52 protein-coding genes and 2 tRNA genes (1 of these 54 only partly in view) are annotated in these 56,553 nt (G+C 63.3%); 27 read left to right on the plus strand and 27 right to left on the minus strand.

Features of this window, described 5'->3' with window-relative positions; all coding sequences use genetic code 11:
• Positions 1–68 precede the first annotated feature (68 nt).
• Together EV664_RS16320 and EV664_RS16325 are read left to right on the plus strand one after the other, a co-directional pair.
• Complete coding sequence (locus EV664_RS16320) at positions 69–551, plus strand: sensor histidine kinase (RefSeq protein ID WP_133496792.1); 483 nt, start codon at positions 69–71, stop codon at positions 549–551.
• Positions 552–611: 60 nt separating this feature from the next.
• Positions 612–920 (plus strand): UBP-type zinc finger domain-containing protein, encoded by a 309-nt coding sequence (locus EV664_RS16325; protein ID WP_133496793.1) that lies wholly within the window; start codon positions 612–614, stop codon positions 918–920.
• Positions 921–1,025: 105 nt separating this feature from the next.
• Here the strand turns inward: EV664_RS16325 and EV664_RS16330 are convergent, their stop codons facing one another.
• From EV664_RS16330 to EV664_RS16340, 3 genes are all read right to left on the minus strand, one after another.
• Positions 1,026–2,675: an FAD-dependent oxidoreductase gene (locus EV664_RS16330; protein WP_244923140.1), complete on the minus strand. Its 1,650-nt coding sequence runs from the start codon at positions 2,673–2,675 to the stop codon at positions 1,026–1,028.
• Positions 2,676–2,677: 2 nt separating this feature from the next.
• A complete protein-coding gene (locus EV664_RS16335) occupies positions 2,678–3,655 on the minus strand; it encodes an alpha/beta fold hydrolase (RefSeq protein WP_133496794.1) in 978 nt (325 codons plus the stop codon).
• A 122-nt stretch (positions 3,656–3,777) separates the two neighbouring features.
• Positions 3,778–4,365, minus strand: coding sequence for an NADPH-dependent FMN reductase (locus EV664_RS16340; RefSeq protein ID WP_373287528.1), 588 nt, complete (start codon positions 4,363–4,365; stop codon positions 3,778–3,780).
• Positions 4,366–5,101: 736 nt separating this feature from the next.
• Between EV664_RS16340 and EV664_RS16345 the strand changes: the two genes are divergently transcribed.
• The 4 genes from EV664_RS16345 to EV664_RS16360 are packed head-to-tail and all read left to right on the plus strand — an operon-like array spanning position 5,102 to position 9,505.
• Positions 5,102–5,491, plus strand: a complete 390-nt coding sequence (locus tag EV664_RS16345; protein ID WP_133496795.1) for a hypothetical protein — start codon at positions 5,102–5,104, stop codon at positions 5,489–5,491.
• A gap of 38 nt (positions 5,492–5,529) precedes the next feature.
• Entirely contained in the window at positions 5,530–6,792 is a 1,263-nt protein-coding gene (locus tag EV664_RS16350; RefSeq protein WP_244923141.1) for a c-type cytochrome, read from the plus strand.
• 14 nt (positions 6,793–6,806) lie between these two features.
• Complete coding sequence (locus EV664_RS16355) at positions 6,807–7,265, plus strand: (2Fe-2S)-binding protein (protein WP_308423536.1); 459 nt, start codon at positions 6,807–6,809, stop codon at positions 7,263–7,265.
• The gene (locus tag EV664_RS16360; protein ID WP_229668320.1) at positions 7,262–9,505 is read left to right on the plus strand and encodes a xanthine dehydrogenase family protein molybdopterin-binding subunit; all 2,244 of its coding nucleotides are present in this window, start codon (positions 7,262–7,264) and stop codon (positions 9,503–9,505) included. Before EV664_RS16355 ends, EV664_RS16360 begins: the two co-directional genes overlap by 4 nt.
• Here EV664_RS16360 and EV664_RS16365 read toward each other — a convergent pair.
• Positions 9,502–10,389 carry a LysR family transcriptional regulator gene (locus tag EV664_RS16365; RefSeq protein WP_133496797.1) on the minus strand — a complete coding sequence of 296 codons (888 nt, stop codon included), beginning with the start codon at positions 10,387–10,389 and terminating at the stop codon, positions 9,502–9,504. The two genes, EV664_RS16360 and EV664_RS16365, sit on opposite strands and share 4 nt — an antisense overlap.
• 152 nt (positions 10,390–10,541) lie before the next feature.
• Here EV664_RS16365 and EV664_RS16370 point away from each other — a divergent pair, with 152 nt between their 5' ends.
• Together EV664_RS16370 and EV664_RS16375 are read left to right on the plus strand one after the other, a co-directional pair.
• Positions 10,542–11,732 carry an MFS transporter gene (locus tag EV664_RS16370; RefSeq protein ID WP_133496798.1) on the plus strand — a complete coding sequence of 397 codons (1,191 nt, stop codon included), beginning with the start codon at positions 10,542–10,544 and terminating at the stop codon, positions 11,730–11,732.
• 81 nt (positions 11,733–11,813) lie between these two features.
• On the plus strand, positions 11,814–12,968 hold the full coding sequence (locus tag EV664_RS16375) for an alkene reductase (protein ID WP_133496799.1): 1,155 nt from the start codon (positions 11,814–11,816) through the stop codon (positions 12,966–12,968).
• A 484-nt stretch (positions 12,969–13,452) separates the two neighbouring features.
• On the opposite strand, the gene EV664_RS16385 is transcribed toward EV664_RS16375, so the two are convergent.
• Together EV664_RS16385 and EV664_RS16390 are read right to left on the minus strand one after the other, a co-directional pair.
• Positions 13,453–13,527: transfer RNA gene (locus EV664_RS16385), tRNA-Gln, on the minus strand.
• A gap of 55 nt (positions 13,528–13,582) precedes the next feature.
• Positions 13,583–14,680: a branched-chain amino acid aminotransferase gene (locus tag EV664_RS16390; RefSeq protein WP_133496800.1), complete on the minus strand. Its 1,098-nt coding sequence runs from the start codon at positions 14,678–14,680 to the stop codon at positions 13,583–13,585.
• Between the two features lie 84 nt (positions 14,681–14,764).
• Here EV664_RS16390 and EV664_RS16395 point away from each other — a divergent pair, with 84 nt between their 5' ends.
• The gene (locus EV664_RS16395) at positions 14,765–15,301 is read left to right on the plus strand and encodes a MarR family winged helix-turn-helix transcriptional regulator (RefSeq protein WP_162848889.1); all 537 of its coding nucleotides are present in this window, start codon (positions 14,765–14,767) and stop codon (positions 15,299–15,301) included.
• 48 nt (positions 15,302–15,349) lie between these two features.
• Here EV664_RS16395 and proC read toward each other — a convergent pair whose 3' ends face one another.
• The 5 genes from proC to EV664_RS16420 all read right to left on the minus strand — a co-directional run bounded on the left by proC (position 15,350) and on the right by EV664_RS16420 (position 18,519).
• The gene (proC, locus tag EV664_RS16400; RefSeq protein ID WP_133496802.1) at positions 15,350–16,168 is read right to left on the minus strand and encodes a pyrroline-5-carboxylate reductase; all 819 of its coding nucleotides are present in this window, start codon (positions 16,166–16,168) and stop codon (positions 15,350–15,352) included.
• The gene (locus EV664_RS16405; RefSeq protein ID WP_373287529.1) at positions 16,165–16,671 is read right to left on the minus strand and encodes a type III secretion system chaperone family protein; all 507 of its coding nucleotides are present in this window, start codon (positions 16,669–16,671) and stop codon (positions 16,165–16,167) included. The genes proC and EV664_RS16405 overlap by 4 nt, the downstream gene beginning before the upstream one ends.
• Positions 16,672–16,861: 190 nt before the next feature.
• Complete coding sequence (locus EV664_RS16410; protein WP_133496804.1) at positions 16,862–17,128, minus strand: accessory factor UbiK family protein; 267 nt, start codon at positions 17,126–17,128, stop codon at positions 16,862–16,864.
• 13 nt (positions 17,129–17,141) lie between these two features.
• Positions 17,142–17,699 carry a TspO/MBR family protein gene (locus tag EV664_RS16415; protein WP_133496805.1) on the minus strand — a complete coding sequence of 186 codons (558 nt, stop codon included), beginning with the start codon at positions 17,697–17,699 and terminating at the stop codon, positions 17,142–17,144.
• A 79-nt stretch (positions 17,700–17,778) separates the two neighbouring features.
• Positions 17,779–18,519 (minus strand): TlyA family RNA methyltransferase, encoded by a 741-nt coding sequence (locus EV664_RS16420; RefSeq protein ID WP_133496806.1) that lies wholly within the window; start codon positions 18,517–18,519, stop codon positions 17,779–17,781.
• A 75-nt stretch (positions 18,520–18,594) separates the two neighbouring features.
• Between EV664_RS16420 and EV664_RS16425 the strand changes: the two genes are divergently transcribed.
• Positions 18,595–20,487 (plus strand): ABC-F family ATP-binding cassette domain-containing protein, encoded by a 1,893-nt coding sequence (locus EV664_RS16425; protein ID WP_133496807.1) that lies wholly within the window; start codon positions 18,595–18,597, stop codon positions 20,485–20,487.
• Between the two features lie 318 nt (positions 20,488–20,805).
• On the opposite strand, the gene EV664_RS16430 is transcribed toward EV664_RS16425, so the two are convergent.
• Entirely contained in the window at positions 20,806–21,678 is an 873-nt protein-coding gene (locus tag EV664_RS16430) for an MBL fold metallo-hydrolase (RefSeq protein ID WP_229668319.1), read from the minus strand.
• A gap of 70 nt (positions 21,679–21,748) precedes the next feature.
• On the opposite strand from EV664_RS16430, the gene EV664_RS16435 reads away from it, so the two are divergent.
• The 3 genes from EV664_RS16435 to EV664_RS16445 are packed head-to-tail and all read left to right on the plus strand — an operon-like array spanning position 21,749 to position 23,370.
• Complete coding sequence (locus EV664_RS16435; RefSeq protein WP_133496809.1) at positions 21,749–22,063, plus strand: ArsR/SmtB family transcription factor; 315 nt, start codon at positions 21,749–21,751, stop codon at positions 22,061–22,063.
• A gap of 4 nt (positions 22,064–22,067) precedes the next feature.
• Positions 22,068–22,586 (plus strand): rhodanese-like domain-containing protein, encoded by a 519-nt coding sequence (locus EV664_RS16440; protein WP_133496810.1) that lies wholly within the window; start codon positions 22,068–22,070, stop codon positions 22,584–22,586.
• Between the two features lie 4 nt (positions 22,587–22,590).
• Positions 22,591–23,370, plus strand: coding sequence for a sulfite exporter TauE/SafE family protein (locus EV664_RS16445; RefSeq protein WP_133496811.1), 780 nt, complete (start codon positions 22,591–22,593; stop codon positions 23,368–23,370).
• A 199-nt stretch (positions 23,371–23,569) separates the two neighbouring features.
• Here the strand turns inward: EV664_RS16445 and dxs are convergent, their stop codons facing one another.
• From dxs to EV664_RS16465, 4 genes are all read right to left on the minus strand, one after another.
• Positions 23,570–25,495, minus strand: coding sequence for a 1-deoxy-D-xylulose-5-phosphate synthase (dxs, locus tag EV664_RS16450; protein WP_133496812.1), 1,926 nt, complete (start codon positions 25,493–25,495; stop codon positions 23,570–23,572).
• Positions 25,496–25,556: 61 nt separating this feature from the next.
• Positions 25,557–26,015: a Fur family transcriptional regulator gene (locus EV664_RS16455; RefSeq protein ID WP_133496813.1), complete on the minus strand. Its 459-nt coding sequence runs from the start codon at positions 26,013–26,015 to the stop codon at positions 25,557–25,559.
• A gap of 55 nt (positions 26,016–26,070) precedes the next feature.
• Complete coding sequence (locus EV664_RS16460; protein WP_133496814.1) at positions 26,071–26,646, minus strand: manganese efflux pump MntP; 576 nt, start codon at positions 26,644–26,646, stop codon at positions 26,071–26,073.
• A gap of 245 nt (positions 26,647–26,891) precedes the next feature.
• Positions 26,892–27,290, minus strand: coding sequence for a MerC domain-containing protein (locus tag EV664_RS16465; RefSeq protein ID WP_133496815.1), 399 nt, complete (start codon positions 27,288–27,290; stop codon positions 26,892–26,894).
• Between the two features lie 106 nt (positions 27,291–27,396).
• Here EV664_RS16465 and EV664_RS16470 point away from each other — a divergent pair, with 106 nt between their 5' ends.
• The 7 genes from EV664_RS16470 (at position 27,397) to EV664_RS16500 (ending at position 35,233) form a co-directional block, all read left to right on the plus strand.
• Positions 27,397–28,440, plus strand: a complete 1,044-nt coding sequence (locus EV664_RS16470; protein ID WP_133496816.1) for a COX15/CtaA family protein — start codon at positions 27,397–27,399, stop codon at positions 28,438–28,440.
• Complete coding sequence (cutA, locus tag EV664_RS16475; protein ID WP_133496817.1) at positions 28,437–28,754, plus strand: divalent-cation tolerance protein CutA; 318 nt, start codon at positions 28,437–28,439, stop codon at positions 28,752–28,754. The genes EV664_RS16470 and cutA overlap by 4 nt, the downstream gene beginning before the upstream one ends.
• On the plus strand, positions 28,735–29,538 hold the full coding sequence (locus EV664_RS16480) for a hypothetical protein (protein WP_133496818.1): 804 nt from the start codon (positions 28,735–28,737) through the stop codon (positions 29,536–29,538). The genes cutA and EV664_RS16480 overlap by 20 nt, the downstream gene beginning before the upstream one ends.
• Before the next feature lie 147 nt (positions 29,539–29,685).
• A complete protein-coding gene (gene rplM / locus EV664_RS16485; RefSeq protein ID WP_133496819.1) occupies positions 29,686–30,165 on the plus strand; it encodes a 50S ribosomal protein L13 in 480 nt (159 codons plus the stop codon).
• Positions 30,165–30,707 carry a 30S ribosomal protein S9 gene (rpsI, locus tag EV664_RS16490; protein ID WP_133496820.1) on the plus strand — a complete coding sequence of 181 codons (543 nt, stop codon included), beginning with the start codon at positions 30,165–30,167 and terminating at the stop codon, positions 30,705–30,707. Before rplM ends, rpsI begins: the two co-directional genes overlap by 1 nt.
• 192 nt (positions 30,708–30,899) lie before the next feature.
• On the plus strand, positions 30,900–34,436 hold the full coding sequence (locus EV664_RS16495; protein ID WP_133496821.1) for an autotransporter domain-containing protein: 3,537 nt from the start codon (positions 30,900–30,902) through the stop codon (positions 34,434–34,436).
• A gap of 80 nt (positions 34,437–34,516) precedes the next feature.
• Positions 34,517–35,233 carry a class I SAM-dependent methyltransferase gene (locus EV664_RS16500; RefSeq protein ID WP_229668318.1) on the plus strand — a complete coding sequence of 239 codons (717 nt, stop codon included), beginning with the start codon at positions 34,517–34,519 and terminating at the stop codon, positions 35,231–35,233.
• A 28-nt stretch (positions 35,234–35,261) separates the two neighbouring features.
• Here EV664_RS16500 and EV664_RS16505 read toward each other — a convergent pair whose 3' ends face one another.
• From EV664_RS16505 to EV664_RS16515, 3 genes are all read right to left on the minus strand, one after another.
• Positions 35,262–35,990, minus strand: coding sequence for a metallophosphoesterase family protein (locus tag EV664_RS16505; protein WP_133496822.1), 729 nt, complete (start codon positions 35,988–35,990; stop codon positions 35,262–35,264).
• Positions 35,987–36,820 (minus strand): diacylglycerol/lipid kinase family protein, encoded by an 834-nt coding sequence (locus EV664_RS16510; protein ID WP_133496823.1) that lies wholly within the window; start codon positions 36,818–36,820, stop codon positions 35,987–35,989. The genes EV664_RS16505 and EV664_RS16510 overlap by 4 nt, the downstream gene beginning before the upstream one ends.
• A 505-nt stretch (positions 36,821–37,325) precedes the next feature.
• The gene (locus EV664_RS16515) at positions 37,326–38,231 is read right to left on the minus strand and encodes an OmpA family protein (RefSeq protein ID WP_133496824.1); all 906 of its coding nucleotides are present in this window, start codon (positions 38,229–38,231) and stop codon (positions 37,326–37,328) included.
• 310 nt (positions 38,232–38,541) lie between these two features.
• Between EV664_RS16515 and EV664_RS16520 the strand changes: the two genes are divergently transcribed.
• Positions 38,542–38,615 (plus strand) — tRNA-Gly (locus tag EV664_RS16520).
• A gap of 263 nt (positions 38,616–38,878) precedes the next feature.
• Positions 38,879–40,444: an FMN-binding glutamate synthase family protein gene (locus tag EV664_RS16525; RefSeq protein WP_229668323.1), complete on the plus strand. Its 1,566-nt coding sequence runs from the start codon at positions 38,879–38,881 to the stop codon at positions 40,442–40,444.
• A 21-nt stretch (positions 40,445–40,465) separates the two neighbouring features.
• Here EV664_RS16525 and EV664_RS16530 read toward each other — a convergent pair whose 3' ends face one another.
• Positions 40,466–41,221, minus strand: a complete 756-nt coding sequence (locus EV664_RS16530; protein ID WP_133496825.1) for a competence/damage-inducible protein A — start codon at positions 41,219–41,221, stop codon at positions 40,466–40,468.
• 64 nt (positions 41,222–41,285) lie between these two features.
• On the opposite strand from EV664_RS16530, the gene map reads away from it, so the two are divergent.
• Positions 41,286–42,116 (plus strand): type I methionyl aminopeptidase, encoded by an 831-nt coding sequence (map, locus tag EV664_RS16535; protein WP_133496826.1) that lies wholly within the window; start codon positions 41,286–41,288, stop codon positions 42,114–42,116.
• Here map and EV664_RS16540 read toward each other — a convergent pair.
• Complete coding sequence (locus EV664_RS16540; protein ID WP_133496827.1) at positions 42,104–42,475, minus strand: winged helix-turn-helix domain-containing protein; 372 nt, start codon at positions 42,473–42,475, stop codon at positions 42,104–42,106. The genes map and EV664_RS16540 overlap by 13 nt on opposite strands.
• A gap of 279 nt (positions 42,476–42,754) precedes the next feature.
• On the opposite strand from EV664_RS16540, the gene EV664_RS16545 reads away from it, so the two are divergent.
• From EV664_RS16545 to EV664_RS16555, 3 genes are all read left to right on the plus strand, one after another.
• Complete coding sequence (locus EV664_RS16545; RefSeq protein ID WP_133496828.1) at positions 42,755–43,093, plus strand: P-II family nitrogen regulator; 339 nt, start codon at positions 42,755–42,757, stop codon at positions 43,091–43,093.
• Positions 43,094–43,185: 92 nt separating this feature from the next.
• A complete protein-coding gene (gene glnA / locus EV664_RS16550) occupies positions 43,186–44,598 on the plus strand; it encodes a type I glutamate--ammonia ligase (protein ID WP_133496829.1) in 1,413 nt (470 codons plus the stop codon).
• 152 nt (positions 44,599–44,750) lie between these two features.
• The gene (locus EV664_RS16555; RefSeq protein ID WP_133496830.1) at positions 44,751–45,359 is read left to right on the plus strand and encodes a flavodoxin family protein; all 609 of its coding nucleotides are present in this window, start codon (positions 44,751–44,753) and stop codon (positions 45,357–45,359) included.
• A gap of 352 nt (positions 45,360–45,711) precedes the next feature.
• Here the strand turns inward: EV664_RS16555 and EV664_RS16560 are convergent, their stop codons facing one another.
• The 5 genes from EV664_RS16560 to EV664_RS16580 form a co-directional block, all read right to left on the minus strand.
• A complete protein-coding gene (locus EV664_RS16560) occupies positions 45,712–46,686 on the minus strand; it encodes a quinone oxidoreductase family protein (protein WP_133496831.1) in 975 nt (324 codons plus the stop codon).
• A 12-nt stretch (positions 46,687–46,698) separates the two neighbouring features.
• Positions 46,699–47,457, minus strand: a complete 759-nt coding sequence (gene budC / locus EV664_RS16565; RefSeq protein WP_133496832.1) for a meso-2,3-butanediol dehydrogenase — start codon at positions 47,455–47,457, stop codon at positions 46,699–46,701.
• Between the two features lie 129 nt (positions 47,458–47,586).
• Positions 47,587–49,461, minus strand: a complete 1,875-nt coding sequence (locus tag EV664_RS16570; RefSeq protein ID WP_133496833.1) for a PhoX family protein — start codon at positions 49,459–49,461, stop codon at positions 47,587–47,589.
• A 177-nt stretch (positions 49,462–49,638) separates the two neighbouring features.
• Positions 49,639–53,820, minus strand: a complete 4,182-nt coding sequence (locus EV664_RS16575) for a translocation/assembly module TamB domain-containing protein (RefSeq protein ID WP_229668317.1) — start codon at positions 53,818–53,820, stop codon at positions 49,639–49,641.
• Entirely contained in the window at positions 53,817–55,799 is a 1,983-nt protein-coding gene (locus tag EV664_RS16580) for an autotransporter assembly complex protein TamA (RefSeq protein WP_133496834.1), read from the minus strand. Before EV664_RS16580 ends, EV664_RS16575 begins: the two co-directional genes overlap by 4 nt.
• 133 nt (positions 55,800–55,932) lie before the next feature.
• On the opposite strand from EV664_RS16580, the gene EV664_RS16585 reads away from it, so the two are divergent.
• On the plus strand, positions 55,933–56,118 hold the full coding sequence (locus EV664_RS16585) for a hypothetical protein (RefSeq protein ID WP_133496835.1): 186 nt from the start codon (positions 55,933–55,935) through the stop codon (positions 56,116–56,118).
• A 13-nt stretch (positions 56,119–56,131) separates the two neighbouring features.
• Here the strand turns inward: EV664_RS16585 and EV664_RS16590 are convergent, their stop codons facing one another.
• Positions 56,132–56,553 carry the 3' portion of a S24 family peptidase gene (locus tag EV664_RS16590; protein ID WP_133496836.1) on the minus strand. The gene runs 205 nt beyond the window's last position, so only the last 422 of its 627 coding nucleotides appear in the window; its start codon lies off the right edge, out of view; it ends in the stop codon at positions 56,132–56,134.

The following is a 56,553-nucleotide window of genomic DNA, read 5'->3' on the forward strand; positions in this document are numbered from 1 at the left end:
CCCCCAATACGGTTGTTGCCATCACGCCCAGTGAAGGGCATCAAAACGGCCCAAGGCTCTACTCGTAAATGGTAGAAACTACGGGCTCAGACCATCTCTCACTTGCGGCGCTCTTCGACCACCTTGAAGCCGATTGGGCTCCTTTCGCCTTGGAAAAGCGGCTGAGCCTAAGTTTTGTGCGACCCTGCTATCTAATCCGGAGCAATTCCGCGATATTGCTTACCATTCTGTCGAACCTGATCGGAAACGCCGTTAAGCACACCGTTGCCGGGGGCGTCGTGGTAGGCTGCCGCAAAATCGGGTGCTCATTCGCCATTGATGTGATCGACACCGGGCCGGGTATCGATGGGGCTACGCAATTAAGAATGTTCAACGCCTTCCAGCAGGGCGACGCCTCGCGTGAAGGTCTTGGCCTGGGACTCTGGATCGTCGCGCAATCGTGCCAAATGCTTGGCTACCATATGGAGGTCCGCACACATCCCGGTCGCGGATCCCGGTTCCGCCTCGTCATTCCGCAGCCCATCCCGAACCTGATGGTTCGGGCTATTTAGCTTGCCGCGTGGGTTTCACCCATTCCTGCGAGCTCAAACACACAAAATAAGGCTAAATCAATGTCAGGATGCAGACATGCAAATGCTGAAACCATTCGGATCGTGTCGCCAAGTGCGCTTGGCTGCGAAGAGTGTCTGAAAATCGGCGGCTGGTGGGTTCATTTGCGGCTATGCAGGGAATGCGGCCATGTGGGTTGTTGCGATGATTCCCCGCATCGCCACGCGCGCTCGCATTACGAACGGACAGAACACCCAATTATCGAAGGATATGATCCCCCCGAAGGCTGGGGATGGTGTTATATCGATGAGGCCGAAGTTCAACTGCCTGACCGCACGCCGCAGCGCGGGCCGATACCGCGCTTCGTTTGAGCGAAAGCGGATAGAGCCCTGTTTTGAAAAAAACACGCGCGTGCAGCTCACATCGCCGGGCTGAGACCGACCCTCAGCCCGGCGATGTGACGCGTGGCATTTAATTCAGGCTCGCTCCGTCAAGAAGCGGTGTATTGCCTGAATTACGACCGAGCCCTCTCCAACCCCTGAAGCGACGCGCTTGATCGAGCCTGCCCGAACATCTCCAACCGCGTAAATTCCGGGAACGGCAGTTTCATACGGAGATTGGAGCGGCTGCCCCTCCTGATCCCGTCCGGTGAGTACAAATCCGTTCTCATCAAGCGAAAGACATTCGCGCAACCATTCCGTATTCGGTTCAGCGCCGATCATTACGAACAGCGCCCCGCACGCGATGCAGGTCGTCTCGCCGGACCTCAGATCGCGCCATGTAACCTCTTCAAGTACCTGGTCGCCTGAAACCGCGATGACCTCGCTAAAGGAGTGCAGCGTAATGCGCGGCGACAAGTCGATCCGTTGAACAAGATAATCGGACATGGTCGCGGCAAGGCCGCCCTTGCGAACGAGAAGATGGACGTGACCTACATGCTGCGAAAGAAAAACCGCAGCTTGCCCCGCTGAATTTCCGCCCCCGACCACGACGGCATCGCGTCCCGCACAGAGCTTCGCCTCCATAGCTGTGGCTGCGTATTGAATTCCCGCGCCCTCAAAGCGTTCATAGCCAGGTATGTTGAGGCGTCGGTACCGAGCGCCGGTTGCAACCACGACGGAGCGCGCCCGCAGCGTCTGACCATCCTCCAACTCCAATATGAAGGGACGGACGGAACAGTCGAGTGACGACACCATGCGCGAAACCGCGATACGGGCACCGAATTTCTGCGCCTGAACCTGCGCTCGCCCGGCAAGCGCCTGCCCGGAAATGCCGGTCGGAAAGCCGAGATAATTTTCAATACGGCTGCTCGTGCCGGCCTGCCCGCCGGGAGCAAGCCCTTCGACCACGACGGTCTTCAACCCTTCGGAGGCTGCGTAGGTTGCTGCTGCCAGACCTGCAGGGCCGGCACCTGCTACCGCAACGTCCCAGATCTCGTTATCGGTGAAACGATTGGTAAGACCCAGCCGGTCGGCAAATTCGGGTGTGGATGGATTGCGAAGGATCGCCCGATCGGGCGTGATAACCGCTGGTAGGTCGGTTAGTTCGAGCGCCAGTTCCTGCAGCATATCCATGGCAAGGGGGTCAGCTGCAGTGTCGATCAGTTTTAGCGGATATCCGTTGCGGATGGCGAAGCGCTCAAGACGAAGCGTATCGGCATTTCCTGCAGGGCCGATCAATGTGACCCCCGCCTCTCCGTGATGGAGAAATCCCATCCGACGCAGGATAAACGCCCGCATGATGATTTCCGCGATATCCGCTTCGCCGGCAAGCAGCCGTCGGAAGTCTCGTGTGGCTATTCTGACAACCTTCGCGGATGTCAGCGCACGGGCAGAGACCAGCAGGGATCGCGCGCTCACATGGTCGAGTTCGCCGGTAAATTGACCGTGGCGGTGAACGGTCAGCAGGCGTTCCTCATCCCCGACATCGCCAGCAAAGAAGATACCAACCTCTCCGGAAGTGATCACGAAGAAATCCGCATCCCGGTCCCCGCGCTCGAACAAAGGCTTTCCAGCCGCCAGCGTTTCTTCGGTGCCGTAAGATGCGACCCGTGCCATCATTTCAGGCGACAGTACCGGATAGATTTGCGCGCTTCGCAAATAGGGATCGTCCACTTTGCGTTCCACGATCAGCCCCTGATGAAAGAAAATATGTCGGGATTGATCACATCCGGGTACAGGGTCAGCATACCGTGCGGAAATCCGGGATATATTTTCAGTCGGTTGTTTGGGAGGAGCTTGGCCTGAAGCAACGCGGCATCCTTATACGGAACGATCTGATCGTCATCGCCCTGCAATATCAGCGTCGGAACCTTAATTGCCTTCAGATCGCCTGTCTGATCGGTTTCTGAGAAGGCTTTAATTCCCTCATACTGCGAAATCGCCCCACCCATCATTCCCTGACGCCACCAATTCTGACGCACGCCCTCGATCACTGGCTTGCCGGGGCGGTTGAAGCCGTAGAAGGGGATCGGAACCTGCCAGTAAAATTCGGCCCGATTGGCGGCAAGCTGAGAACGAAAGCCGTCAAATACCGAACGCGGCAAGCCGCCAGGATTGGATGGCGTTTTCAGCATCAAGGGTGGAACGGATGCGACCAGAACGACCTTTGACACCTTGCCCGCGCCATATCGTGCGACATAGCGGGCAACCTCGCCACCGCCTGTCGAATGACCGATATGGATGGCGTCTCGCAGACCCAGCTTGCGGACAACCACATCGACATCAGCCGCATAGGTGTCCATGTCATTGCCGGTTGCCGTCTGGGTGGAGCGACCATGACCCCGCCGGTCCATCGCGATTACGCGATAGCCCCGCGACAGAAAATAGAGCATCTGCGCGTCCCAGTCGTCGGCACTAAGCGGCCAGCCATGGTGAAAGAAGATCGGCTGTCCTCGGCCCCAGTCTTTATAGTAAAGGTTCGTTCCGTCGGCAGCTACGGCATAGCCATCACCGACGGGAGCGGCACTGTTTGCCGGCGATGCCAGAACCGTTCGCGGTAACGTGGCGGCTACTGCAGCACCTCCGACTGCAAGACCTGCCCCTGTCAGAACTCCACGACGGGTAAAATCCCCGCCATAAACGCCAAAATCCTTCAGTCCGCCCATGATGGCCTCCGTTTACGTTTGGAGTCCGTCTGGCTGTTTTTGCATCACTGCGATTGTCGAAGCAGATCAGAATTAGCACGCACGGATCGAGAAGGAGAGATCGGCGCTTACGCAAGCGTTGGTCAATATGGCGGCGCAACTGACGCGCGTTGACGGAAGGCAGCTTCGGCCCACCATGTCAGTTCATCGGCAAAGCGATCGAAACTTCGTTCAAGCGCTGCACCCCCGTCACCGATCGGATGGCCCTGTTCATCAAGGGTTGCGCCGATCGATCCGACCGCAAGGCTGCTGGGAATTACGACCATCCCCATTTCTGCCAGTGTGGGATGCCATGCATAGCCAGCGCGCGCGCCCGCAAACCGACCTGCCGAATAAGTCGCGAGCGCTGCCGGACGCCAGAACCACTCTTCAAGGAAATGATCGGTCAAATTTTTGAGGCCAGGCTGCATGCCCCAGTTATATTCGCCAGCCACGAACAGAAACGCATCCGCAGCCGCTATCTTTTTCGCAAGCAAGCGCATTGGTTCGGGCGCGGTATCGCCAGGATATTCCTTGTACATACGATCGAGCATCGGCAGCCCAACTGCCCTTGCGTCAATCAGTTCGGCCTGCACACCGCGATCTGCAAATTTTCGCACGCAATAATCCGCGAAACGAATGCCGGCCCTATCCGAACGATAAGAGCCATAAAAAACCAAAAGCTTCTGCATCAGATCGCTCCTCATACACCATTTTTCTGGATAGGCCCGTACAGAGCGCAGTTTAACGTTTGAGCCTGCTCAATGTGCGCATCGCTCTCACGAAAGTTTTTCACGCTCATTTTACTACCTCATTTTCAAGCGCCGCGTTCGACGTCACATCTAAGCGCCTCATGGCTACTTTAGATGACGTCAGGCAACGCCGTAGAAGTCGCGCGCGCCCTGCTGAAATCCAGGCCTGCGCCAAAGCTATGCCTGATATGCTGCGCGGCTATCTCGGAGAATTCGGATGACCGGCTCGCGCAACCGGAGCCATCAGAATCGCCGATATGGGACCGCCCGAAGCGGCTCTCTAAAAACCTGCCGTCGGTTCATCAGACCGTCCTCGAATAGCGGGCGCCCACTATGGCGACAAAGCCGTCACTCGCAATAGCAACCGCAATCGGCAGGTTCAGGATCAAGCGGCCATTCGCCAGCCGGATATCGGCGTAGTTGGAGATTAGCTCGACGGCTAAGCTCACCCATATAGAACATCTACACTCCGTTTCTGTTTGCCTAACACCGAACGCTTGTCGACGTATCGCGACGAATGCGGGCGCCCTACAAGATGTCGCCGCCAAGGCGTAAAGTGCCATGGGACGCCCACCCCACGCCATGTAAACCAATGTATGGCTGCGCGTGCGCCAGCGCTCTGTATGCTCAACCGCGAACGGCACCAATTCCGGGTGCCCGTGCGCACCGTTGGAGCATGACGACGATGGCGATCCCCGCGCCGCGAGATATCCTCACCGAGCCGAGCGACGACACGCTCACCAATCTCTGCCCGCTCGCAGGCCACTCGTTAGCCCGCAAGTGCGCCGACAGCGCCTCCAGGCTGGACGGTCCGGAGCGGCGTGTGTTCATCGAAAAGATGGACTTCCAAGCCATCTTTCCAGATCAGGCCTTACGAACCGATAGTTGCAAGATGAGCCTCAGTATCCATAACGATGGCTCGTGGAGCTACGCCATCGATACCGAATTAACGGTTGAAGGTCGCGACGCCTTATTCCTGCACCAAGATCGCAACGCCCTGCACCGCAGGGACGAGGCGCATCGAGATCCGAGGGCGGCGATTCTGTCCCGCCGCAAGGCCGCGTAATGCTGGGCCGACTGCGACAGATTGGTCGGGGCCGAGCCGTGCTGGCGGCGCTGCTGATGGGTATCGCCGGGGCGCTGTTTGCGTTGGCGCTGAGTTGGCGCCCCGCGATCGCGCCGATCACGCCGCCGTCGCCCGGCAGCTTCACGCCCGAACAGGTGGCGCGGGGCGCAGTGCTGGCGAAGATTGGCGACTGTGCGGTTTGCCACACCCGCGACAATGGCCGCCCGCTGGCTGGCGGCCGCCCGCTCGCGACGCCGTTTGGCACGCTATATTCAGACAACCTCACCCCCGATCCGGAAACGGGCATCGGAACCTGGTCCGCTGCCGCCTTCCGCCGGGCCATGAAGGACGGCGTCAGCCGCACCGGCGAGCATCTCTACCCCGCCCTGCCCTATGAGCATTTCACCCATGTCCGCGATGCCGACCTCGACGCTCTCTACGCCTTCCTGATGATGCGCCGGCCGGTTCACGAAGCGGCACCGGCCAATCGGCTGATCTTCCCGCTCGGCTTCCGCCCGTTGCTAGCCGGTTGGAAACTGCTGTTTCTCCACCATGGAGAAACGCCCACCGACTCCAGCCGTTCGGCCGAGTGGAATCGCGGCGCCTATCTTGTCGAAGGCCTCGGCCATTGCGGCGGCTGCCACACACCGCGCAACCTGGCCGGCGGCGAGATTCGGTCCCAGGCATATGCCGGCGGGATCGCCGAGGGCTGGCGCGCGCCCCCGCTCAATGCCGCCAATCCAGCCGCGCGGAAGTGGACGCAGGAGGCGCTGGTAACCTATCTGCGAACCGGCATCTCACCCGACCACAGCGCCGCCGCCGGCCCGATGGGCCCGGTCGTCGACAGCCTCTCGCAGGTGCCCGAGAGCGAGGTGCGCGCTATCGCCGCCTATATCGTCTCGAAGATGGGCGGCAGCCCCTCGGGCCCGGTAGCGCCATTGCCAGACCATGCCGAAGCCGCCGCCAGTCGCTTCCCGGAGGGCGCGGTGTTGTTCGCCGGCGCTTGTGCCGGCTGCCACGGTCAGGGCGCCCCCATGATGGGCCAAGGACGGCCGCTGCTCTCGCTGGCGACCGCGCTCCGCGACACCGAGCCGAACAGCGCAGCACAGGCGATTCTGCAGGGGATCGAACCCCCTGTTGCCGGCCGCGGTCCCAAAATGCCCGGCTTCGCCGACGCGCTGACCGACCGGCAGATCGCCGCCGTGCTCGGCTATGCCAGAGCCCGCTACACCGACCGGCCCGACTGGAAGAAGCTGCCTGCCGCCGTCGCCAAGGCCCGCAAGGAAGGCACCCAGCCATGACTCTCTCGATTACTGTGAACGGCAAGCGCCACCGGGTGGATGCCAGCCCCGAAACCCCGTTGCTCTATGTGCTTCGCAACGATCTCGGCCTCAACGGCGCCAAATATGGCTGCGGACTCGGTCAGTGCGGTGCCTGCACCGTGCAGTTGGACGGCAAGGCGGTTTTCTCATGCATCACCCCGATCTCCGCGGTGGGCGACCGACCGGTGCGCACCGTCGAGGGACTCGGCACTGTCGAGCGGATGAGCCCGCTCCAGCAGGCGTTCCGCGACGAGCAGGCAGCACAATGCGGCTATTGCATCGCCGGTATGATCATGCGGGCACAAGCCTTGCTGGACGCAGATCCGCATCCGGACGAAGCCAGTATCCGAGCGCACATGCAGACAAATCTCTGCCGCTGCGGCACCCATATGCGCATCCTCCGCGCGATCCGTCGCGTCGCTGGCATCGCCAACAACGGAGCTGCGGCGTGAAGTTCGATCGGCGCCAGCTACTTGCGGGCGGCGGGCTGCTCGTCGCGTTCAGTATGACCGGGCGTGGCATGGCCCAGCTTTCCGGCGGCGGCGAAGGTGGCGGTGCCCCCGCTCCCAAGCGACCGGACTTGCCAGGCAGTCTGAAGAGCAACCCTATACTCGAAAGCTGGGTCCACATCGCGCCGGACGGCGGGATCACGGTCTTCTCGGGCAAGGCGGAGCTCGGCCAGGGAATCCGCACCGCACTGCTCCAAGTAGCGGCGGAAGAGCTGGACGTGCCGCCAGCTGCAATCACCTTCGTGACAGCCGACACCGCCCGTACCCCCGACGAAGGGCTTACCGCTGGCAGCCATTCGATGCAGGACGGCGGAACTGCGCTTGCCAATGCCTGCGCCAACGTCCGGCTGCTGCTCAGCCGCGCCGCAGCCAAGCGCTGGGGCACCGGCACCGACAGCTTGTCGACCAACGGCAAGGGGCAGGTGATCGCGTCAGACGGTCGCCGCGTGAGCTATGGCGCGCTTGCAGCAGACCTGTCGCTCCACGTCGAGGCTATCGCGAACGCACCCCGCCGCGATCCGCATCACTACCGGACACTAGGCCACGACCTGCCGCGCGTTGATATCCCGGCGAAACTTACCGGCGGTGCGGCCTATGTGCAGGATTTGCGGCTGCCCGGCATGCTGCATGCCCGTGTGGTCCGGGGTCCCAGCTACGGCACCCATCTCGCCAAACCACAGATCGATGCTGCGCGAAAGATGCCCGGCGTGATCGCGGTGATCGAGAATGGGCGCTTCCTCGCCGTTGTTGCCCGGAAGGAGTGGCAGGCGATCCAGGCAATGCGCGTCGTGCAGGACAGTGACTATGTCCGCGACATCCCCCCCTTGCCGGTGGAAGACGGTCCGCACCGCCTGCAGAAACTACCCACCCGCGAGATCAGCGTGCTCAACACGAGCAACGGTGCAAAGCCGGTGTGGAAGACGGTGCGCGGCAGCTACAGCCGCCCCTGGTACAGCCACGGTTCGATCGGCCCCTCCTGCGCCGTGGCCTTCGCCAAGGACGGCGCGCTGACGCTCTGGTCGCACAGCCAGGGCGTGTTCGACATGCACCGTGCCGTCGCCGAGCTGGTCGGCCTGCCGCCGGAGAAGGTGCGGTGCATCCACACGCCCTCGGCAGGCTGCTACGGCCAGAACGGAGCCGATGACGTGACTGCCGAGGCGGGGCTGATCGCGATGGCGCTGCCGGGTCGCCCCATCCGGCTGCAATGGATGCGCGAGCAGGAATTCGGCTGGGAGCCGTGCGGCTGCGGCATGGTTACGCGCGTTGAAGCGGCGATCGGCCCGGACAAGCGGATCGCCCATTGGCACTATGAGGTGTGGAGCAATTCTCACAACAACCGCCCCGTCGGTGCGGGCGGCTACGCGGTGGCCCAGCAGATCACCCCTGGCTTCCCCGCTCCCGAGCCCAAGCCAATTCCAATGCCGGAGGGCGATGGCGACCGGAATGCCAACCCGCTCTATGTCTTTCCAAACATGGACGTGCGCTATCATTTCGTGCCGACGATGCCGCTCCGCGTTTCGGCTCTGCGCTCGCTGGGCGCGCATCTGAACGTGTTCACGATCGAAAGCGTTCTCGACGAGCTGGCACTCGCCGGCGGCGTCGATCCGCTCCAATTCCGCCTCGCGCACATGCAGGATGAGCGAGCGCGGGCGGTGATGATCGAAGCTGCCGACCGCTTTGGCTGGTCCCGGCGCCCGCGTGGTGACGGACGCCGCGGCTGCGGCATGGCCTTTGCCCGTTACAAAAATATCGGCGCTTATTGCGCAATCGTAATGGATATCGAGGTCGAGCGTGAGACCGGCGCGATCACCATTCACCGGGTACAGGCCGCGGTCGATGCCGGCCAGCCCGCCTCCCCCGACGGCATCCGCAACCAAGTGGAAGGCGGTATTCTCCAGTCGCTTAGCTGGGCAACACGCGAGGCGGTGACCTATGACGCCACCCGCCGCACCAGCTTCGACTGGGGCAGTTATCCGATCCTGCGGTTCGAGGAGGTGCCGAGATCGGTCGCGGTGCATGTGATAGATCGGCCCGGCGATCCGTTTCTTGGTGCGGGCGAGACGGCGCAGGGCCCAACCTCAGCCGCGCTGGCCAACGCCATTGCCGATGCGACCGGGGCTCGCCTTCGCGACATGCCGCTCACCCCGGCAGCGGTGAAGGCGGCGATTGGGCTGGCGGGCTAGCGGTCCGTGTGAGCGCGCATTGTTGTGGCCAACGCGTCGATAAAAGCGCGGACCTTTGCCGGCACCAACTGCGCGGTGGGATAGACTGCCCATATCGCCAATGGATCGGGTATAGCTGCGTCGAGCGTGATCTCGACTAGCGCGCCGCTACGGATCGCCGGATCGACGTCCCAGTGCGAAAGGTTGGCGATGCCGAGGCCCCCCAGACAGGCCTGGTGGAGTGCCTCGATCGAATTGGCGCTGAAGGCACCGCCCACGCGCTGGCGCACCCGCTTGCCAGCCTGAACGAACTCCCAATGCGTCATCGCCGTCGGCAGGAGGCACGCGTGGCCCGCCAGATCTTCAACGCGCTTCGGCGTGCCCCGCTCGGCCAGATATGCTGGAGCCGCCACCAGCCGACGGGGATTGTCAGCCAGTTTGCGGGCAACGAGATGGTTGTCGCGCAGTTTGGCGATGCGCACTGCAACGTCGATCCCCCGCGCGACGATGTCTACCTGTTCGTCGGTTATCAGTAACTCCACCTGCAGCGCCGGATGCGCCCGCATGAACGCCGCAATCATAGGCGCCACCACCTTGCGGCCGAACGCCGCCGATGCAGTGACTCGAAGTACGCCGCCCAGCCCAGTCTCGTTCGGCCGCAGTGCCGAAAGCCCATCGGCCTGTGCTTCCAGCATGGCTCGAGCATATGGCAGGAAAGCCTCTCCAGCGGTTGTCGGCGAAAGAGAACGCGTCGTCCGGTGAACGAGCCGCGCGCCAACCTCCTGCTCCAGGGCCGCCAGTCCGCGCGACGCGGCCATCGCGCCGATCCCCAGCCGCCGCGCCGCCCCGGCGATGCTGCCTATCCGCACAGACTCCACAAATATCGCCAGTTCCGCGAAATCCATTCCATCGCTTTCAGTTATGCTGGTCTAACCATTTGTATGGGTACCGCGAGCATCGTGGGACTTCCATATCCTCGACAGTGAAACCGCCGACATGGTTGCCTTAGCACCTTACCGCACCATCGACGGCCAACATCCAGTGAGGACTGTGAAAAATGCAAGCCACTGATACGCTCGCTGCCGTAGCCAGCGTGCCGCGATTAAGCCGCGGACTTAATTTCGCCATGGCAGTGGCGGCCGGATTGGCAGTGGCCAACATCTACTACAACCAGCCGATGCTTGGCATTTTGGAAGGCGAGATGCCCGGCGCGCTTACCGGCCTCGTCCCCACCGCTACCCAGCTCGGCTACGCGCTGGGCTTGTTCGCACTGGTGCCGCTTGGCGACCTGGTCGAGCGGCGCCGGCTGATAGTCGTCCAGTTCCTGGTGCTCGGCGCCGGGCTGGTTGGCGCCGCGCTCGCCCCCTCAGCCGCTATGCTGCTGCTCGCATCGCTCCTGCTCGGTGCCTCAGCGACGGTGGCGCAACAGATCGTTCCCTTCGCGGCACAACTGGCACCGCCCGAAAAGCGCGGTGCCACCGTCGGCACGGTGATGTCCGGTGTGCTGTGCGGCATCCTGCTCAGCCGTACGTTGGCAGGCTTTGTCGCTGCGCATGAAGGATGGCGCGCGATGTTCTGGCTGGGCGTTCCGCTCGCGCTCGGTGCCGCGCTGCTAATGGCGGTGACGCTGCCGCACAGCAAGCCGAGCAGCGATCATAGTTACGCCAGCCTGCTGCGTTCGCTCGCGCATCTCTGGAGCGAGTTCGGCGCGCTGCGTCTCGCCGCCGTAACCCAGGCGCTGCTGTTCGGCGCGTTCACCGCCTTCTGGACAATTCTGGCGCTCTACCTGCAGACCCCGCGCTTCGGCCTGGGTTCGGAAATCGCCGGATTGTTCGGGATCGTCGGCGCGATCGGAATCTTCGCCGCGCCGATCGCCGGTCGTTATGCCGACAAGCGCGGCCCGCATCAGGTGATCCTCGCCGGCACGCTGCTCACCGTCGTCTCGTGGATCGTGTTCGGCGTATGGCATGCGGTGGCGGGGCTGGTGATCGGCTGCATCCTGCTCGATTTCGCGGTGCAAAGCGTGCTCGTGTCCAATCAGCACATCGTTTACGCGCTCCGCCCGGAGGCGCGCTCGCGGCTGAACACGATCTTCATGGGATCGATGTTCCTCGGCGGTGCCGGCGGCGCCGCGGCCTCCACCGCGGCGTGGAATGCCGGCGGCTGGACCGCTGTCTCGGCGCTCGGCATCGCACTCGCTCTTCTCGCATCCGCCCTTCAGCTCGCTGGTCGCCGCAAGGCCGCCTGAACTGCGCGCCCAAACTGCTCCGCGCCTCCCTCCCCGGAGCGCGGCGTGGAAACTCAATGCCCTGAAACAAGGAATCGGATCATGACCTCTACGCTCTTCTCGCCAGTTGCACTTGGCCGCATCCACCTCCCCAACCGCATCGTAATGGCACCGCTCACTCGCTCGCGCGCAGGGACCGGCAACGTGCCAACGGACATGAATGTGGAATATTACCGGCAGCGCGCCAGCGCCGGGATGATCATCACCGAAGCCACTCAGATCTCGCAGCAGGGCCAAGGCTATGCCTGGACACCCGGCATTCACAGCGACGCACAGATCAGCGGATGGAGCAAGGTTGCCGACGCCGTACACGCAGAAGGCGGGCGAATCGTGATGCAACTCTGGCATGTTGGCCGGGTATCACATCCCGTGTTCCAGCCAGGCGGTGCAGCGCCGGTGGCACCCAGCGTGATGGATGTGCCTGGCAAGACCTTTATTATAGACCCCGACGGCAACGGCGCCTGGGCCGACATTCCTCCTCCACAGGAACTCGACATCGCGGGCATCGAGGCGATCATCGCTGATTATGCGCAAGCCGCGCGAAACGCTATCGCGGCGGGTATGGACGGCGTCGAGATCCATGCCGCCAACGGCTATCTGATCGACCAGTTCATCAACAGTAACAGTAACCACCGCACAGACGCCTATGGCGGATCGATCGAAAACCGTACGCGCTTCCTGTTCGAGGTGGTGGATGCCGTCATCAACGAAGTGGGTGCTGACCGGGTGGGCGTGCGACTGACCCCAATGGGCCGCTTCATCGGCATGGGCGACGACACGCCCGAACTGACCTTTGGGCATATTGCCCGCCGGCTAGGCGAGCGTGGCCTGGCCTATCTCCACCTCGTCGAGCCTACCACACTGGGGGTGGAAACCGACACGAACTATGATCCGCGCTGGGATGCGATTATCCTGCTGATGCGCAAGATTTACCCGGGCAAGCTGCTTTTGGCAGGCGGCTATGACAAGCTCAGCGCCAGCCGCGCGCTCGCCGAGGGACGTGGCGATGTGATCGCCTTCGGCAAGCTGTTCATCGCTAACCCTGATTTGCCCCACCGTTTCAAAATTGGGGCGCCACTAAACGCGCCTGATCCGGCCAGTTTCTTCGGGGGCAATTCGCTCGGTTATATCGACTACCCGTTCCTCCCACTGACACCTGAGGAGATTCACGAAACGGGTTCACTCGCTGAGACCTGATGCGCCAATCGTCCAACGCATTGCGCTGCGGCTATGGCGGGTATCAGGGACAAGCCTTAACTTTAGGAACGGCAGGGATGGCCACCCTGCCGGCGGACTCCTAAATTGCATTTCTACGGCAGCGTTTGGTAGGAGTTTACAATGACGTGGTCGGCGGTCAGGCCGTCACGCTCGACCTTTTCGTATAAGCCGTATCCTCTCACTCCGCCCGGTCATCGCCACCGGGCGCCGACGCGCGGCGGGCTGGTCCTTCGTCAGAAGGCTGACCATCGCCACAACGGTTATAGGATTTGCGCTCGCGGGCGCCAAACGCAGCCTGCGACGCCACCAGTAAACCGCGCCGCGGCGTGTGAAGTTTTCGATCGCTGGCATCAGGGACTGGCTCCATCGAATGGCGTCAATTGATGCCACAACGATGGTCGAAGGGCCGCCAAGCTACGGAAAACCTCGGTTTCCCGTCCCCTTAGCTGGGGCAATCAGTGCTTGGCTGGGGCGGCAGGATTCGAACCTGCGCATGGCGGCACCAAAAGCCGCTGCCTTACCGCTTGGCTACGCCCCAGCATCCGTTTGGAGGCGATGCCCTTAGCATCGCTTTTGCGGCGCTGCAAAGCCCTTTAGAAAAGTCGCTTTACCCAGCCGTGCGGATCGGGTGCCTCGCCGCGCTGGATGGCGACCAGCCGGTCGCGCATCCGCTGCGTGATCTGGCCCGTACCGCCGCTGCCGATCTGGAAATCGCCGGCGCTCGATTTGACCGTGCCGACCGGCGTTACCACTGCTGCCGTCCCGCAGGCGAAGGTTTCGACCAGCTTGCCGCTTGCCGCATCTTCGCGCCACTGGTCGATCGAATAGGCCTCTTCGCGTACCGAAATGCCCTCGTCGCGCGTCAAGGTCAGGATCGAATCGCGGGTAATGCCGGGCAGGATCGTGCCCTTGAGCGGCGGGGTAAGAACCGATCCGTCCTCCATGACGAAGAACAGGTTCATGCCGCCCAGCTCCTCGACCCATCGATGTTCGGCGGCGTCGAGGAACACCACCTGATCGCATCCCTGCCGGATCGCCTCTGCCTGAGCGACAAGGCTTGCCGCATAATTGCCGCCGCATTTGGCGGCGCCGGTGCCGCCGGGCGCGGCGCGGGTATAATCGTCCGATACCCAGATGCTGATCGCCTTCGCGCCGCCCTTGAAATAGGCACCGACAGACGACGCGATCACCATATAGAGATATTCATGCGCGGGCCGCACGCCCAGAAAAACCTCGCTCGCGAACATGAAGGGGCGCAGATACAGGGCAGCCCCTTCTGCCCCCGGAATCCATTCGCGGTCGATATCGACCAGCTTTTCGATCGATTCCAGAAACAACGATTCGGGCAGCTGCGGCATGGCGAGCCGCGCCGCCGATTGCTGAAAGCGGCGGGCATTTTGTTCGGGCCGGAACAACGCGGTTCCGCCATCGGCGAGGCGATAGGCTTTCAGCCCTTCGAAAATTTCCTGCGCGTAATGGAGCACCGCAGCGGCCGGGTCCATCGACAGCGGCTCGCGCGCCTGAATATGCGCGTCGTGCCAGCCCTTGCCCTCGGTATAGCGGACGATCGCCATATGATCGGTAAACACCTTGCCGAAACCGGGATCGGCAATCCGGCCCGTCCGCTCGCTCGCCGGAACCGGGGCGCTATGTTCGCGGATTTCGAAGGATGGCGTCGCGTCGGCGTTCATTCTTATGGCCTCGATCTCGATATGCCGTACTTTTGCCGCACGGCCGGTTGCGGTGGCGTAAAGCCGATGGCTATGATGGTCAACATGGCCGTCAAGACACCAGCCGAGTCGCCGCGGACCGCTTCGCCGCTATTCCTGCGCGAACCGGAAATACGGCGTGGGATCGAGTTGATGATTCTCGGTTATAATCACCTTACCCATTCGATCGACGATATATTGGCGAACGCAAAGCTGGGTCGTGCGCATCACCGCGCCCTATATTTCATCGCGCGGCGGCCCGGCCTGACCGTGGGCGGGCTTCTGGCGCTGCTACAGGTGACGAAACAATCGCTGGGGCGGGTGCTGACCGAGCTGGGCGAGCGCGGACTGGTCGAAACCCGGCCCGGGGTGCAGGACCGACGGCAGAAATTACTCTATCTGACCGACAAGGGCAAAGATCTGGAATGCCGGTTGTTCGAGGTGCTGCGCGAACATCTGTCGGGCGCTTATTCGGAAGCCGGACAAGGCGCAGTGGGCGGATTCTGGGCAGTGCTCGAAGGGCTGGTGCCTGAAGATCATCGCGAAAGCATCGCGGGACTCGACCACGAAATACCGGTGCCGGGAAAGCGCGCCTCGGGCTGACCCCGCACCGGCCGACACGGCACGGCGCGGAGTTCAGACACCCGTCGATCAGTCGCCGCGCGCTGCGGCAGCAAGCTCCTGATTGCGATCGCGCGACGCGGTCAGCGTCTTTACCATAAGTTTCTTGAGTGCGTCGGAATCGTCGAGGACATTCATCCCCTCGCGCGTCGACCCGCCGGGGCTTGCGACACGATCGGCAAGCACGCCGGGATTGTCGTCGGCATCCGCGGCCATCAGCGAGGCACCGTCTACGGTTGCAGTGGCAAGACGAAGCGCCTGATCCTTCGGCAGTCCGACCGCCACGCCCGCTTCGGCGAAAGCGTCGATAAAGCGGAATACGAAGCCCGGACCGCAGCCAGAAAGCGCGGTCCCTGCATCGAACAGCTCTTCCCGCTCGATCCATTCGACAAGGCCAAGCGACTGCATCAGCGCCTCTGCCGCTTTGCCAGCCCCGCTATCCGGCTCGGCACCGTTCAGCAGGACGACACCCTTGCCCAGCCCGACCGGAAGGTTGGGCATGACGCGCACAACTGCGCCGACATCAAACCGCTTCGCAATCGCGGCAACCTCCACCCCGGCAAGGATCGAGAGCAAGAGTTTCGTCCCTTTGATCCGCGGGGCAAGTCCCTTCGCAACGTCATCGAGCATCTGCGGCTTGACGCCCAGCATCACCGCGTCGGGCATCCCGTCTTCGGGCGGGCTTTCCAGATGTCGCACGCCGTCGGGGATTTGCGGCTTGCCCGGATCGATGACCGTCACCTGATCGGGCGACACATCGCCGCTTGCCACCCATTGGCGGAGCATCGCGCCCGCCATATTGCCGCAGCCGATAAGCCAGATCGATTTGGGGATGTCGCTGTTGCTCATGCTTCTCCTTGCGTATCGATTAATGCCGATGCGATCGCTTCGGCCGGTGTCTTTCCGCCCCACAGGACGAACTGGAACACCGGATAATAGCGTTCGCACTCATCAATGGCCGATTCGACCAGCAGTTCCGCCTGCGCCAGAGTCAGCGTGGCGGATTCGTCCGCGCCGATCATCGCAGCATGGCGAAACAGCAGGATGCCGCTTTGCGACCACAGCTCGAAATGACCGATCCATAGCTGTTCGTTGATCAGGCCGAGCGCTTCATAGACGCTGGCGCGCCGTTCCTCGGCCACGCGCACTTCGGGAAAGGCGAGGAATTGCAGAACCGCATCCTCTTCCCGCCAAATCGCGCGAAGCTCATATTCGGTCCAGCTGCCCTTTACCCGGGCAATGATCTCATCCTCTTCGCGACGATAGACCCAGCCATGCGCCGAAAAATAGCTTTCCAGCATATCGATCGGCTCTGCCGCGTCGTCGTCCTCGATTTCCGCTTCGTCCAGCATCATCCCGTCCTAACCGGCGAACCTGCATCGATTCGCCGTCGTGGATCGTCGCCCCGTTTGTCGCACCCAGTCAGGTTGCGCGCATTCGCTCTGCCGCGCCACCCATATATGCGCGACACGCTGCCGCTATGGCACAGACGCCGCAAGCCCTGCGCACGCTCTTCCGGAGAAAAAGCTGTGGAAAAGCGGATCAGCCGACCGATGATTTCGCGCCGCCAGCAGCCGCTTCCAGCTCCTCGACGCGCTTTTTCAACGCATCGGCTTCATCGCGCGCCGCCGCAGCCATTGCCTTTACCGCGTCGAATTCCTCGCGGCTGACAAAGTCCAATCCGCCCATCCATTCGCGCGCACGCTCGCGCGCCGCCTGTTCGCCCTCGCGCGCCATGCCGGCAAAGGTACCGGCGGCACCGTTCACGAACTTCACGAAATCATCAAAAACCCGATTTTCGGACTGCATCTTCTATCTCCTGTCACAGGGCAATTTGGGTGGAGGCACCGCCGGACACAAGATGCCCGTCAGCATCGGGATTACGCTGATCGATCCGGAGGTTCAGATAGCCTGCGAAAATCATCCATAGCAGATAGGGGATCAGCAGCAACGCCGCAGCGCTGCGAATCCGCGCGAACAGCAGCGTCGTGACGACGGTAAGCGCGAACATCACGACGATCACGAACAGAGCGGCGGTGATGCGGTGCAGGCCGAAAAACAGCGGCGACCATGCAAGGTTCGCGATCATCTGAAGCGCGAAGAACAGCAAAGCGAGCCCGCGCCCGCGTGCGCGCCGCGCATCGAGCACCATCGCCAGCGACAGACCCATCAGGACATAAAGGATCGTCCACGCCACCCCGAACGCCCAGCCGGGCGGGTTGAGCTCAGGCTTGATCAGCGCCCGATACCAGGGGTTGTCGCTGCCCATCGGCGCCAGTCGCGACGATGCGACGCCCAGAAAATTGATCGCGGGCACCGTTACCACTGCCCAGCGAAGAAAGGCGAAACGCGATCTGCGATTCGATGCGAACTGGTTCAATCGGGCCTCCCTCTCCGCCCTTTTAACCGGGCGCACCCTGGTTATAGCCGGTGGCTGCAATGGGACAATCGGTTCAGAATTAAGGGTTTCCGCATTCGGCACAGATCAGGAATTCGACATTCCCCTCCGGGCCGGTAATCGGGCTTTGCACAACGCCTTCCACCCGCCAGCCGGTCGAGGTCAGCCAGTCGCGAACCTCCTCGCAGACGCGCTGATGCACTTCGGGATCGCGCACCACCCCGCCCTTCCCCACTTCCTCGCGCCCTGCCTCGAACTGCGGTTTGATGAGCGCGATCAGCCGCGCGCCGGGCCTTGCAAAGGACAAGGGGCGTTCGAGCACCTTGGCAAGGCCGATAAAGCTCGCATCGCACACCACCAGATCGACCGGCTCAGGGATATGCGCCTCGGTCAGAATCCGCGCACTGGTCTGTTCATGGACGATCACCCGCTCGTCCTGCCGCAATTTCCATGCAAGCTGGTTGGTGCCGCTATCAACCGCATAGACTCGCGCCGCGCCGTTGGTGAGCAGCACATCGGTAAAGCCGCCGGTCGACGACCCGACATCGATCGCGACCGCGCCGGTCGGATCCACGCCGAATGACTCCAGCCCGTGGGCGAGCTTGATCCCGCCGCGCGAGACCCAGGGATGATCGCGCCCGCGCACTTCCAGCGCTGCATCGGGGGGTAGCTGCTGGCCCGGCTTGTCGATCTTGCGTTCGCCCGAAAACACGGTGCCCGCCATGATGAGCGCCTGAGCCCGGGTGCGGCTTTCGACAAGGCCGCGTTCGACGAGAAGCTGATCTGCACGGATTTTCGCCATAACCCTGCCTGTGCCCCGCGCATCGCCGCTGTGCAAGCTGGCGCTTCGCCGCGCACGGTGATATCCGCCCGCTCCATGCTGAACCTGAACGGTATTACGGTGCGCCTCGGCGGGCGCACGATCCTTGACGGCGCGACCGCCGCAATCCCTCCGCGCGCGCGTGCGGGGCTGATCGGGCGCAATGGCGCGGGCAAATCGACGCTGGTGCGGGTGATTGCCGGAATGCTGGAACCCGATGATGGTTCGGCGGACATGCCGAAGGATGCGCGCCTCGGCTATATCGCGCAGGAAGCGCCTGCGGGCAGCACCTCCCCCTTCGACACTGTGCTTGCCGCCGATGTCGAGCGCGCCGCACTGATGGAGGAGTCGGAAACCTGTGTCGATCCCGACCGGATCGGCGAGCTGCATGAGCGGCTGAACGCGATCGACGCGCACACCGCGCCTGCGCGCGCAGCGAAGATTCTTGCCGGTCTCGGCTTTGACGAGGAAATGCAGCACCGCACGCTCGACAGCTATTCGGGCGGCTGGCGGATGCGCGTTGCGCTTGCCGCGCTTCTCTTCTCGCAGCCCGATGTGCTGTTGCTCGACGAGCCGTCGAACCATCTCGATCTGGAAGCGGTCATCTGGCTGGAGGATTTCCTCAAAAGCTATCGCGGCACGATTATCGTGGTCAGCCATGAACGCGATTTCCTCAACAATGTGGTCGATCACATCGTCCATCTCGAGCGCGGCAAGCTGACGCTGTATCCCGGCGGCTATGATGCGTTCGAACGCCAGCGCGCCGAACGGATCGCACAGCTCGAAGCCGCGCGTGCCAATCAGGAGGCGCAGCGCGCCAAGCTGCAGGATTATGTCGCGCGCAACTCGGCGCGTGCCTCGACGGCGAAACAGGCGCAGTCGCGCGCCAAGGCGCTTGCGAAGATGCAGCCCATCGCAGCGATGGCCGACGATCCGTCGCTGTCCTTCGGCTTTCCCGACCCGACCGAGCTTCGCCCGCCGCTGATCACGCTCGATATGGCGGTGGTCGGTTATGACGAGAAACCGATTCTGAAGCGGCTCAACCTGCGGCTCGATCCCGATGACCGGATTGCGCTGCTGGGCCGCAACGGCAACGGCAAGACGACGCTCGCCCGCCTGCTTGCCGCGCAGCTTTCCCCGATGGAAGGCGAGATGACTGCGAGCGGCAAGATGAAGGTGGGATATTTCACCCAATATCAGGTCGAAGAGCTCGACCATGACGATACCCCGCTTGATCATATGACGCGGCAAATGCCCGACCAGAAACCGGCGGCGGTGCGCGCGCAGCTGGGCCGGTTCGGGTTCAATGCCGACAAGGCGACGACGAAGGTCGGCAAGCTGTCGGGTGGCGAGCGCGCGCGGCTGGCGCTGGCGCTGATTACCCGCGATGCGCCGCACCTGCTGATCCTCGACGAGCCGACCAACCATCTCGACGTCGATTCACGCGAGGCCCTGATTCAGGCGCTTAACGCTTATTCGGGCGCGGTGCTGCTCGTCAGCCATGACCGGCACATGCTGGAAATGACCGCCGACCGGCTCGTGCTGGTCGATGACGGAACGGCGAAGGAATTTGACGGCAGCATCGACGATTATATCGCCTTCATCCTGTCGAGCCCTTCGGCGGCAAAGGGCAGCAGCGGCGGCGATGCGGGTGCCAAGGTCAGCAAAAAGGATCAGCGCAAGGCGAATGCGGCGGCGCGCGAACGCTTCAAGGAATTGTCCAAAAAGGTGAAGGCGATCGAGAGCCGGATGGACAAGCTTTCGAAGGAGCGCAGCGCCATTGACCGCGCGCTGTTCGACCCCGACAGCGCCGAGCCCGCGCTCGCGAAGCTGACGGCAAGCGACCTGATGAAACGCCGCGCCGAACTGGAACCCAAAATCGAGGCGGCCGAGGCTGAATGGCTGGAAGCGAATGAAGCGCTGGAGGCCGACAAAAGCGAGGCGGCGTGAGGGGCTTTGCCCGGGCTCGCGTCATTCGGAAATCAGCTGGCACCTCCCCGTCATTTCCGCGCAGACGGGAATCCAGAGCCTCAGGCGACTACGCCAGCATCCTTCCTGCAACGCTGGGTTCCCGCTTTCGCGGGGATGACGGACAAGGCAGGGTCGACAATGTTCTGACCTTCGGTTCAACGTCCTGGCGGTACGCTCAGCGTGTCTTGACTGCGCTCGACACCAACGGGTGGAGGTGTTTCCGCGACGGTTTGAGCGCAGTCGGGAACCGTTGCGCTTACGCCCCGACTTCACTTTCCACCGGCACAGAGCGCGACGTCAGCCCGGTGCTTCGCTGCTGCGCCACTTCACCGGGATGCGCAGATAGCTCACGCCGTTGCTCTCGGGGGCCGGAAAGCGGCCCGCGCGGACATTGATCTGAATCGACGGCAGCAACAGGGTCGGCACGGCAAGCCCCGAATCGCGCGCTTCGCGCATCGCGACGAAACTATCCTCATCCACGCCGTCATGGACATGGACGTTGCTGCGCCGCTGTTCGCCGACGCTCGTTTCCCAGCGATATTCATCGCGTCCCGGCGCCTTATAATCATGGCACAGGAACAGGCGCGTTTCGTCGGGCAGCGACAGCAATTTGCGGATCGAACGATAAAGCGTGCGCGCATCGCCGCCGGGGAAATCGGCGCGCGCAGTGCCGTAATCAGGCATGAACAGCGTATCGCCGACGAACACCGCATCGCCGATGCGATAGGCGATATCGGCGGGCGTATGGCCGGGCACGTGCATCACCGTCACCTCTAGCTCGCCGATCGCGAAGCGTTCGCCATCTTCGAACAGGCGATCGAATTCGGCGCCCTCGGTGCTGCAATCGTCCAACGCGAAGACCGGGCGGAAGATTTTCTGCACATCGCTGATATGCACGCCGATGCCGACCCATGCGCCGGTCTGCGCGTTGAAGAACGGCGCGGCCGACAGATGATCGGCATGGGCATGGGTTTCGAGCACCATCTCGATCCGCCAGCCCCCCTCGCGCGCAAAGACGAGGATAGCCTCAGCCGAACGCGTATCTGCAACGCCCCCCGGCATGTCGAAATCGAGCACCGGGTCGATCACCGCAGCGATATGGGTGACGGGATCGCCGACCAGATAGCTCACCGTGTTGGTGGGTTCGTCGAAAAAAGCCTTGATGAACATTTTCATCCTCCATCTGGCTTGATTATATATTAGAATCTTATACATTAGCAACTCCTAATGGAGAAAGTTGATGCTGAAACCGCCAATGGATCTCGCCACATTCGAGGCAAAGGCCGCAGGCGTGGCCGATATCCTGAAGGCGATCGGCAATGCCCGGCGGCTGATGCTGCTGTGCAAGCTGGTCGAACATGGCGAAGTGACGGTTACCGATCTCGCCCGCGATGTCGGCCTGTCGCAATCGGCCTGTTCGCAACATCTCGCCCGGATGCGTGACGAACGACTCGTCGCGTTTCGTCGGGATGGGCAGACGCTCTGGTATCGGATCGCCGATCCGCGCACCGAACATCTGCTCGGCACTTTGTATCAGCTCTACTGCAAGGATTGATGCCATGACGATCGAGTCCATTTCGCCGGACCATGCCCGCAAAGCCATGGAATCGGGCGCACGCCTGATCGATATTCGCGATGCCGACGAACATGCCCGCGCGCATGTTCCCGGCGCTGCGAACCTGCCGCTTTCCCGGATCAATGAGCTGATCGCCGATGGCAGACCGGTGGTGTTTTATTGCCGGTCCGGGCGGCGAACGAGCGAGCATGCGGGAACGCTTCTCGCCGCGGCGGGGGGCACTGAGTGCTATTTGCTCGATGGCGGGCTGGAAGCCTGGCAGCGCGCGGGGCTTCCGACGCATATCGACCCTGGCCAGCCGCTGGAGATCATGCGGCAGGTGCAGATCGCAGCGGGCATGCTGGTGCTGACCGGCGTGGCGCTTGGCCTGTTGGTCACGCCCGTGTTTTTCGGGCTGTCCGCATTCGTCGGTGCAGGGCTGACCTTTGCCGGGATCAGCGGCTGGTGCGGCATGGCCAGTCTGCTGCGCGTCATGCCGTGGAACCGGCGCGCGGCGGCGTGAGGCGATGGGCGCAGCCACTATTGCCGCCGCGCTCGCCTCGGGCGGGCTGATCGGCGCAATCCTCGGCCTGATCGGTGGCGGGGGATCGATCCTTGCCGTGCCGCTGCTCGTCTATGTCGTCGGGGTGGGATCGGCGCATGAAGCGATCGGGACGGCGGCGGTTGCCGTCGCCGCCAATGCGCTGGCCAGCCTGATCGGTCATGCCAAAGCGGGCCGGGTCAAATGGCGCTGCGCTATGGTGTTCGCCGCATCTGGGATGGTCGGTGCAGCGCTGGGCGCGGAACTGGGCAAGGCGTTCGACGGCAAGCGGCTGCTCGCTTTGTTCGGGCTGCTGATGATCGGGGTCGGCGTATCGATGCTGCGCGGGCGGCGTGCCATGGCAGCGCCCGATATCCGGCTGACCCGTGACAGCGCCGCGCAGCTGTTGCCGCGCCTGATCCCGATCGGATTCGGCGTCGGGCTGGCCGCCGGCTTTTTCGGGATCGGCGGCGGGTTTCTGATCGTGCCGGGGCTGATCTTCGCGACCGCGATGCCGCTAAGCTATGCGATCGGCACGTCGCTCGTCGCGGTCAGCGCGCTGGGCATGACGACCGCCGCCTCCTATGCGCTGTCGGGTCTGGTCGACTGGCGCCTCACTGCGCTGCTCATCGCCGGCGGGGTCGGCGGCACCGCGATCGGGATCGCGCTGGGCCATGTGCTGGGCAAGCGGCAAAAGCTGCTTGAACGCGGGTTCGCCGTGCTGGTCATCGCGATCGGCGGCTATGTGATCGCGACCTCGGTTTAGCGGCGAAAGGGCGTGGGAGGCGCGTTGTAAGGCGCGCGCTCGGTCAGGTCCGCGATATGTCAGCCTGTGGCACGTCATTCCGTCCTTCGGCATTCCAGCCCTTCGGCATCCCCGCGAAAGCGGGAATCCAGCGGGCGTTAGCGAATGCCGCTCTGGATCCCCCCTTTCGCGGGAATACTGAAGTGGAGAGATCGCGCGATTACGCCGACGCGCCGCTCTGCTTCGACGTTTCATTCCAGCGCAGCGCGCCGAGCACTGTTTCGACGATATGTTCGGCGTTGAGCCGTGCCTCGTCATATTGTTTTTCGGGCTTGTCCTGATCCTGAAACCTGTCGGGCAGGCGCATGGTGCGCAGTTTCAGCCCGGCATCGATCAGCCCTTCGTCGCTCGCCAGGGTAAGGACGTGCGCGCCGAGACCGCCGACCGCGCCCTCCTCTACCGTCACCGCGACTTCATGGGTGGTGAGCAGCTTGCGGATCAGTGCTTCGTCGAGCGGTTTGGCAAAGCGCAGATCGGCGACGCTGGTCGAAAGCCCTTTGGATTCAAGCGCATCGGCTGCCTTCAACGCTTCGGCGAGCCGGGTGCCGAGCGAGAGGATGGCGACCTTCTTGCCCTCGCGCACCATCCGCCCCTTGCCGATTTCCAGCTTTTCCAGCACTTCGGGCACGCCGACGCCGGTCCCGCCGCCGCGCGGATAGCGCACCGCGATCGGGCCGTCGTCATATTCGGCCGCCGTATAGGTCATATGCGCCAGCTCGGCCTCGTCCGCCGCTGCCATCACGACGAAATTGGGGAGCGTCGCCAGATAGGTGACGTCGAAACTGCCCGCATGAGTCGCGCCGTCCGCACCGACCAGCCCGGCGCGGTCGATCGCGAAGCGGACGGGAAGGTTCTGGATCGCGACATCGTGCACGACCTGATCATAAGCGCGCTGCAGGAAGGTCGAATAGATCGCGCAGAAGGGGCGCATCCCCTGCGCCGCCAGCCCTGCGGCAAAGGTCACCGCATGTTGTTCGGCGATGCCGACATCGAATGAGCGGTCGGGATGCGCCCTTGCGAATTTATCAACCCCCGTGCCGCCGGGCATCGCCGCAGTGATCGCGCAGATGCGGTCGTCGGTTTCGGCGAGCTTGCTCAGCGTTTCGCCGAACACATCCTGATATTTGGCGGGTCCCGGCGGGCCCTTATGCTGCGCGCCGGTGATGACGTCGAATTTCTGCACGCCGTGATATTTGTCGGCGGCATTTTCGGCAGGCGCATAGCCCTTGCCCTTTTGCGTGACGACATGGACGAGCACCGGCCCTTCCTTCGCATCGCGCACATTTTCGAGCACCGGGATCAGATGGTCGAGATTATGGCCGTCGATCGGCCCGACATAATAAAAGCCGAGCTCTTCGAACAATGTGCCGCCCGCCACCATGCCGCGCGTATATTCCTCCGCCCGGCCCAGCGACTGGTGCACGCGGCGCGACAATCTGCGAGCGACCTTGCTGGCAAGACTGCGCAGGCCGAGATATTCGGATGAGGATACGACGCGCGCCAGATAGGCCGACAGGCCGCCCACCGGCGGCGCGATCGACATGTCATTGTCGTTGAGGATGACGACCAGCCGGTTGCCCGCCTGTTCGGCATTGTTCATTGCCTCATAGGCCATGCCCGCGCTCATCGCGCCGTCGCCGATCACTGCGATCGCCTTGCCCGGTCTGTCGTTCAGCTTGTTCGCGATCGCAAAGCCCAATGCCGCCGAGATCGATGTCGAGCTGTGTGCCGCACCGAACGGATCATATTCGCTCTCCGCCCGCTTGGTGAAGCCCGACAGGCCGCCACCTTGACGCAGCGTGCGGATACGGTCGCGCCGTCCGGTCAGGATTTTGTGCGGATAGCATTGATGCCCGACATCCCAGATCAGCCGATCCTCGGGCGTATTGAAGATATAATGGATCGCCACCGTCAATTCGACGACGCCCAGCCCCGACCCGAGATGCCCGCCCGTGGTTCCGACGGCGGAAATCATTTCCTCGCGAAGCTCGTCAGAAAGCTGACGTAACTGGCCGGTTTTCAGCTTGCGCAGATCATCGGGCGTCTTGACCGTGTCGAGCAACGGCGTTTGGGGTAGGTCGTTCATACAAAGGCGTTCTACTCCAGCATTTCGACCGTGTCGATTGATTGGCTGGAGTGATACCCGATCAGTCGCAGTCAGCGCATTTCCCGCGCACTTCGATCACCGGACGAACGGGAGAAAAGCCTGCATCCTGCGCGGCATTGCGCACGGTATCGCTGATCGAGTCATTATCGATATGCACTGCCTGACCGCAGCTGTCGCAGATCAGAAAGATACAATCGTGCAGACAGTCGGGATGCGCATTGGCGACATAGGCATTGGCGCTTTCGACCCGGCGGGCGAGATTCGCATTCACGAACAGGTCGAGAATGCGATACACGCTGTTCGCTGCGACGCGGCGCCCGGCACGTGCCGACATTGCCTCTGCAATGTCATAGGCGGAAGCGGGCTTTTCAAAAGTGGCAAGTGCCTCGAACACCTGTCCGCGCATAGCGGTCCATTGCTCGCCCGATTTTTCGAGCGTCGTACGGGCGACCCGGGTGAGGTCGTCGCCCTCATGCTTAGGATGGACATGGCTTGCCATGCGCAGAAGATAGGCGCGAGCGGCGGCAACGGCAAGCGGGTGCGCGCATCATGGTTCAGCCGAGATATCCGAGATGGTCGAGCAGGATCTCCGTGCCGATCCCGATCAGCGTGATGCCGCCCGCCAGCTCTGCCCATTTTCCGAAACGCGCGCCCACTACGCCGCCGATCCGCATGCCCAGCGTCGTGAACAAAAAGGTCGAAAGGCCGATACAGGCGGCGATCAGCCAGATATCAACCTGAATAAAGGCAAGGCCCACGCCGATCGCCGCAGCATCAAGACTCGTTCCCACCGCCATAGCGAGCAGCGCGACAATGCCGGAACGCGGGGATTTTGCGACGGGCGCGTCCTCCGACGCGTCATCGCTCACCGCATCGAGAATGGCTTTAACCCCGACCGCCGACAAAAGCCCGAACGCGATCCAGTGATCCACCTGCTGCACGACGCTGGCGGCGAGCAGGCCGAGTGACCAGCCGATGATCGGCGTTATCCCCTCGATCACGCCGAAGACTGCGCCGGTGCGGATCGCCGCTGCCCAGCCCGGCCGTTTGGTCGCGCCCCTGCCCACCGCAGCGGCAAAGGCATCGGTCGACATGCTGATCGATAAAAGGGCAATTGCGCCGGGGGTCATGGTTCGCCTTTTCGCCGGACAGCAAGACATGCGCACGCCTCCCCCTCCGGCAAAGGGCAGGAATGCGCTGGTCTCGCCAGGCGAAAAACATTTCGCTGATCGCACCACGCAGCCCGGACGGCCGCGATGATGTTGATGCGATCCCGGCATTGCCGGCAGCTACTCCCCAACGGGTGCGCGGCTGTTAGAACAGGCGTTGCGAAATGGCAAATGCGCGCGCTCCCGCCACAGGCGGGGCGAACGGTTTAATGCGTCGCGCGGCGGTTGAGATCGTGGCCGAGCACCAGAAAGAACACGCCCAGCAGCGTGAACAAAATCTCCGACGAACCGTGCGGGACATGCAGCGCGCCCGCCATCATGCCCAGGCCGAAGCCGCCGACAGCAGCTGGCATCATATAGCCATGAGTCACGATCCCCTTGCCCAGCGCGAGCACGCCGAACAGAATCGCGAAGACCAGTCCCACTTCGTGAATATGCGGGTCGAGCAGTGCCCCCGCTGATGCCATCACCACCAGCAGCACCGACGTCGCGATGCAATGCACCACGCACAACCCGCTAATGCCGATCGCAATGCGATCGAAGCGCGAATCGACGCGGTTCCAGACATGGGAAAGCGTAGTGGAAAGGGCGGTGGCGGCAGTCATGACACCCTTTGCCTATACGCCCCGCCCGCAAACGATACAACATAACATTTCCGTGTCGGTCCGCCGGTACTGGTATGGCGGACAGCGGCACGCTAGACGCTGATCCGTGTTGCAACCGACTCGTAATCCCGTATCCGCGCGTCCGCTCGCGCTGGCCAACTGGCTGTTCGCCGTCGCCGCGCTGATCGTGGCGATGGTTGTGGTCGGCGGCATCACAAGGCTGACCGAATCGGGCCTGTCGATTACCGACTGGGACCCGATCAGCGGGACCCTCCCCCCGCTCACCCATGAACAATGGCAGGCCGAATTCGCGCATTATCGTCAGATCGACCAATATGCCGCGATCCATGCCGGGATGACGCTGGCGCAGTTCAAGGGGATATTCTTCTGGGAATATTTTCACCGCCTGCTCGGCCGGGTGATCGGGATGGCGTTCTTCCTGCCGTTGCTGTGGTTCTGGATACGCGGCGCAATTCCGCGCGGATATAAGATGCGGCTGATCGCGCTGCTCGCGCTCGGCGGATTGCAGGGCGCGTTCGGGTGGCTGATGGTGCGGTCGGGGCTTCAGCCCGGCATGGTCGAGGTCAGCCATTACTGGCTGGCGATCCATCTGATCACTGCATTGTTCACGCTGTCGGGGATTATCTGGACCGCGCTCGACCTGCGCTTGCTGCACCGTTCGCATCTGGCGCGCCCGGCGCGTCTGACGCTGGCGGGTGCGGTGACCGGCGTGATCCTGCTGATCCAGCTCGTCTATGGCGCGTTCATGGCGGGGCTTCGCGCCGGGCTGGTGACCGATCAATGGCCGCTGATCAACGGCCAGTTCTTTCCGGCGCGCGAATTCGCCGCCCGGCCCTTTGTCGATGCGATCTTCAACGATCCCTATGTCGTCCACTGGATTCATCGCTGGTGGGCGTGGGTGGCGGTCGCGGCGCTCATATGGCTGGCGCGCAAGGTGCGCCCGATCGATCGCCGGGCATCGGTCGCGATTCATATCACCTTCGGAACGCAAATCCTGCTCGGGATCGCCACGGTGATGGCGGGCGTTCCCATCTGGCTGGCGGCGCTGCACCAGCTGGTCGGCGCGCTGCTCGTCATCGCAACCACCTGGGGCGCGCATGCGCTGGGCAGCGAACGGAGAGCGTTATGAACGAAATCGCAATCGTCTACACCACCTTTCCCGACCGGGAGAGTGCCGAACAAGTCGCGCAGGCCGTGGTCGCCGAACGGCTGGCCGCATGCGCCAATCTGTTCGGAGAGGCACGCTCGGTCTATCGCTGGGAGGATTCGGTTAAGAGCGAGGCCGAATTTCCCGCCTTTTTCAAAGTCCCGGCCCATGGGGTAGAGGCGTTGCGCGAGCGCATCGTCGCGCTGCACCCCTATGACCTTCCGGCGGTCGAAAGCTGGCCCGCCGGGGTGAGCAGCGACGTGGCGCACTGGGCCGATGCCGTTACCGGCGGCTGACCTTCCCCCGCCGCTACGAACCGCTCCCAGCCTCGCCGACGCGATCTTCGCACCGCCGCTGGACCGGACGATGGTCTATCGGCAGGAGGTAAGGCGCGACGATGGCAAAGCCCTGTTTCGGCTGGCGCTGGTCCGGCAGGTTCGCTTTACCGAACAGGGCGCGGGATATCGCGCCGAGCTGACGCTGCGTTCGGCAGAAAGCGAAGGCGCGGCGGGCAAACGCGCGCTCGCCGGACTGGCGCCGTTCATCGATGTGACGATGATATTCCATCTCGACCCGCGCGGGAGCGTAACGGGGATCGAATCGCTCGATCCGCTATGGACGCGGTTTTGCGAAGGCCTTGCCGCGCAGGCGACCGGCGACGCCACGCAGCGCGAGATCGCGCGCGCTACGCTCGCGGCGCTTCGCAATGCGCCCGCCGCCGAGCGTCGCCGCCTGTTCGCCGACATGATCGCGCCGTTGCTCGCACCCGATATCGCAGCAGCGGGCGTAACGCCCGATCAGCCGGTCGAGGCGCAAGGGGACACAGCTTCGGCGGCGGGCGCGGTGCTGAAGGGCGAGCGGCGGGTGTGGCGCGAGTCCGGGGCGCTGGTCGCGGAAACCCGCCTCTCGGGCGATGCCCCCATCGGCGCTGACGCTGGAGCGGGCGCGGTCCATATCCTCCGGGTCGTTCGACGCACGGTCGACCCGCATAGCGGGCTTGTCACTACATCGCGCGAAACCACGCGGCGGGAGAGCGCAGACGGGACGATCGTCCAGACGATGAGCACCCGGCTGGAATAGGGGACGCATGGCCGGTATCTCTATACCCGTTCGCTATCCCCCGGTTTTGCTTGACTTGAGAGCGGGAATAGGTCAGATGGCCGCCAATCGTGCCGCGCCTTCGGGGGCGGCGCATTTGTTTCACACAGCCAAAACGGATCAAAGCCCATGAAGGCGCTTATGAAAACCACCAAGTCGGTAAAGCCGACCGAGGTGGAAAAGAAATGGCACATCGTCGATGCGGAAGGCCTTGTGGTCGGTCGCGCTGCGGCGATCATTGCCAATGTCCTGCGCGGAAAGCACAAGACCAGCTTCACCCCGCACGTCGATTGCGGTGACAATGTCATCGTCATCAACGCCGACAAGGTGAAGTTCACCGGCAAGAAGCTGAACGACAAGGTTTATTACAAGCACACCGGCTATGCCGGCGGCATCAAGGAAACGACCCCCGCAAAGGTGCTGGAAGGCCGTTTCCCCGAGCGCGTGCTGGAAAAGGCGATCGAGCGGATGATCCCGCGCGGTCCGCTGGGCCGTCAGCAGATGCGCAACCTGCGCATCTATGCCGGGACCGAGCATCCGCATGAAGCGCAGAACCCCGAAGTCCTCGATATCGCGGGCATGAACCGCAAGAACAAGGTGGGCGCCTGATGTCCGACAATCGCCAGTCCCTCTCCGATCTGGGCAATATCGCCAAGGGCGAAGCCCAGCAGAACCAGCCCGCGCCCGACGCAGTCGTTGCAGAAACGACCGCCGACACCCCGGCGCAGGAAACCGCGCCGCTGCGTGAGCAGGAGCTCGACCAGTATGGCCGCGCTTATGCCACCGGTCGCCGTAAGGACGCGGTTGCACGCGTCTGGCTGAAGCCCGGTTCGGGCAAGATCGAAATCAACGGTCGCGATCAGTCGACCTATTTCGCGCGCCCCTCGCTGCGTCTCGTCATCAACCAGCCGTTCGACATCACCGAACGTCGCGGTCAGTATGACGTGATCTGCACCGTAAAGGGTGGCGGTCTGTCCGGTCAGGCAGGCGCGGTGAAGCATGGCATCAGCCAGGCGCTCACCCGCTACGAACCCGCGCTGCGCACCACGGTGAAGCGCGCCGGCTTCCTGACCCGCGACAGCCGTGCGGTCGAGCGTAAGAAGTACGGCAAGGCGAAGGCCCGCCGCAGCTTCCAGTTCTCGAAGCGCTGATTTCGCGCTTACAGCGAAACGAATTCAGGGCGGTTCCCCATCGGGAGCCGCCCTTTTTCGTGTGCGCTGCAACGATACGTTGCTAATTGGCAACAGGAACAGAGTGTTAACAAATCCTGTACGGTTTCAGGATTGTTACACTCTGCGGCGCGCGATAGCCTCCTGATTACAAACAGGCATCAGGGGGTATTGATGACCACGAACGAACTGCGCACGAAACGGCGTGCGCGTAATAATCTTGTTTTGGCATCCACCAGCGTAATTGCGTGCCTTGCGGCCGCCAGTGCTGCGCAGGCACAGACGTCAAAGCCTGATTTCGCGATCGATATAGCGCAAAGCGCGCGTCCCGACTTCGCGATCAACGCTCCGCAAACGTCGCGGCCCGATTTCGCGGTTGACGTCCCGCAGACTGCCGCCCCGCATTTCGCCGAAGACATGCCGCAGGTCGCGGTCGAAGGCCCCGGCGAGGGCTATGACGTCAATCCCGGCCAGCCCGGATCGATCTTTCAGGAAGGCATTAACGGTGTCGGCCAGTTCTATCGGGCGGACGGCTTTGTCTGCACCGGTTCGCTGATCAATCCGCGTACCGTATTGTTCGCCGCGCATTGCGTGAACGATATCGGCACCGACGCCTTCGGCTCCGACACCGGCGGCGTCCCGGCGGCTTTCTCGTTCCAGGGCGATGCGGTAGACGGGCTTCGTTCGTGGATACGCGCCGGCTATTCCACCGTGACGGAGGATGCGGTCTACAATGTAAACCAGATCCTGTTTAATCCGCAGTCGATCGCCCGCCCCGAATCGCAGGGCTTTATCGAGGGCGATGTCGCCATCGCGTCGCTCGACACGCCTGCGGTGGGCATCCCGACCTGGGCGATCCTGTTTTCGCCGCTATCCGCTCCCGATTCGATCGATAGCGCCGACGGTACCGGGTATCATGTGATTTCCACCGGCTATGGCATCACCGGTTACGGCAACGGCCCGACTGCGGAAGATGTCGATTTCCGGCGCCGCGCGGCTGAAAATATGATCGGCATTCTGGGCTCGCTGAACGATCGCAACGACTGGCTGTTCGGTCCCGACGATTATGGCCTGCCGCAAAATCTTTACCAACTCGATTTTGACGATCCGAACCGCGAAAACCCTTATGACTTCAATGTTTTCAAGGATGACGCGCAAAATCCCGAAGGCATTACAGGCGGCGGCGATTCCGGCGGACCGCTGATCCTGGATCAGGAATTCGCAGAGCAGGTGGTTATCGGCGTCCTGTCGGGCGGATCGCGCTTCTTCGGTGCGCAGCCCTACACGACCTATGGCACGACCAGCTTCTATCAGCCGCTCTACCTCTTCTGGGACTGGATCGCGGAAAACAGCCCCTATCGCTATGTTTCGGCGAAGGAAGGCGACGGTATGTGGAGCGATCCCGACCACTGGGTGACGACGCTCGACCCTGCATTCCGGGTGATTGATGCGGATGGCAAGCTGGTCAACGGCATACCCACCGCACCGGGCGCAGGTGCCTATGGCGAAGATCCGAACCAGTTCGGTCAGGTTTGCGACGGCGAAGCATGTGTCGACCTCGCCACCGGCGACATCGTCGATTATGACGGCAATGTCCTCGTCCCGGCTGGCACGCAGACCACCGAAACGGCCGGCCTTGGCGACAAGAGCAATATCGGCAAGGTCGCCGCGCTGATCAGCGAAAATCTGGCACAGGCAGGCACGGCAGGCGCTACCGCCGCTGCGGTTGGCACCGCCGCCCTGCCGACAGCAACGATCGAAAACGGCCTTCCCGGCGCGAGCGGCTTCGTGCCGATGAACAGCGATCCCTATTGGGTCGCAGATCCGCAGAGCGGTGAACTCAGCCTCAGCAAGGCACGCTATTACGACGTAGACCTTTCGGCTGCCGGCACCACGACCATGGACATGCAGGCGGTCATCGATCACCTCGTTATCAGCGGCGACGATGCCGGACTGGACGTGACCGCAGACGGCCTTCTCCTTTCGCTGACCGAGATCAACCAGAAACGCGGTAAGGTGAATGTCGACGGGTTGCTGGCGACCTATGGCGACTATTCGCTCACCAAGGGCCTGATATCGGGCACGGGTTCGATCGTGGCGAATGTGGTCGATAACGTCTCCGGCGTCATTGCACCGGCAACGATCGGAACCACCGGTACGCTCACCATCAACGGCAGTGTCATGATGGCTTCGGCCAGCGGGCTTGCGATCGATCTTGGCGAAAACGGCGTGTCGGACGTACTCGACGTGCGCGGTTTCGCCACCGATTCGCCGTTCGGCACGATCGTTACGTCCGGTATCGCCAATCTGGGCGGTGCGGTGATGTTCACGGCGACCGACGGCACGATCATCCGTCCTGGCTACAGCTACACCTTCCTCACGGCGGACGGCGGCATTACGTCGCAGTTCAACGCGACCAACCCGATCAGCGCGGTGCTGTTCCCCGAACTGACCTATGGCGCGGACTCGGTATCGGTACGGATCGTTGCGGGAAGCTATGCTCAGGCAGTGGACCGTGCTTCCGGCATCCAGACGGCCTATGCTGGCCTGCTCGATCGCAACCGCGCGCAATATGACAAATATTCGAACCTCTATGGCGCGATGGACATGCTCCAGACCGCTCCGCTGCGCGCAACCCTCGAAAGCCTCGCCCCGCGTGCGCAGACGGCGGCGATCGGCAGCGGTACGGCTATGGTGGAGGCCAATGCGCGGTTCTTCGCCAATCGCATCGACCGGGTGCGCGACGGCAATGCAGGCGGCACGCTGGCGCTATATGGCCAGCCGATGCAGATCGCTTCCGCTGCGTCGCTGAACCCCGCAATGGCGGTCAATGTCGCGAACGAAGCTTCGGCCCAGCCGATGGTCGAAGAGGGCGTATTGCCCGACGATATGAGCGCCTTCATCGCGGGCGGATATATCAACGGCAACAGCCGGGGCATGCCGACCGCATCGCCCTATGTCCGCAACGAATTTGACGGCTTCTTCGTCGCGGGCGGCGTGGAAAAGGCTGTCGATACCAACGGTATGTTCGGCATCGCCTTTTCCTATACCGACATCAACGGCGATCCGGGCGTTCCGGGCCAGAAGGCCGACAGCAAGCTGTATCAGCTGACCTTCTATTCGGCGACGACCTTTGCCAACGGCATTTCGCTTGATTCGCAGATCAGCGGCGGTGCCTATTCGGTCAATACCGAGCGTAATGTTACGATCGGCGCGGACAGCTACGATCTTACCGCCAGGGACACCGCCTTTGCCCTGACCGGTGAAGTGGGGCTTAGTAAGGACCTCACCCCGGCGTCCGCGCTGTCGATCACGCCGCGCATCGCAGGCCGCTTCACCCGGATCGGCTTCACCCCGACCGCGGAACAGGGCGGCGGCCCCGCCCTGCAATATGACCTTGGCAATTATGACAGCCTTCAGGGGCGCGCGGGCGTGAAGGTCGCGACAAAGGGCCGGTTCCAGCCCTACGCAACCGCTACCTTCGTCCATGATTTCAAGGACAAGCCGGCGGCGTTCGGTGCGAATTTCGTCGGCGGGGTCGGCCCCAATGCGCTGTTCGCGATGCCGGGATCGGACAAGAACTGGGGCGAACTGGGCGCCGGTATCTCGACCGGCGGCCGCGTATCGGTCAGCGCCGAGGCGTTCACCACCGTGGCGCGTTCGGATGTCGAATATCAGACGTATCGCGCATCGCTGCGTATCGCCTTCTAATCATTATCTTCCTGGGTTAAGGAAGGGCGACCCCGCGACGGGTCGCCCTTTTTTTGTCGAGAGGACGTTACGCCGCCGCCATGACCTCTCGCGACACCACCTCTCCGCTGCCCCGCCGATCGGGCACGCAAACGCAGATATCGCTGGCGCAGCGGCTGACGCCGTTTTTCTGGTTCCCCATCCAATGGCCCTGGTTGTTGCGCAGCCTTTCGGGCGGATCGCCCATGCGAAAGGCCGCACTGCTGCGCGAACTCGACCTTTGCGATGACGCGCTGCCGAACCTTGGAAGCTGGAAGGCCGATATCGGCTATCTGGAGCTGATCGTCGCAACGATCCGCGAGCTGCGTCCCATGCATGTTGTCGAGCTGGGCGCGGGAGCATCCACCCTTGTCGCGGGGCGTGCGCTGGCCCTGAATGGCGGCGGCACGCTTCACAGTTGCGACCAGCATGGTGAATTTGTCGATGCGACCAGTCGCTGGCTAGAGGAGCATGGAGTTGCGGTCGATCTTCGTGCTGCACCGCTGGTGCCGGCCCCCGATGGCTGGCCCGGCCAGTGGTACGATCATGGCGCATTACCCGATCGCATCGATCTGTTGCTGATCGACGGGCCCCCTGGACCGTGCATCCGCTGGTGCGCGGCGCGGCGGCCAGCCTGTTCGATCGTATCCCGGTGGGCGGCATGGTGCTGCTCGATGACGGCGCGCGACCGGGCGAGCGGATGGTCGCACACAAATGGCGCAAAGCCTGGCCCGGTTTTCGCTTCGATCTGGTCAAGCCGGGAACCAAGGGCACGCTGATCGGTCGCCGCATTCGCTGAATGCGGCGTCAATCGGCGAAGCGGTGTCGCACCTCCAGCGACCCGCCCTGCACGACGATCTCGTTGAAGGAGGGCGCTGCGTCGCGCGTCCGTTCGGAAAGCGTTCCCGCCCCGATCAGGCGTATCGTCCGCCCGTCGATATGATGGGCGGCGTCAAACGGGTCGTGGACATGGCCGGTGAGCACCGCATGCGCGCCCGCGCGCGCCAGCGCATCGAGCGCAGGTTCGCCGCCATGCGTGCGCGAGGTCGATCGCGTCCCCGGCTCGATCAGCGGATGGTGGCAGGCGACAAGGACCACATGGTCATCGCGATGCTCAGCCACTTCGGACAGCGCCTCTTTCAGCGAACTGCCGCTCACCCGCCCTTTCGACCAGTTGAGCCGGAACTGAAACCGGGCGGTGGTCTTTAGCGGCACGACCGCCACGCCTTTCAGGTCGAGCGGGCGCTCGACCAACTGCGCGACCGATCGATAGCGCTGATAGGGGCTGAACAGGCGCGCCACCGGATTGAAATAGGGCAGATCGTGATTGCCGACTTCCACCGTGACCGGTCGGCCGAGCGATGCGAGCCAGTCCGAAGCCGCCGCGAATTCCCGCTTTCGCGCGCGCATGGTCAGGTCGCCGGTCACGATAACGGCGTCGGGCCGCTCATCGGTGACAAGCCGCGCGAACCAGTCGAGCGCAGAGCGGTCCTCCGCACCGAAATGGAGGTCGCTGACATGGAACAGTCTGGTCATTCGCGCTCCTTTCGCGTGGTGATGAACCGGCGGCCGCTCATCGCGCACCGAATATCGGTTCCGGGCGGCAGCATCACCGGCTCGCCGTCAAACAAAGCCAGCCGCGACGCGCTGCCACGAACCCGCAGATGCCCGACCGTCGCCCGTTCGACCGCGCTCGCCGCGAGCCAGTGCCCGCGCAGCCATTGCCAGCCAAGCTCGCCCGCCATGCGCCAGTCATGCGCGACGACACCCGCAACCTTCAGCCCCTCTGTCGCAGGCTGCACCCATATCGCCTGATATCGTCCGGGAAGCTCGGGCGTGTCGGCGAGCCGAACGCCTTTCCCGAAGGTCACGCGCCAGGCATGGCGGATGCCGGCGATCGCGCGCCGTATCCGACCGACGCGCATATTTTCCCGCGCACGATACCAATAAGCGGCGGGGCCGAGGATCACCCCGACAAACGCGCGATGGTCGCCGGCAATCACCTGCGGCACGGCGACGGTGCGATGCATGGTGGCTGCACGGCGCACGATCTCGACCGGGTCGAGCACATCGTGCAGCTCGCGCGCCAGCAGGTTCATCGTTCCGCCGGGCAGGATCAGCAGCGCGCCGGGCCAGTCGGCCAGCCGATGCGCGACGGCATTGATCGTGCCGTCGCCCGCGAACAGCACCACCGTATCGACTCGCGCGGCGGTCAGCGTTTGCGCATCGGGAAGCGGCGCTTCGGGAAAGCGGCTATGCCCGGCCAGCTGTAGTCCTGATGCGCGAAATGCCTCCTCAATGGCGGCCCGGCGCGTATCGCCGACCGACCCGGACTGATCGTTGGTGATGAACCATAAAATCCGCATTGTCCGCGGTGAACGCACCAGATCGAAAAAAGACCTGCACGAATTTTCAGCCGGCGCGCGCGAGGATGCCAATACCGACCAGCGTTGATCCGAAACTGTTGTACCAGCGTCAGGCCATCCAGAGCGCCACACCGCCCGCAGCCTTACATCGCCGCTCCGCGCAACCCCGGCGCCCCAGGCCTTCGGCCCCGGCCTCCGCCGGGGCGACGCAGGATGTCAGCGGCTTATATGCACCGCGATTTCCCCAATCGTCGCCCCGGCGAAGGCCGGGGCCGCTACGGTCTGGCACCAACCCCGATCCAGACCCGCCTTTGCAAGGACCGCAGCGACCATTGCGAGCTTCGAAGGCGCGGGGCAATCCGGCAGCGGCGTGCGCATCGCCGGATCGCTGCGCCGGTGCGCTCTTTCGATGACGATCCGGCAGGCAGGCAGGGTTATCGCAGGCTGGTGTAAGGCAGGGCAGCAACGGGCGGGGGCGGCACGATCGTCGCGACGCCCCCTGATCTTACAGCTCGTCAAGCCCCTTGCTGACCAGAATATTCACCGCGACGCGGCGATTCTGCGCCTTGCCCGATGCGGTGGCATTGCTGGCCGTCGGGTCGGCTTCCGCCATGCCGGTCGGGGTCAGCATGCGATAGGGTTTCCAGCCGCATTGCTGTTGCAGATAATTGACCACGCGCCCGGCCCGCTTTTCGCTAAGCTCCTGATTAAGCTCCTGACTGCCGGTCGAATCGGTATAGCCGACGACCAGCAGCAGCGCATTGTCCATGCTCTCGGCCTGCGCAGCCGTCTGGCACAACGCGTTCTTTGCCTGCGACGAGAGCACTGCCTTGCCCGTGTCGAAATTCACATTGGTCGTGCCCTTCACATTATATTGATCGAGGTCGCCGACATGCGCGCGCAGTGCCTTGGTATCCGCTGCGTTCTGCGCGATCGCCGCGCCCTGTTCGTCGAACCGCTGATCGGTGCCGTTGCGGATCATCGAGGCGAATTTGAGGTCCTTTTTCTTGAGATCGATCTCGCTTGCCACCAGCTGATCGCCCGCCTGCATCGTCTCGACACTGACCGGCAGACCGTTGAGCAGCGCATCCGCCGCGATCTTGCTGCGCCCCAGCCCCAGAAAGCCGCCATGCGCCTTGATCATGGTGTCGTCGGTCAGCGCGATGACCGCCTTGGTGCCGTCATCGACGGTAACCTGAACGCTGTTACCGCTGCGCGCGGAGATGATGCCCTCAATCTCCGGCCCTTCGGTCATTTCGGCAGCTGCTGGAACCGGCTGCTGGCCATAGACGGTCATCGGCGTGTCGGTTTCGGGCGGCTGCGGCAGGTCCTGCGCGCCCGCAGGTACGGCAGTTCCGGCGAGCAGGGCGAGCGTCAGCAGGAATTTCGGCTGGCTGGAATGAACGGTCATTGCGGACTCCTTCAAAAATGATCGGTCGGGACTGCACGGTTGCATGCATATGTCCCGCGACCCCGATCGGGCATCCCGCACCTTTCATGAGCATGAACAACGGGTTGGGCGAAGCATTCCCTCCGGTGACGCGCCCCCCTTGCGGGGCGAACCGAGCCGTCAGGCGGTACGGGGGAAGGTGATGACCGCGCTCGCACTTCCCTCACGAGCCGGAGCCATGAGACAAGAACATCGCCCCGCCGACAGGGTTCGACACCACAGCAATGGCCGCTTGACAATTCAAGGCAACGCGAGCATTTCCGCCGCTCACGCGGGCGTAGCTCAATGGCAGAGCAGAAGCTTCCCAAGCTTACGACGGGGGTTCGATTCCCCTCGCCCGCTCCAACAGCGCTCCGCGACGAACCCCCTTTTCGGTTTGCGCTACGCACTGCCGTGCTTCGCTTGTGGTTCGATCCCCCTCGCCCGGTCCGGCAGCCCAATCGTTTCCCGCCGCTCGTGAACCAAAGCGCCGCCACGGTCGTTCGCTTGTCGAATCGACATTTTCGGAGGCTTGCTTGAAATATCTGCGATCGGTGCTCGGCTTCATGGTTCGGGCGCAGCTGTTCATCGCCGCGATCCTGTTCACCGCGCTGTTCGTCATTCTTGGCATGAACCTCCACCCTGGCTGGCTGATCGGGCTGGTGATCTCGGTCCCGCTGCTGCTGCTCGGCCTGTACGATAGTTTTCAGGAGCATCTGACGCTGACCCGCAACTATCCGGTAGCGGCGCATATCCGCTGGCTGTTCTTCGACCTGCGCCCCTATCTGCGCCAATATATCGTCGAGGGCGATCTGGAGGGAAAACCCTACAGCATCGAGGCGCGCAATCTGGTCTATGCCCGTGCGCGCGGGACGAGCGAGGCGCATCCCTTCGGCACCGAACTGGATGTCAATGCCGAGGGCTATTCGTGGATCAACCATTCGATCAAACCGGCCGAGAAGCCGGACAAATCGCCGCGCACGCTGATCGGCACCGATCAGTGCCGCCACCCTTATTCGGCGTCGCTGCTCAATGTATCGGCGATGAGTTTCGGCTCGCTGTCGGCCAATGCGATCCGCGCGCTCAATCTGGGTGCGAAGACCGGCGGCTATTTTCACGATACCGGCGAAGGGGGGCTGAGCCGCTATCACCTTGAACATGGCGGCGATGTGGTGTGGGAAATCGGCTCAGGCTATTTCGGCTGCCGGAACGAGGACGGTTCGTTCGATCCCGATCTCTTCACCGAAGGCGCGCAGCGCGACCAAGTGAAGATGACCGAAATCAAGCTCAGCCAGGGCGCGAAGCCCGGCCATGGCGGCATGTTACCGGGCGCGAAAGTGACTCAGGAGATCGCCGAAACGCGCAAAGTGCCTGCGCATCAGGACTGCCTCTCGCCGCGCGGCCATTCGGCGTTTTCGACGCCATGCGAAATGCTCGAATTCGCTGCATCGATGCGAGACATGTCGGGCGGCAAGCCGGTCGGCCTGAAGCTGTGCGTCGGCCAGATCCACGAAGTGTTCGCGATCATGAAGGCGATCCGAAAGACCGGCATCCTGCCCGATTTCATCGTGGTCGACGGCGCGGAGGGCGGCACCGGGGCAGCGCCGCTGGAACTGTCGAACCATGTCGGCATGCCGCTTCGCGAAGGGCTGATCCTGATGCGCAATGCGCTGGTCGGAACGGGCCTGAAAAAGCATATCCGGCTGGGGGCCAGCGGAAAGGTGTTTTCAGGCGCAGGCATGGCGGAAAATCTCGCTATCGGCGCGGACTGGTGCAACGCGGCGCGGGCGTTTCTATTCTCGATCGGCTGCATTCAGGCGCAGCGCTGCCACACCGGCACCTGCCCCACCGGCATCACGACACAGGACCCGATCCGTCAGCGCGGGCTGGTCGTCGATACCCAGTCGAAGCACGCGGCGCGCTTTCACGAAAAGACGCTGGAAGCGCTTGCCGATATCGTGGCGGCGGCGGGGCTGGAACATCCCCGCGACCTGCGCCCCCACCACCTGTCGATGCGCGGTGATGCGATCAAGGCGGGCAGCATCGACGCGCTCGACGCCTTTATCGATGAAAACCAGCTGATCGACGCGCCCGACGAAACGATTTACGCGCGCCACTGGGAGGCAGCCGACCCGGACAGTTTTTCAGCGCGCAGCGAAATCCCCCATGCTCCCGCGAAGCAGAAATCGGCGTGATTTGGGCTTGCCCGCCCGCCACTATATCCCGCCCTCAACGACCTCGCGGCCGCTATCGGTAAGCGCGCGGGTCAGGTCGGTGATGCACGCATCGACCAGCGCCGGGTCGGTGGCGCGGACGACGAAATTGGCGCCGGTGCGCCCTTCGCGAAAAAAGGGATAGCTGCCGATCGCGACGCCTTCATGCCCTTTCTCGGCCTCGCGCAGCAGATCGGCGACTTCGCTCTCACCGGTCCAGCAGCCGATCTGGCGCGCGACCAGCGGCTTTCCGCCCTCCAGCGTGCCGGTCAGCGCGTCCATCATCCCCGCCGCGATATGCGGCACGCCCGCCAGAATGAAGATATTGGCGACTTTGATGCCGGGCGCGCCCGACATGCGATTAACGATCAGTTCCGCCCCCTCGGGCGTTCGCGCCATGCGCAGCCGCGCTTCGGTAAGGCCGCCGCGCGTCGCATAATGCGCCTCCAGCTGCGCGCGCGCTTCGGGATGGACAATCACGCCGACGCCCAGCGCGGCGGCGATCGCATCGACGGTGATATCATCATGCGTCGGCCCGATGCCGCCGGTGGTGAAGAGATAGTCGTTGCGCGCCCGAAGCGCGTTCACCGCTTCGACGATCGCTTCGGTGCGATCGGGCACGACGCGCACCTCGGCAAGGCGGATGCCCTGCGCATTCAGCCACGTGGCGAGCTGCGCTATATTCCGGTCCTGCGTCCTGCCGGAAAGGATTTCGTCGCCGATCACGGCGAGCGCTGCGGTCCAGATACGTTCGGTCATGCATGGGTGCATAGCCGGGATCGCCCCCCTCGCAAAGCGGGCAAAGCCGCGCTATATGGCCCCGATGACCGAATATGTTGATGTCAGCGAAGGCGAAGCGATCACCCGCGACGGCGTGATCAAGCTATATGGCCCGGAAGGGTTCGAAGGAATGCGCAAGGCAGGCCGTCTTGCCGCCGAAGTGCTCGACGACCTTACCGAAAAGGTCATGCCCGGCGTGAACACGGCCGAGCTCGACGATTTCATCCGCGATCGGTTTCTGGCCGCCGGTGCGACGCCGGCGACACTGGGTTATCGCGGCTATACGCATAGCTCGTGCATCTCGATCAACCATGTCGTCTGCCACGGCATCCCCGGCGACAAGGCGCTGAAAGAGGGCGATATCGTCAATATCGACCCCACCCCGCTGCTGAACGGCTATCATGGCGATACCAGCCGCATGTTTCTGGTCGGTGAGGTGCCGATCAAGGCGCGGCGACTGGTCGAAGTGACCTATGAATGCCTGATGCTCGGCATCGAACAGGCAAAGCCGGGCAACCATATGGGCGATGTCGCCAACGCCATTCAGCGCCATGCCGAAAAGCATCGCTATGGCGTCGTGCGCGATTTTTGCGGCCATGGCGTCGGCCTGCTCTTCCACGACGCACCCGAAGTCGTCCATGTCGGACGCCCCGGCACCGGCCCCGAACTGCGCCCCGGCATGATTTTCACCATCGAACCGATGATCAATATCGGCAAACCCGATGTGAAGATGCTCGACGATGGCTGGACCGCCGTCACGCGCGACCGTTCGCTGTCGGCGCAGTTCGAACATTCGATCGGCATCACCGAAACGGGGTGCGAAATCTTCACGCTCAGCCCGAAAGGCTATCACCACCCGCCTTATGGCGTGTGAACCGGTTCGGTCCGGATCATTTCGGCAAGCGCGGCAAAGCTACCCCCTTTTGCCGCGCTTTCCAGTTCCCGCTCCAGCGCGCGATATAGCGCCAGCACCCGCTCGCCCGTCGCGGTCAGCCGCGCGCCGCGCCGCTTTCCGCCACCCGGATGCGCCTCGACCAGCGGCGCGGACCAGCAGCGGTTCATCTCATCGACCAGCAGCCAGCTTCGCCGGTAGCTCATCCCCATTTCGCGGCCTGCAGCAGAGATTGAACCGCCGCGCGCGATCGCATCAAGCAGATCGGCCTTGCCCGGCCCGATGGCGATGGCGTCCCCGCAGAAAAGTTGCAGCTTCAGCTTCAGCGCCCCGATACGCATGGCAATTCTTCTCCTTCAGCCGCTTCCTTATGCAGCGCCTTGCCAGCGGCAGCAAAACAGCGCACCCTTGCCGCTCTATCGGGCAGCAGGTCGGATATTGCCTATTCGTTAAGCATATCAACCGATCGGGCCGATGCGCGCATCCCGGAAATCCGGCGTCCGCAAACTGGCACGGTTATTGATAGGCACGCGTGCGACGATAGAAGCGAAATGCCGCGCTTAAGGTGGAGGGCCTTGCGCGGATGACAGGACCGAGTTTGTGATTTCGGGGGAGCGTGAGTGAAAAAGATCGAAGCCATCATCAAGCCGTTCAAGCTGGATGAGGTGAAAGAGGCGCTGCACGAAGTGGGCGTTTCCGGGATTACCGTGACCGAAACCAAGGGCTTTGGTCGGCAAAAGGGCCATACCGAACTCTATCGCGGCGCCGAATATGTCGTCGACTTCCTGCCCAAGGTGAAACTTGAGGTTGTGGTCGAGGATTCGCTTGCGACCCGCGCGGTCGAAGCGATCGCCGGAGCGGCGCAGACGGGGCGGATCGGCGACGGCAAAATCTTTGTCGTTCCGGTCGAATCGGCCCTTCGCATCCGTACCGGCGAACGCGACGACGACGCCATTTGACGCGACGCAGCATTTCCGAGAAGACTTTTGCCGCGCTCGCAATTTGATTGCACGATTCGCGGCGAATCCGTTCCAATATGAAAGGGCACATCATGGCCAACGACGCCAGCAGCATCCTGAAAATGATCAAGGAAAACGAAGTCGAGTGGGTGGACCTGCGTTTCACCGACCCGAAGGGCAAGTGGCAGCATCTGACCATGGTCGCCTCGGCGCTGGGCGAGGATGAGCTTTCCGACGGCCTGATGTTCGACGGTTCGTCGATCGAAGGGTGGAAGGCGATCAACGAGTCGGACATGGTGCTGAAGCCCGACCTCGAATCGCCGTATATGGACCCCTTTTCGGCCACGCCGATGATGATCCTGTTCTGCGACGTCGTTGAACCGTCGACCGGCGAGCTTTATGCCCGCGATCCGCGCTCGACCGCGAAGCGCGCAGAAGCCTATCTGAAGAATACCGGCATCGGCGACACCATCTATGTCGGCCCCGAAGCCGAATTCTTCATGTTCGACGATGTCCGTTTCGAAAACGGCTATGCGACCAGCTATTACGCGATCGACGATATCGAACTGCCGACCAATTCGGGCAAGGAATATGAAGTCGGCAATATGGGCCATCGCCCGCGCGCCAAGGGCGGTTATTTCCCCGTCGCGCCGGTCGACAGCGCCGTCGATATCCGCGGCGAGATGGTGTCGACCATGCTCGAAATGGGCCTGCCCTGCGACAAGCATCACCATGAAGTCGCCGCCGCTCAGCACGAGCTGGGCCTCACTTTCGGCACGCTGACCCAGACCGCCGACCGGATGCAGATCTATAAATATGTGGTTCAGCAGGTTGCGGCTGCCTATGGCAAATCGGCAACCTTCATGCCCAAGCCGATCAAGGACGATAACGGGTCGGGCATGCACACGCATATGTCGATCTGGAACGGCAAGGAGCCGTTGTTCGCCGGGAACGGCTATGCGGGCCTTTCGGAAACCTGCCTTTATTATATCGGCGGCGTCATCAAGCATGCGCGCGCACTGAACGCCTTCACCAACCCGACGACCAACAGCTATAAGCGGCTGGTGCCGGGCTTCGAAGCACCGGTGCTGCTGGCCTATTCCAGCCGCAACCGCTCGGCATCGTGCCGCATTCCGTACGGCACGGGCAGCAAGGCGAAGCGGGTCGAATTCCGCTTCCCCGATGCACTCGCCAATCCGTATCTCGCTTATGCGGCGCTGATGATGGCGGGTCTCGACGGCATTCAGAACAAGATTCATCCCGGCGAAGCCATGGACAAGAATCTGTACGACCTGCCGCCGGCAGAGCTGGTCAACGTCCCCACCGTGTGCGGTTCGCTTCGCGAAGCGCTGATCGCGCTGCAGGAAGATCACGAATTCCTGCTGAAGGGCGATGTGTTCACCAAGGACCAGATCGAGGCTTATGCCGAGCTGAAATGGCAGGATGTCATCCGGTTCGAAACCACGCCGAGCCCGGTCGAATATGACATGTATTATTCTTCGTAATTAACAGATCCTTCATCCGCCCTGTTCCAAAGGCGGATACGGACAGCAGGCACCCGGGAGGCAACTCCCGGGTGTTTTGCGTTTCAGGAACGGAAAGAAACGCAATCTCAATACGTTGGCCATGGACGTACTGCTTACTCGAAAGGACGCCCATGTCGATCAACGCCCTTGCCATCAACTGCACGCTCAAATCCGATCCGTCCGCTGAATCCTCGACCGACGCGATGATCGCGGTGCTCAAATCCGCCTTTGCCGATCATGAGGTGACGGTCACCGAGACGATCCGCATGGCAGCGCATGACATCAAGCCGGGCGTAACGTCGGACGAGGGCGAAGGCGATGCCTGGCCCGAATTGCGCGAGAAAATCCTTGCCGCCGATATCCTGATCTTTGCCGGGCCGATCTGGATGGGACAGATTTCCAGCGTGGCGAAGCGCGTGCTGGAACGTATGGACGCTTTCGTTTCCGAAACCGACGATCATGGCCGGATGCCGAGTTATGGCAAGGTTGCAGTTGCGGCAATCGTCGGCAATGAAGACGGCGCGCACGCATCTTCGGCACAGATTTTTCAGGCGCTGAACGATGTCGGCTATACCCTCCCGCCGGTCGCTGCCTGTTACTGGGTGGGCGAAGCGATGGGCTCGACCGATTTCAAGGATCTGGACGAAGTGCCCGAAAAGGTGAGCAAGACCGCCGACATGGTCGCGTCGAACGCAGCGCATGTCGCGCGGCTGCTCCACACCATTTCCTTTCCGGGGTGATCCACCCGGCGGCGGTGGCGCAGCTTATACCGGGTTTCGTTGATCCGGGCCGGTTGTACCGACGCAGAGCGATCCAGAGCGCCCGGCAACCTCGCATCGAGCCGGTCCGCGCCACTATAGTGCCACACGCCTACGGCCCCGGCCTCCGCCGGGGCGGCGCATGGGGTTAGCGGCTTATATGCACCGCGATTCCCGCAATCGTCGCCCCGGCGCAGGCCGGGGCCGCCATGGTCTGCCGCACCCCAGCCCGAAACCCGACCTTGCAAGAAGCGCGGCGCGCGTGCCTCTGGATCGCCGCGCCCCTGCAGGGCTCTCGATCGCGATTCTGAGGTGCGGATCAATGCACCGTGGTTCAGGGCAGCAGCACCGTCGCGCCCTGTGTTTCGCTCGCCTCGATCGCGCGATGCGCCTCGGCGGCGTCGCGAAGCGCGAAACGCTGTCCGATTTCGGGCTTCACCGCACCCTGCTCGACCATCGCGAATAGCCGGTCGGCCGATTTCTGCCGACCGCCCTCGCCCGCGACATAGTCGAACAAAGTCGGGCGCGTGACGAACAGCGATCCCTTTTGCGCCAGCGTGCCCAGCGCGACGTCATTCACCGGGCCGCTCGCGTTGCCATAGCTGACGATCAGCCCGCGCCGCGAAGCGCTGTCGAGCGAGGCGGTCCAGGTCGCTTTCCCCACCCCGTCGAAAATCACCGGCACACCCGCGCCGTCGGTGATTTCACGAACACGGGCGGCAATGTCCTCCTCGTCATGACGGATGACATGCGCAGCGCCATTGTCGCGCGCTGCCTGCGCCTTTTCTTCGCTGCCGACCACGCCGATGACGCTCGCCCCGATCGCGTCGAGCCAGCCGGTCATGATATGGCCGACCCCTCCGGAAGCGGCATAGACGAGCACGCTCTGCCCCGCCTCGACCTTCGCGCAATTCTCAATCAGCGCCTGCGCGGTGCAGCCTTTGAGCAGTAACGCGGCAGCCGTCTCATCATCGATACCATCGGGAATGCGGATCAGCTGATCGGCGGGAATGTTGCGATGCGTGGCATAGGCGCCCAGCGCCGGACCGAACATGCCGACCCGATCGCCCGCCGAGAAGCCCTGCACGCCGCTGCCCACCGCTTCGACGATGCCGACGCCCTCGAGCCCCAGCCCGGAAGGCAGATCGATGCCGTACAGGCCCGATCGGTGATAAGTGTCGATATAGTTGAGGCCCGCGGCGCTGGTACGAATCCGCGCCTCACCCGCCTGCGGTTCAGCGAGATCGACCTCCACCCAGCGCAGCACCTCAGGCCCGCCATGTTCCTCGATGCGGATTGCATATGCCATGCTGCTGCTCCCTTACAGACGCGGCTGACCGTTGGACGCGCTGAGCCCCCCGTCAACCGGCAAATTGACGCCCGTGACGAAACGCGCATCTTCACTCGCCAGAAACGCGATGACCGGCGCGATATCTTCGGGCTGGGCAGGTCGCTGCATCGGGATGCGTTTCATGAAGGCGTCGAACTTTGCCTGATCTTCCTTGATGCCGCCCGCCATATCGGTGTCGGTCATGCTGGGACAGACCGCGTTGACGCGAACGCCTTCGGCGGCATGATCCATCGCCATTGCGCGCACCATGTTGGTGACGGCGCCCTTGGACGCATTGTAGGCGAGCATCGACCAGTCGCCGCCAAGTCCCGACACCGACGATGTCATGACGATCGCCCCCTTTGCGCGCTTGAGATGCGGCATCGCCGCCTTCGCCATATGGAAGCAGCCGGCGACATTGACGTCCATGACCTTTTGAAAGTCGCTATCCTCGGTCGCGGTTACATCGCCCTGCGTCGCGATCCCGGCATTGTTGACCAGAACGTCCACGCCGCCAAACCGGTCGGCCGCTGCCTTCACCGCTTCGGCCGATTGCATCGCCTTGGACACATCGGCGGTGTGGATCAGGGTGCGCGCCTCGGGCAGGTTCGCCGCCACGCGCTCGAGCTTTTCGCGAGTGCGGCCGATCAGTATCACATTGGCGCCCTCGTCGGAAAAGCGGCGTGCGGTCGCTTCGCCGATGCCCGACCCGGCGCCCGTCACAATGACGGTTTTTCCTTCGAATCGCATGATTTCGCTCCATCCTTGCTGTTTGCCCTGCCAACGCGGGCCAAAGGCCGTGAGTTGCACTGCAATAGGAAGCAGGATGGGAAAAACGGGCCGCGCCGGGTCATGGCGCGGCCCACATCACTTCAAATGTTATGCGCCGACAGGCTCGCTGTCGCTGCGCTGCACCACCACGGTCGAAGAGCGCGGCTCTTCCCCGTCGATCGGCCAGTTGCCGGTCGGGTGCTGGATGTTGATGAAGAAGTTTTTGAGGTCCGGCGTATAGGCGATGCCGGTGATCTCACACCCTTCGGGGCCGACGAGGAAGCGCTTCGATTCGGCGGTTTCGCGATCGATGTTGAACATGGCGTTATGCCCGAACACATCCTCGATCGTCCGACCCGACACGCCCGAATTGCCGGGGACGGAATGGTCGGTCTGCACCCAAAGCCGGCCTTCCGGATCGACCCGGATTCCGTCGGGGCTGGAGAAAGTGTCGCCGTTGATATTGCCGGTGAGGTTACCCTGCGGCGTGGTGAGCGAGGGATCGCCCGCCAGCAGCAGAATATCCCAGGTGAATTTCATTGCGAGCGGCGAATCGCCCTCTTCCTTCCACCGGATGATATGGCCGTGACGGTTCTGCACGCGCGGATTGGCGGCATCGGTGACCTGACGGCTCGAATTGTTGGTCAGCGTCACGAAAACGGTCTTGTCGGGTGCAACGGTGATCCATTCCGGGCGATCCATCACCGTACCGCCGGCAACGCGCGCCGCCGATTTGGTATTGATCAGCACCGACGCCTGATTGGGGAAATCAACCGTCTGGGGCGTGGTCGCGCCCTGCGAAGTGTTGCCCGGATCGGTCGCGCCCATGGTGAGGCCGTTCTTGCCGCGCGTCAGTTCCAGCCAGTCGCCCGAACCATCGCCGTTGAAGCGCGCGACATACAGCGTGCCGTAATCGAGCATGTCGATATTGGCGAGGCGGTTGTCCGGGTTGAACGCACGAGCGCAGACGAATTTATAGATACAGCCCGGCGTCGAATCGTCGCCCATATAGAAGGCGACGCGGTTATCGTCATCGGTCATGAAGGCGACGTTTTCATGGTCGAAACGGCCCATCGCGGTACGCTTGGTCGGTGCGGCCAGTTCGCCATAGGGGTCGATCTCGACAACCCAACCATAGCCATCTTCGGGCTGGGTGGGGTCGAGATAATTGTCGGTCGTCTCTTCGCAGGTGAGATAGGTGCCCCATGGCGTATTGCCGCTGGAACAGTTGTTCAGCGTTCCGACGATTTCGGGACCGATCAGCCCGGCGGCAGGGCCGCCCGCGCGATAGATGGTATTGCCGGTATAGCGTTTGTTATATTTCGAATCGGTCTTGACCGACCATTTGCCGTCCGAACCCTTGGCAACTTCGATGATCGACACGCCGACGGCGGAAAGCGCGATCTTCTTCTGCTCGTCGGTCGCGGTGGCGGGATCGTAATCGCCTGCCATCAGGATGTTGAAGTCGGGATATTCCTGATTGATAGCCAGCAGCCCGCCGGTGTTGGGATCGACATCGGGAAGCTCGTAATAATGCATGCCGTCATGGTTGCCGCCCGCCTGCTTTTCGGTTTCCGCCGACGACTGGAAGCTGCCCGAATAGCCGGGCGCGCCGGCTTCCACCGGATCACCCGCCTTGAAGATCGTGTCGACCGTATAGCCCTGCGGCACGGTAACTGTGTCGTTCAAATTGGCTTCGATCGGGTCGAATTCGATCGCATAGCTGGTCGGTGTCGGCGTCGGTGCGGGGGTGGGTGCCGGTGTGGGGGTCGGCGAAGGCGTTACGACGCTTCCCGAATCATTGTCATCGCATGCAGCCAGTGCGCCAAGTGCCGGGAGTGCCGACAGCATCAGACCGCGGCGCAGGATCGTGCGGCGATCGGGATTGGCAGCTACGATTTCTTCCAGCGTGGGCGTGTCCATGCTGTCAATTTGCAGCGCGGTGCGGCTTGCCGCCCGCGCTTCATCGGTCAAGTGCGACATATGCATTCCCCTGTTGAATGACGGCAGGCGGCATCGCCTCCCAATGCGCAAATGAGCGCCGGGGGAATCCCTATCGGGCGGAAAAGACAGTTCGACTGCTATTCAAAGACAGTAAGAGTGCAAAACGAAGAATATTTTATTACAATGACTTAGCGCATTCCGGAGAGCGTTCGCCGCCTAATAATCCTTCGATACCCGCACATTGACGCTTTGCCGTCCGATGGTGGAGACCGAAGAGAGCAGCGACAGCCAGCGCGTAACCTGAAACTCGGCGCGCGTCGCCGAATAGCCCTGTCCGTCGGAGATGATCTCCACATAAGTGCGCCGGGTGAGATATTTGCCCGCAGCCAGCGCAGTCGCCTGCCCGGTCTGCGGATCGGCGGGCAGGATGCGCAACCGGTCGAGCCCCGCCGCACGGCGCACGGCGTTGATCGGGTCCAGCCCGTTGCCGCCATCCTGCAACGCCGCCACCGCGCTTGCCAGTTGCAGCGCTTCGGGTGCCGACAAATTGGTGATCGACGTGCCGAAGAGCAGGCGCGAGAGCAGCTCGTCCTCGGGCAATGCGGGCGTGCTGGTGAAGCTGATCTCCGGCCTAGCCGAGGTGCCGGTGACGCGGATCGTCGCATTGATGTCCTGCGTATCGGCATTGGCGGCGATGTCGAGCGCGGGATTGGGCGGCTGCGTCCCCGAAAAGCGGATAACGCCGCGATCAAGGTCGAACGTCCGGCCCGCAAAATCATAATCGCCGCGGATCAGATCGGCGCGGCCGGTAATCGCCGGATTGGTCGGTTCACCGCCGATATGCAGGTCCGCCGACCATTCGCTGTCAAGGCCGAGCCCGCGTACCATCATCGCGCCCTTGGCCTTTGCGTCCAGATCGAGCTTCCACGGCCGTGTCGGCGTGTCTTCGATATCGGCGCCAAAGGGCCGGTTGATTTCGCGCGTTTCGATTTGCGGAATTTCGGTCGCCGCTGTGGCTCTGCCCAGCTGATAGCGGCTGCTGACGAGCTGCACATCGCCCGAAATTTCGCCGCCGGCGCCGGACGAGCGGATGCGCAGCGGCCCGGTGACCGTCGCGGCGATATCGTCGCGATTGATCAGCCGCGCCTTTTCCGCCTGTACTGAAAGGTCGATGCCGACGCCGCGTGCGCGCGAGAATTCGAAACTGCCCGATCCGCTGACCTTGCCGTCGCGCCCGTCATTGCCCGCAAAATCGTCGATGACCAGTCGCGAGCCGTCGAAGCGGCCGCTCGCATTCAGATCGGCGAGCACGGTGCCGGTGGTGGCGCTCTGAATCCGCCCCCCGCGCATGCGAACCGATCCGCGAATGCGTGGATCGTTGAGGCTGCCGCCGAAATCCGCGCCGATCGCCACTGGACCGGTCAGGTCGAACAGTTCGATACCGCTCAGCCGCCACAGCGTGTCGGCGGGACCGTCAAAGCGAAGCTGCGCAAACATCGGGGCATTGCCCAGCCGCTCGATCAGGCTGCCCGCCCCGCCCGGCGACAGGCGGATCTGGCCGCGCCCGATCGTCTTGCCATTGCTGACCGCGACCGCGCGCGCGGCGAATTTGCCGGGTTGCAGCAGCGCGGCGAGGCCGAGATCGACCGGAGTGGAGGACAGTACCAGCCCCGACCGAGTCAGCCCGCGCACGGTCAGATTCGCCTTGCCTGTGGGACCGCCCTCGCCGGCCGCCGCATAATGCAACGTGCCGGATGCCGAGCCGCCAAGTCCGAGCCCCGGATAACCGATATCGAGCACCGATAGCGGCATGGTGTCGAGCGACGCGTCGAAACTGGTGCTCTCCCCCGCCGTACTGCCCGACATCGTCGCCTGACCGCCCGCAAAGGACAGGGTGGTTTTCGACAAGCGCCAGCCGTCGCCGTCGCGTGCCAGCCGCGCCGGACTGGTGAGGCGGATGGGCTTGCCGTCCAGCGTGCCGTTGGCGGTGACGACATACAGATCGGGATGGATTTCGGCCTGAGTCTGAATCGCGAAATTGCGCCCCCGGCTCCCGGCAAGCGATGCGTTGAGCAGCCCGTCGCCGCCGCGCATGCGGATCGTGCCGTTCAGCCGTTCGAGCATCAGGCCGTTCCCCTGCACCCCGCGCGCAATCGCGGTGGCATTGATCTGCGTGCCTTCGGGATCGAGCAGCACGTCGAAATCGCTCTTGCCGCGCGCGACCTGCAGCGTGGGCCCCAGCCGGGCATCGCGCGCGCTGATCGATCCGCTGATCCGCTGCATATCCGATTGGGGCGCAAGCGTGAGCGCGCCCGACAGGCCGCCGCCCGCCACCGCCAGCTTGCCTGCAAAACCGCCCTCGACAATGTCGAGCGTGCCGTTCGCTTCCGTCCCGCTGACCGCGAGCTTTTGAATCGCGATCTGCGCGGTGCCGCCGGGGGGTAGCAGGATATCGCCCGCTATCGTGAACGGCCCCAGCCGCGATGTGCCCTCACCGGTAAAGCTATAGCCCTGATCGGTGGGGTCGAGATGCGTCACGACCTGTTTCAGCCCCAGCGCGTCATTGGGCCGCGCGAAGCGGATATCGAGCGTCGGGTGGTCGATCTTGCCGTCGAGCACGAGGGTGAGCGGCCCGTAATCCTGATGCTCGCCCACCGCCTCGATATGGAAACTGCCGTCGCGGCGGCGATAGCCCTTGCCGCGCAGCGTGAGCGCGGGCGAGGTCAGCACCATATCGTCAAAGCGCAGCACCATGTCCGGGCCGCGCTCCAGCCGCGTGGTAATTCGCGGCAGGCCCTGCATGAGCGACCGGAAAAAGCCGTTGTCGAGCCGGATCAACCGCGCCGATCCGCGCCCGGCGACACGTATCCCGCCGCCCGGCACCGGCGTGGCGCGAAGGTCGGAATCGACCTCCACAAGGCCAAGTCCGGGGATCAGATACCGGTGCAATCCGCCCATCATCGAAACGACGAAACGTCCGGTCTTCAGGTCGATGTACAGGATCAGCTTGCCGCGCAATTTATCCGATCGCAGGTCGAGACCGTTGCCCGTGATACTGTCGGGCGTCACCTTCAGCTGACCGTCGAGCCGCAGATTGCGCAGGATACCGCCCGCGACATCACCCACGCCCGTCACCCGCTTCGCGACCAGCCGCAGCGGCACGGTGACGGGCGCTTTGGACAGCCGGCCCTGCCCGGCAGCATGCACGCCTTCGAACCCGGTATTGTCGACGGCGAACCGGTCGGCATCGATGCGATAGTCGAATTTGGCGGTGTCGAACGGCCCGTCGAGGATCGTGCGAATCTCGACATTGCGCCCGCTGGTGCCGGGGAAGAGCGCCGCCACCCGGTGCAGCCGCGCGCGAATGCGGACATCGCGCAGCAGCGATTTGGCGAGATCGATCGTGCCCGAACTCTCGACCGTCATCGCCGCCGATTTCAGGTCGAGCGTTCCCGACAGGCGGCGATGGTCGAGCGTGCCCTTGCCCCGGATCGACAGGCGCGGGGCGGACAGGCGCTGCACCTTGCCATGGGTGATGCTTTGCAGGTTCAGCGTTCCGGCGAGCCCGAATTCGCCCTGTCGGTTGCCCATGCGCAGATCGGCAAGCTGCACATCGCCCGCCACCATCCGGGCAGCGCCCGCCCAGCGTGTCCAGCTGCCGTCGCCGCCGATGCGCAGCGCGAGCGGCTTTGCGATGCCGGTCAGTCTGGCGAACAGGCCCTCGGTAGCGCCGGTCGCTGCGACATTGACGTTGAAACGATCATCATCGGGCGACACGTCGATCTTTGCGAGCAAGCGGTCGCTGCCGTCGATCCGCGCGGTCAGATCGATGCGCGCACGGCCCGAACGGATATCCGCCGCCGCGCGAATATGGCCGGTACGTTTCTTGCCCAGTATCTTTTCGTCGATGGTCAGCGTTTCAATCGCAAAGCGTTCGACGCGGATGTCGAAGCCCGGCAGGATCGGCCCCTGCCGCCCGGTGGGTTGGAGTTCGGGCAATTTATAGAGCGTCGCGCGCTTTGCGGTCAGCTGTTCGATCGACAGGCGGTTATCGAGCCATGCCAGCGGGCGCCAGTCGAGCTTCACCACCGGCGCGCGCAGCACCAGCCCTTTTGCATCGTAGATCGCCAGATCGCTGATCCGCGCATTCGAATAGAGCGATCCGTCGATCCGCCCGACTTTGAACCGCAACCCGTTGGCGGGTTTCAGCGCGGCAATGCGATCGGCGACGAAGCGATGGCCGATATCGGTGTCGAGCGCCGCCATCCCCGCCACCAGCAGCGCGGCGAGGAAGATCAGCCCGGCGACGATCCGCGCCGCCCAGCGCCGCTTGCGCCAGCGGCGGCGGGGCTGCTGCTCACCCTCCGCCGGTTCGTCGAGATCGGCTTCGTTGGTCAAAATGCCTGACCCAGCGAGACATAGACGGCGATGCGCGGATCGCCCGGCTGCGGGTTCAGCGGAGTGCCCACATCGACGCGGATCGGGCCGAAGCTGGAATAATAGCGAACGCCAAGCCCGGTGCCGAAGCGGAAATTCGAAAAGCGCGGGATCGCGTCGGTATAGATGTTGCCCGCATCAAGAAACGGCACCACGCCGAAATTGCCGAACGCCTTTACCCGCGCCTCGATCGAAAATTCGGCGAGGCTGCGCCCGCCGATCGGGTCGTTATTGGGATCGCGCGGCCCGATATCCTGATAGCCGTATCCGCGCACCGATGCGCCGCCGCCCGCATAGAAGCGCCGCGAAGGCGCGACCGCATCGCGCGGCGCGCCGAGGATCGTGCCGAGCCGCGTCCGCCCAGCGAGGACGACGCTGTCCGAAATCGGCTGATAGGCGCTGGCATCGAGCTGCACCCGGGTATAGCCGAACACATCGCCCGACAGCGACAATTCGGGCGACACCCGCGCGCCGAGGCGGAAGCCGCGCGTCGGGTTGAGCAGATCGTCGGAACCGTCATAGACCAGATTGGCGGGCAGTGCGGCGATGAAATAGGTGCGCTTCCTCGGCTCACCCGTCGATGCGATCACGTCACGTTCGTCACTCGCCAGCAATTCGCCGCCCAGCGACCAGGTCCATTTCTTTTGAAAGAAGATGTTGGTCTTGCGTTCGAGCGACGCGGCGATCTGCAGCGTGTGCGCTTCATAGGCGTTGCGATTGACATGCGTCGCCGCCACTTGACCGGTCAGTACCCGGTCGCGCCCTTTGAAATTGTTGCGCCGGAAAATGACATTGGCGAGCTGTTCGCGCGTGCCGAGCACGCCGCGCAGCGTCAGCGCACCTTCGGGCGGGAACAGGTTGCGATGCGTCCAGCTCGCCTCGGCGCGCGCGCCCTCGCCCGTGCCATAGCCGAGCTCGCCCGCGATCGTGCGCGGCGGCGCAGGCTCCATCGCGACGTTCAGATTGACCGTATCGCTGCTGTCGCCGGGCACCGGGGTGATCCGTACCGAGGAGACGAGCCCGGTCTGAATGATCGCGCGGCGCAGATCGTCGACCTCCGCCTCATCATAGGTGTCGCCGGGGTGGAAACGCGCGATTTCCTGCACATGGTCGCCGCCGAAGACGCGATTATCGGCGGTTTCGATCCGCCCGAATGTGCGATTGCCGCCCGGATCGATGGTGAGCGTGAGCACTGCTTTGCCGTCGGCATGATCCACGGTGAGTTCGGGCGCCGACACTTTGGCGAAGGGAAAGCCGGTATCGTGAATCCGCTCGCGCAGCGCAGTCGTGGCGGCATCGATCCGGTCGGCATCGGCGGGATCGCCTGCCGAAAGGCCGAACGCCTGCTGCAAATCGTCCGCGCGCGCGCCGGTCTGATCCAGCCCGACAAGATCAACGCTTTCGAAGGTATAGCGCTGATGCGGCGCGACGTGCAGGATGACGGCGGGCTCCGCCTTTTGCTGATCGACCTCGACCGCGACATCGGCGTCGTAATAGCCCGCCGCGCGCATCAATTGTTTGAGCAGATCGGCATCCTGCCGCGCGCGCCGGTCGAGCTGCGCAGCGCTGGCCGGATCGCCGCTATGCTGGGCAAGCGCGGACAGCGCCTCGAACCGTTTGCGGATCAGGTCAGCCTCGACCTCGTCCAGCCCCTCGATACGGTAGCTGTAGCGCGTTTCCAGACTGGCGACCTGCGGCACCTCAACCGATTCGATCCCGCCCGACGACAGATCGGGCCATTCGACGCCGAGATCGGGCATCGCGTCCATCGGCGTTGTCGGATCGAGCGACGGACTGGTTTGGGCGGGTGCGGATCGGGCGGGAGCGGGCTGGGCGCCCGGGTCCTGCGACACCGACTGGCCGCGCGCGACGACCGGCTGCAATACCAACAAGAAACCGGCACCGGTCCATCCGACCCGCCGGGAGACCGCGCGACACATGCTGCCGTCCTAACCCGACTCGCGGGTTGCGCACAATCGCCTATCGTGTCGGTCGTCGCGCATTGCAGGCGCATCATGGCGGAACCATTGCGGCTATGGCGTCGGGGCGCGCGACATGGCAAGGCTGTTTCTTATGTCGAAGCATGAGCCCAAATCAGACAGCATCGCGGGCGGCGCCCTGCTCGCCCTCGCCATTCTGGCCGGTGCCGCGATCGGTATCGCGCTGGGCCAGCCGATGATCGGAGCAGTGGCAGGAACCGCGATCGGCGCGGCAATCGCGCTTGCCGTCTATGTGACCGACCGGCGGCGGCGCGGCTGACCGGCGAAGCAAGCTAATCCGGCACCCGGCCGAGCCAGGCGACGCGGCCGATCACCTCCACCGCTGACACGGGCTGCGGCCGGATCGGCGGAAAAGCGGGATTGTCGCTGGCGATCATGATCCGCTCGCCCTCGCGCGCGAGGCGTTTGACCATCAGCACCCCTTCGAGCCGGAGCACGAACAAAGCACCGCGCCTGCCCGGCACCCGCTTCCCCCGATCGACCAGAATCTCGTCGCCATGTTCCAGCGTCGGGACCATGGAATCGCCGGTCACGCGAATCACCGACGCATCGCCGGGGCGCACGCCGAGATGGCGCAGCAGCGCGGCATCGAACTGCCGCTGCGCGCCGCGCCCTTCCTCATCCATCAATCCGCCCGCCCCCGCCGCCGCGGCGACATCCAGCGACCGCACCGCGACCACCGGCGAGTGAGTCT

The organism is Stakelama pacifica, from assembly GCF_004361835.1.
Classification (GTDB): Bacteria; Pseudomonadota; Alphaproteobacteria; order Sphingomonadales; family Sphingomonadaceae; genus Sphingomonas; species Sphingomonas pacifica.

What these genes read in the sequence shown, in the direction of transcription:
- EV664_RS16375 (WP_133496799.1), top strand. Translation starts at nt 11,814, where the DNA reads ATGACCTCTACGCTCTTCTCGCCAGTTGCACTTGGCCGCATCCACCTC.
- budC (WP_133496832.1), bottom strand. Translation starts at nt 47,457, where the DNA reads ATGCGATTCGAAGGAAAAACCGTCATTGTGACGGGCGCCGGGTCGGGC.
- EV664_RS16540 (WP_133496827.1), bottom strand. Translation starts at nt 42,475, where the DNA reads ATGCGTATCGGGGCGCTGAAGCTGAAGCTGCAACTTTTCTGCGGGGAC.
- EV664_RS16480 (WP_133496818.1), top strand. Translation starts at nt 28,735, where the DNA reads ATGCCGTTACCGGCGGCTGACCTTCCCCCGCCGCTACGAACCGCTCCC.
- EV664_RS16580 (WP_133496834.1), bottom strand. Translation starts at nt 55,799, where the DNA reads ATGTGTCGCGCGGTCTCCCGGCGGGTCGGATGGACCGGTGCCGGTTTC.
- proC (WP_133496802.1), bottom strand. Translation starts at nt 16,168, where the DNA reads ATGAGCAACAGCGACATCCCCAAATCGATCTGGCTTATCGGCTGCGGC.
- dxs (WP_133496812.1), bottom strand. Translation starts at nt 25,495, where the DNA reads ATGAACGACCTACCCCAAACGCCGTTGCTCGACACGGTCAAGACGCCC.
- EV664_RS16560 (WP_133496831.1), bottom strand. Translation starts at nt 46,686, where the DNA reads ATGGCATATGCAATCCGCATCGAGGAACATGGCGGGCCTGAGGTGCTG.
- glnA (WP_133496829.1), top strand. Translation starts at nt 43,186, where the DNA reads ATGGCCAACGACGCCAGCAGCATCCTGAAAATGATCAAGGAAAACGAA.
- EV664_RS16335 (WP_133496794.1), bottom strand. Translation starts at nt 3,655, where the DNA reads ATGGGCGGACTGAAGGATTTTGGCGTTTATGGCGGGGATTTTACCCGT.
- rplM (WP_133496819.1), top strand. Translation starts at nt 29,686, where the DNA reads ATGAAGGCGCTTATGAAAACCACCAAGTCGGTAAAGCCGACCGAGGTG.
- EV664_RS16325 (WP_133496793.1), top strand. Translation starts at nt 612, where the DNA reads ATGTCAGGATGCAGACATGCAAATGCTGAAACCATTCGGATCGTGTCG.
- EV664_RS16405 (WP_373287529.1), bottom strand. Translation starts at nt 16,671, where the DNA reads ATGCTGGACGAAGCGGAAATCGAGGACGACGACGCGGCAGAGCCGATC.
- EV664_RS16425 (WP_133496807.1), top strand. Translation starts at nt 18,595, where the DNA reads ATGCTGAACCTGAACGGTATTACGGTGCGCCTCGGCGGGCGCACGATC.
- EV664_RS16585 (WP_133496835.1), top strand. Translation starts at nt 55,933, where the DNA reads ATGTCGAAGCATGAGCCCAAATCAGACAGCATCGCGGGCGGCGCCCTG.
- EV664_RS16430 (WP_229668319.1), bottom strand. Translation starts at nt 21,678, where the DNA reads ATGTTCATCAAGGCTTTTTTCGACGAACCCACCAACACGGTGAGCTAT.
- cutA (WP_133496817.1), top strand. Translation starts at nt 28,437, where the DNA reads ATGAACGAAATCGCAATCGTCTACACCACCTTTCCCGACCGGGAGAGT.
- EV664_RS16570 (WP_133496833.1), bottom strand. Translation starts at nt 49,461, where the DNA reads ATGTCGCACTTGACCGATGAAGCGCGGGCGGCAAGCCGCACCGCGCTG.
- EV664_RS16455 (WP_133496813.1), bottom strand. Translation starts at nt 26,015, where the DNA reads ATGGCAAGCCATGTCCATCCTAAGCATGAGGGCGACGACCTCACCCGG.
- EV664_RS16460 (WP_133496814.1), bottom strand. Translation starts at nt 26,646, where the DNA reads ATGACCCCCGGCGCAATTGCCCTTTTATCGATCAGCATGTCGACCGAT.
- EV664_RS16365 (WP_133496797.1), bottom strand. Translation starts at nt 10,389, where the DNA reads ATGGATTTCGCGGAACTGGCGATATTTGTGGAGTCTGTGCGGATAGGC.
- rpsI (WP_133496820.1), top strand. Translation starts at nt 30,165, where the DNA reads ATGTCCGACAATCGCCAGTCCCTCTCCGATCTGGGCAATATCGCCAAG.
- EV664_RS16345 (WP_133496795.1), top strand. Translation starts at nt 5,102, where the DNA reads ATGACGACGATGGCGATCCCCGCGCCGCGAGATATCCTCACCGAGCCG.
- EV664_RS16500 (WP_229668318.1), top strand. Translation starts at nt 34,517, where the DNA reads ATGACCTCTCGCGACACCACCTCTCCGCTGCCCCGCCGATCGGGCACG.
- EV664_RS16465 (WP_133496815.1), bottom strand. Translation starts at nt 27,290, where the DNA reads ATGACTGCCGCCACCGCCCTTTCCACTACGCTTTCCCATGTCTGGAAC.
- EV664_RS16420 (WP_133496806.1), bottom strand. Translation starts at nt 18,519, where the DNA reads ATGGCGAAAATCCGTGCAGATCAGCTTCTCGTCGAACGCGGCCTTGTC.
- EV664_RS16515 (WP_133496824.1), bottom strand. Translation starts at nt 38,231, where the DNA reads ATGACCGTTCATTCCAGCCAGCCGAAATTCCTGCTGACGCTCGCCCTG.
- EV664_RS16395 (WP_162848889.1), top strand. Translation starts at nt 14,765, where the DNA reads ATGGCCGTCAAGACACCAGCCGAGTCGCCGCGGACCGCTTCGCCGCTA.
- EV664_RS16525 (WP_229668323.1), top strand. Translation starts at nt 38,879, where the DNA reads ATGAACCTCCACCCTGGCTGGCTGATCGGGCTGGTGATCTCGGTCCCG.
- EV664_RS16320 (WP_133496792.1), top strand. Translation starts at nt 69, where the DNA reads ATGGTAGAAACTACGGGCTCAGACCATCTCTCACTTGCGGCGCTCTTC.
- EV664_RS16505 (WP_133496822.1), bottom strand. Translation starts at nt 35,990, where the DNA reads ATGACCAGACTGTTCCATGTCAGCGACCTCCATTTCGGTGCGGAGGAC.
- EV664_RS16390 (WP_133496800.1), bottom strand. Translation starts at nt 14,680, where the DNA reads ATGAACGCCGACGCGACGCCATCCTTCGAAATCCGCGAACATAGCGCC.
- EV664_RS16530 (WP_133496825.1), bottom strand. Translation starts at nt 41,221, where the DNA reads ATGACCGAACGTATCTGGACCGCAGCGCTCGCCGTGATCGGCGACGAA.
- EV664_RS16440 (WP_133496810.1), top strand. Translation starts at nt 22,068, where the DNA reads ATGACGATCGAGTCCATTTCGCCGGACCATGCCCGCAAAGCCATGGAA.
- EV664_RS16340 (WP_373287528.1), bottom strand. Translation starts at nt 4,365, where the DNA reads ATGCAGAAGCTTTTGGTTTTTTATGGCTCTTATCGTTCGGATAGGGCC.
- EV664_RS16410 (WP_133496804.1), bottom strand. Translation starts at nt 17,128, where the DNA reads ATGCAGTCCGAAAATCGGGTTTTTGATGATTTCGTGAAGTTCGTGAAC.
- EV664_RS16370 (WP_133496798.1), top strand. Translation starts at nt 10,542, where the DNA reads ATGCAAGCCACTGATACGCTCGCTGCCGTAGCCAGCGTGCCGCGATTA.
- EV664_RS16495 (WP_133496821.1), top strand. Translation starts at nt 30,900, where the DNA reads ATGACCACGAACGAACTGCGCACGAAACGGCGTGCGCGTAATAATCTT.
- EV664_RS16445 (WP_133496811.1), top strand. Translation starts at nt 22,591, where the DNA reads ATGGGCGCAGCCACTATTGCCGCCGCGCTCGCCTCGGGCGGGCTGATC.
- map (WP_133496826.1), top strand. Translation starts at nt 41,286, where the DNA reads ATGACCGAATATGTTGATGTCAGCGAAGGCGAAGCGATCACCCGCGAC.
- EV664_RS16510 (WP_133496823.1), bottom strand. Translation starts at nt 36,820, where the DNA reads ATGCGGATTTTATGGTTCATCACCAACGATCAGTCCGGGTCGGTCGGC.
- EV664_RS16555 (WP_133496830.1), top strand. Translation starts at nt 44,751, where the DNA reads ATGTCGATCAACGCCCTTGCCATCAACTGCACGCTCAAATCCGATCCG.
- EV664_RS16435 (WP_133496809.1), top strand. Translation starts at nt 21,749, where the DNA reads ATGCTGAAACCGCCAATGGATCTCGCCACATTCGAGGCAAAGGCCGCA.